Genomic DNA, 57,671 nt, shown 5'->3' on the forward strand with positions numbered 1-57,671 from the left:
GAGGGCATCGCGTTCGAGGTTATGGACAAAAACCTGGTAACATATTGAATATCAGCATCATTATTCAGGCTTGCTGGCATGTTAAGGCAGTATGCGCGCGTACTTTCTGGCGTGAAATGGATGCTCAATCGATGAAGCTATGTTGCGCTCGCTTCATCGATTGAGCAAGTGGGGAAATTAACAGCGACATGATTTTGTGACGCAAGTTGGAAAAATGAAGAAGATAACGATTTACGACCTGGCGGAGCTTTCCGGCGTTTCGGCGAGCGCGGTGAGCGCTATCCTCAACGGTAACTGGAAAAAGCGCCGCATCAGCGCAAAGCTTGCCGAAAAGGTGACCCGGATTGCTGAGGAGCAGGGCTATGCGATTAACCGCCAGGCCAGCATGCTGCGCAGTAAAAAATCACACGTCATTGGCATGATTATCCCCAAATACGATAACCGCTACTTCGGTTCCGTCGCTGAACGCTTTGAGGAGATGGCCCGCGAGCGTGGCCTGCTGCCGATTATCACCTGTACGCGCCGAAGCCCGGAGCTGGAGCTCGAAGCGGTAAAAGCGATGCTCTCCTGGCAGGTTGACTGGGTGATCGCGACCGGGGCGACCAATCCGGATAAAATTTCCGCGCTCTGCCAGCAGGCGGGCGTGCCTACGGTCAATCTCGACCTGCCGGGGTCTCTCTCTCCGTCGGTGATTTCAGATAACTACGGCGGTGCGAAAGCGCTGACCCACAAGATCCTCGCTAACAGCGCCCGCCGTCGGGGATCGCTGGCGCCGCTGACCTTCATCGGCGGGCGCAGCAGCGACCATAACACCAGCGAGCGTTTACGCGGTTTCCACGATGCGCATCACGAGCAGGGGCTGAGCGTGCCGCAGGCGAATATTCTGGCTCCCGGCTATTCGAAAGGTCACGTTGAGGACTGCCTGCAGGAGCGGTTTGGCAGCGCGAAGACGCTATTGCAGGGGATATTTGTTAACTCGACGATATCCCTTGAAGGGGTTGTGCGCTGGCTGTCGCAGGTGGGGCTTACCGGCAGCGAGCAGCCGCCGATGGGCTGCTTCGACTGGGATCCGTTTGTCTATCTGCTGGGGCACGATATCGACATGGTGCAGCAGGACGTGCCGGCGATGCTGGACGCTGTTTTTTCGATTATTGACGCCGGCGAAGCCAGCCAGCAGCGGATTGAAATTCCGCCGCGACTGATGAGCAGCAGCTGAGTCGCTGTTTGCCGTTAGCGCGTCAGCAGCCAGCGAGCGGTATGTTCATCGGTCACCAGGCCGTTGATCCAGCCGCCTTTAAGGGCGGCCAGGATCGCCGGTCGTTTGTATTCTCCACAGGCCGCGGCAATCCGCGGGCAGTGGTTCTGGCGGATATCATAGCTGGTGATCATGCGGTTGATCTCGCTGTCGACCACCTCGCCTTCTGCATCAATAAACCGCCCGAGGATCTCCCCGATGCCGCCGCGGGCGGTCAGCTCATCCATCTGCGCCTGATTGATAAATCCGTCTTTAAAGATCGGGCTTTGCGTGCCCAGCGGACCAATACCGACAAAAATCACGTCCGCCTCCCGGGCGACGCCAGAGACGCTGCGGAATAAGCGATTGGTGCACCACATCTCATACTCATCCGCGGTCTGGGCGTAGCGCGGCGCCGGCCACTGATAGTACTTGGCTTTTATTTTGCTCGTCAGCAGCAGGGGCACGTCATCGTAATAGTTGCACTGCCCGTCGGCGTCCATGGCGCTGATCAGCGCCACGCAGCGGGTATTCAGGCTGTCGAAATCGATGCGCTGCAGCGCTTTTTTCAGGGTCAGGCCCGAGCCCAGACCGATGATTTTCTCTTTATCATCCTGCAGGTAGCGAGCCATCAGCTGATAGCAGCCAAACGATACGCTGTCGAGGGTGCTTTCTTCGCTAAAGGCGGGGACCACATTGCACTCAAGAAGCCGATACTTTTCCTGCAACAACTGCGCATAATCGAGGCAGTTCGCCACTGGATGGTGCAGATTAATCGACACAATCCCCTCTTCTTTCGCGGCGGCGATCAGCCGTTGCACCACCGGTCTGGAGGTGCCCAGCTGGCTGGCAATCTCGCTCTGATTCTGGCCGGCGATGTAGTACATCCATGCGGCACGCACCTTCTGATCCAACCGGATATCGTCTTCTTTACTCATGGTTTTCCGCCCTAAGTTGCTGGCCTGGGCACGCAATTGGCCCGGCGAATACCCGCATTCTCGCCGTGGTTGGCATAACTGGCAAGCTTTTGCTCTCGACTGGTCATTTGTAATTTAATTGGGTAATTGTTCTTTTGTGATCTGTGGCTCTTATTTTGGTCAAATGATCAATTACAGTGGCGCCATCAACTCAAGGAGAGCAGAACATGAACAATCAATTCACATGGCTTCACATTGGTCTGGGTTCTTTTCATCGCGCGCATCAGGCGTGGTATCTGCATCGTCTGATGGCTTCCGGGGATAAGCGCTGGCGCATCGCGGCGGGCAATATCCGCAACGACGCCGAGCAGGTGGTGCAGGCGCTGGCGGCGCAGGGAGGACGTTACGTGCTGGAGACCGTCAGCCCGGAAGGGGAGCGCGAATATGAAGAAATCACCTCTATTCAGAAACTGCTGCCGTGGCAGGCAGGGCTGCAGCCGCTGATTAACGAAGGGGCCAATCCGCAGACCAAAGTTATCGCCTTTACCGTGACGGAAGGGGGGTACTACCTGAACACCCGCCATCAGCTGGAAACCAGCAACCCCGATCTGCAGGCCGACCTGAAAGGCGAATGCAAAACCATTTACGGCACCCTCGCACGAATTCTGGAAAAGCGCATGGCGGACAACGCCGGGCCGCTGACCCTGCTCAACTGCGACAACGTGCGGCATAACGGTGAGCGCTTCCACGACGGGATGGTGGAGTTCCTGCAGCTTACCGGCAAACAGGCGGTGATTGACTGGATGGCCGCGAATACCACCTGTCCGAATACCATGGTGGACCGCATCACCCCGCGTCCGGCGGCCGATCTGCCGGCCCGTATCAAAGCGCAAACCGGCATTGACGATAAGGCGCCGGTAATGGGCGAGACCTTTATCCAGTGGGTGGTGGAGAACAACTTCCGCGATGCCCGCCCAAATCTGGAAGCGGTCGGCGTGGAGATGGTCGAGTCGGTTATCCCCTATGAAGAGGCGAAAATCCGCATCCTGAACGCGTCCCACAGCTGCATTTCCTGGGCGGGGACCTTAATCGGCCAGCAGTATATTCACGAAAGCACGCTCACCGATGCTATCTACGCCATTGCCGACCGCTACGTCACGGAGGATGTCATTCCTTGCCTCGGCGATAACGGCATTGATCTGCCGACCTACCGCGATGTGGTGCTCAAGCGCTTTACCAACCCGCATATCCAGGACACCAACCAGCGCGTTGCCGCCGATGGTTTCTCAAAGATTCCGGCGATGATCGCGCCAACCTTGCAGGAGTGCTATCAGCGCGGCGTCCGTCCGGAAGCGACCGCCATGCTGCCAGCGCTGTTCTTCGTCTTTATGGAGCAGTGGCATAAGGGAACCCTGCCGTATCAGTACCAGGACGGCATCCTGGATGAGCAGGCGGTGCATGAGATGTATGAGGCTCAGGATCCGGTGGCTGTCTTCGCCCGTGATAAAGCCCTGTTTGGCGACCTGGCCGACAACGCGGATTTCCTGGCGCTAATGCGCGAGAAAGTCGCCGCTGTTTACACGCTGATTAAATAAGAGGTGGCTATGTATCTGGGTATCGATCTTGGCACATCGGAAGTCAAAGCGCTGGTCATTGATGAGAACAATCAGGTTATCGCCAGCCATAGCGCGCCGCTGAGCATTCAGCGGCCTCATCCGCACTGGTCAGAACAATCGCCGGAGCTATGGTGGGAGGCGACGGAGTACCTGATGGCCACCCTACGGGAAAAATGCACTCAGCACTGGTCGGCCGTCAAGGCGATTGGCCTCTCCGGACAGATGCACGGCGCGGTGTTGCTGGATGAAAAGGGGGAGACGATCCGTCCGGCCATTCTGTGGAACGACACCCGCTGCGCCGCAGAGTGCGCGGAGCTGGAGGAGATGGCGCCGGAGCTGCATCAGGTGGCGGGCAACCTGGCGATGCCGGGCTTTACCGCGCCGAAGCTGCTGTGGGTGCGTCGTCACGAGCCGCAAAACTTTCAGCGCACCGCCACGGTGCTGCTGCCGAAGGATTATCTGCGCTACCGGATGACCGGGAAGAAAGTCTCCGATATGTCGGACGCCGCCGGAACGCTGTGGCTGGACGTGGCGAAGCGCGACTGGTCCGACTCGCTGCTGGATAAATGCGGCCTGTCGCGCAGCCAGATGCCGATGCTGGTGGAAGGCTGTGAGGTTTCCGCCACCCTTGACCCGCAGGTGGCTGCACGCTGGGGGCTGAACGCCTCGGTGGTGGTGGCCGGGGGCGGTGGCGATAACGCGGTCAGCGCCATTGGCGTCGGCGCGGTTTCGCCGGGGGACGCGTTTATTTCGCTCGGTACCTCCGGGGTGCTGTTTGTGGTGACCGACGCCTATCGTCCGGCGCCGCAGTCGGCGGTCCATGCGTTTTGTCACGTTCTGCCGAACCTGTGGCATCAGATGAGCGTGATGCTTAGCGCCGCCAGCTGTTTGCAGTGGTTCTGCCGCCTCACCGGTACCACGGAAGTGGCGCTGCTGGCGGAGATTGCCGAGCTAAGCGAGGAGGATAAAGCCAACGCGCCGTTCTTCCTGCCTTATCTCTCCGGGGAACGAACCCCGCATAACGATCCTGACGCCCGCGGCATCTTCTGGGGCATGACCCACTCCAGTCTGCGTGCCCAGCTCGGCTACGCGGTGCTGGAAGGGGTGAGCTTTGGCATCAATGACGGTCTGCAGGCATTGAAAGAGAGCGGGACGCCGATCGCGCAGTGCTCGCTGGTGGGCGGGGGCGCCCGCAGTCCGTTCTGGGCCCAGCTGCTGGCCGATATTCTCGCTATGCCGGTGGTGACCCACAAAGGCGGAGAGACCGGCGGCGCGCTGGGCGCGGCGCGGCTAGCCTGCCTGGCGGCGGGCAAACCGATTGCCGCGGTGTGTGAAAAACCGGAAGTCTGGCAGACCTGGCGTGCGGATCCTGTTCGCCACCACACCCTGATGCAACGCTACGCGCAGTTTAAGGCCCTGTATTTAAACGATCTGCACTATCGGCAGCACTAATTTTCATCACCACAGCCGCTTCGTTGCACATCGCGGAGCGGCCACCCTGTACCCTGAAAACGAGGTCATTATGTCTATCAATAATAAACAGTGGCTCGGTTTACCCCTGAACCTGCTCTGGGGATACATCGCCATTGCCGTATTTATGACCGGCGACGGTTTTGAATTAGCGTTTCTCTCACACTATATCAAAGCGCTCGGCTTCTCTCCGGCGGAGGCCTCCTTTGCCTTTACCCTCTACGGCCTGGCCGCCGCGCTGTCGGCGTGGATTTCCGGCGTGGTGGCGGAAATTATCACCCCGCTGAAAACGATGATGATTGGCTTCGTACTGTGGTGCGTGTTCCACGTGCTGTTCCTCGTTTTCGGCCTCGGTCACGCCAACTATGCGCTGATCCTGCTTTTCTACGGCATCCGCGGCTTCGCCTATCCGCTGTTCCTCTACTCGTTTATCGTGGCGATTGTCCATAACGTCAAAAGCGACAACGCCAGCTCGGCCATCGGTTGGTTCTGGGCGGTCTATTCCATCGGCATCGGGGTCTTCGGCAGCTATATTCCGAGCTTCACCATTCCGCATATTGGCGAAATGGGCACCCTGTGGCTGGCGCTGGCCTTCTGCCTTACCGGGGGGATGATTGCTCTGGCTTCCCTGCGCCATATTCAAACGCCGCAGCATATGCAGAATCTCACCACCCGTGAGAAGTTTGCCGAGCTGGGACGCGCCGCGACGCTGCTGTATACCAACCGCAATATTCTGCTGTCGAGCATGGTCAGGATCATCAATACCCTCTCGCTGTTCGGGTTTGCGGTGATTATGCCGATGATGTTCGTTGATGAGCTGGGCTTTACCACTTCAGAATGGCTTCAGGTGTGGGCGGTCTTCTTCTTCACCACCATTTTCTCTAACGTGCTGTGGGGCATTTTGGGTGAAAAACTGGGCTGGATGAAGGTGGTGCGCTGGTTCGGCTGCATCGGGATGGCGCTTTCCAGCCTGGCGTTTTACTACATCCCTCAGCACTTTGGCCACAGCTTTGCGATGGCGCTGATCCCGGCCATCGCCCTGGGGATCTTTGTCGCCGCCTTTGTGCCGCTGGCCGCCGTGTTCCCTGCGCTGGAGCCGAAGCACAAAGGCGCGGCGATTTCGGTGTATAACCTGTCGGCGGGGATGTCTAACTTTCTCGCTCCGGCGATTGCCGTGGTGCTGCTGCCGTTCTTCAGCACCATTGGGGTAGTCATCGCCTATACCGCATTGTACGTGGTGGCCTTTTTCCTCTGTGCGTTTATCCGCGTGGAGCAGCCGGGATTTTCCCACAAGGAAGCGACTGCCCGTGAGCAGGTTGAATTCTCTTAAGGTGATGTGGCTGGCATGGGCTCCATGCCAGCCTTAATGAGGTGAACGAATGAGTATGCAGGCGGTTATTTTTGACATGGATGGCGTGATTATTGATTCCGAGGCGCTGTGGCGCCAGGCGCAGATTGACGCCCTCGCGCAGTGGGGAGCAACGGCGAGCGTGGCTGAGTGTGAAACCCTGACCAAGGGCAAACGCCTCGACGAAATCGCCGACACCTGGTGCCGCTATTTTCAGCTTAACCTTGCCCCATCGCTGCTGGAAGAGGCCATATTGCAGCGCATCACCGGCCTGATTGCCGCCGATGGCGAGCCGATGCGTGGGGTGCAGGAGGCGTTAGGCTATTTTCGCGCTGCCGGCTATAAAATTGCGCTCGCCACGTCATCATCCCGCCAGGTTATCGCCGCCGTGCTGAACAAGCTCTCGCTCTGGCACTTTTTTGACGCGATCTCCAGCGCAGATGATGAACCACGCGGCAAACCGCACCCGGCGGTGTACCTCACGACGCTGCGGAAGCTCAATCTCAACGCCAGCCAGTGTCTGGTGATTGAGGATAGCTTTACCGGCTTTTGCGCGGCCCAGTCGGCGGGGATTGCCACGATAGTGATTGCAGAAGATAGCCAGCACGCGCGTTTTCAGGCCGCCGCTGGCCGCTATCAAACCTTACCTGAACTGCTGGAAGCGCTTAGCGCGGAGCCAGCGGCGGCGGTTTAAGTCAGCCATTTGTGGGCGCAGACATTCCCGGGATGTAGCTGGTCGGTTAATCTCTTCTCTGCGCTCACGCCCTTTTTTCTCCTGGTCGATCTGCCTCACATTTCGCTCATCTTTTGTGAAAACAGTCACGTCTTGTTGTGCCAATGCCCAAATTTATGGCCTTGCTTAGCGGTGTTTGTCCGAGGCACTACTACGAAGTTGTGCTTAGATTATATATTGAAACGTATTTTCAATAATGTGAAACCGCTTTGCCGATTTGATTATGTCGATCGGATTTGGCCGTGATAAGGACCGAGCATGAAAATTGAATCTGTGAATGTCACCGTTTTCCAATATCCCACTCGTCGGGTTTCCGACAGCGCCGGGCACTCCCATCCGGGGGTTGAAAGCATGGCCAAAATGGCGATGCTGACCATCACCGCTGATGATGGGGCGCAGGGCTTTTCGTTTGCGCCTCCGGAAGTCGTGCGCCCGTTCGTGGTGAATACTTTTTTTCGCAAAGTGCTGGTGGGACAGGACCCGTTTAACCGTGAGCGTATCTGGCAGGATCTTAACCACTGGCAGCGCGGCAGCGCACATCAGCTAACGGAGCGCGCGCTGTCGTTTGTTGAACAGGCGCTGTGGGACCTGATCGGCCGCAGCCTTAAGATGCCGGTTTATAAGCTGCTCGGCGGCTATCGCGACACTGTCCCGGCTTACGGTAGCACCATGTGCGGCGACGATCTGCCGGGCGGCCTGTCGACCCCGGAAGAGTATGCCGCTTTTGCTGAGAAGCTGGTCGCCCGCGGCTACAAGGCCATCAAGCTGCACACCTGGATGCCGCCAATCTCTTTTGCGCCCAATCCCAAAATGGACATTAAAGCCTGCGCGGCGGTGCGCGAAGCCGTAGGGCCGGATATTGACCTGATGATTGATGGCTATCACTGGTACAGCCGCGCCGAGGCGCTGTGGATCGGCAAAGAGCTGGAAAAACTCAATTTCGCCTGGTTTGAAGAGCCGATGGAGGAGGATTCGATGTCCTCCTATGCGTGGCTGGCGGAAAACCTGTCGATTCCCATCGTCGGGCCGGAGAGCTTCGGCGGCAAGCACCACATGCGCGCCGAATGGGTGAAAGCCGGGGCCTGCGACATTCTGCGCGCCGGCGCTAACGGCGTGGGGGGGATTACACCGACCATGAAGGTGGCGGCGCTGGCGGAATCTTTCGGCATGGATTGCGAAGTCCACGGCAACGGAGCGGCAAGCCTGGCGGTGGTGGGCGCGATCCGCAACTGCCGCTGGTACGAGCGCGGCCTGCTGCATCCGTTCCTCGACTACGATGAACCGGCGGCCTATCTCAACAGCATTGTCGACCCGATGGATGACCAGGGATTTGTGCATTTGTCACAACGTCCGGGTCTCGGTGAAGACATTAATTTTGCGTATATCGAAGCCAATACCATTAGCCACGACTGATTTAAAAAAATAAATACCCGATGGCGCTGCGCTTATCGAGCCTGCGGCCCGGTAGACCGGATAAGCCGAAAATGCCGCCATCCGGCAACATGTACCCTACAGTACAGGCAAACAGAGATATGAAAAAAACCTCCTTACTGGGAGCGTGTATTCTCGCGCTCGCCATGTCGATGGGGAGCGGGGAGGCGGTGGCGAAAACGCCGCCCGACCAGCTGATCATCGGCATGAATATGAATAACCTGCTCACCCTTGACCCGGCGGCGATGACCGGTAACGAAGTGGTGGGGATCGTGGTCAACCTCTACGACTCGCTGGTGGAGCTTGACCCTGAGCAGCTCACCACCGTCAGGCCCGCGCTGGCGAAATCCTGGGATATCAGCCCCGACGGCAAAACCCTGACCTTTCATCTGCGCGATGACGTTAAGTTTCACTCCGGCAACCCGCTGACCGCCGCCGACGTCGTGTGGTCAATGCGGCGCATCCTGCACCTCAACCTGGCCCAGGCCTCAGTATGGAAATCCTATGGCTTCAGTAAGAAAAATATCGACAGCCAGGTCAGCGCGCCGGACCGCTTCACGGTGCAAATCGTATTACCCAAAGATAACGATCCGCAGCTGGTGATTTACTCGCTGGCGGCGCTGGGCAACCTCGGAGTGCTGGACAGTAAAACGGTGCAAAGCCACCAGCAGGATAACGACTGGGGTAACCGCTGGCTAACCACCCATGAAGCCGGTTCCGGGCCGTTTATCCTCGAAACCTGGCAGGCGAAAGATGTGCTGCGCATGAAGCGCAACCCTGACTACTGGCGCGGCGAGGCGAAAATGAGCCGCGTGGTACTGCGTCATTTCCAGGAGTCGCAAACTCTGCGCCTGATGATCGAAAAAGGCGACCTTGATATTGCCAACAATATGGCGGTTTCCGATATCAACGCCCTGCGCAGCGATCCGCAGCTGACCGTCGATGCGGTGCAGCGCGGCACCATGTACTACGTGGCGATGAGCATGAAAGAGGCGCACTTCGCCAATCCGAAAGTGCGCGAGGCGGTGCGCTATCTGATTGATTACCAGGGTATCAATAAAGCGCTGATGCCGGGCTACGGCGTGCTGCACCAGCGGCCTATCAAAGCGGGAATGCCGTCCACGCTACCCGATCCCGGCTACAGGCTGGATGTGGCGCGGGCGAAAAAGCTGCTGGCGGAAGCGGGATATCCCAACGGCTTTGATACCACGCTGCGGGTACTCTCCGATCAGCCATTTCTTAACATCGCTATCGCCGTGCAGTCGACGCTGATGCAGGCGGGGATTAACGCCAAAATCATCACCGGCACTGGTAACCAGATCTACGGCGCAATGCGCGAGCGTAAATTTGACCTGCTGGTAGGTCGCGGCGGCAGCGGGATGGAGCCGCATCCGCACTCCAGCCTGCGCGCGCTGGTCTATAACCCGGATAACAGCGATAAGGCGCGCCTGACCAACTTCCAGGGCTGGCGTACCGGTTTTTACGACCCGCAACTGAATACGATGATTGACCAGGCCCTGCTGGAACGCGATCCGCAAAAACAGGTGGCTGACTACCAGGCCATCCAGACACGCTACGACCAGCTGGTTCCGGCTTTAATTCCGCTTTCGCAGATGGTTGATTCGGTCGTCGTGCGCAACGAGGTACGGGAGTATCAGCCGCACCCCTCCGCCACCACTTTTCTGCGTGACGTCTATAAAGTCCGCGAAGGAGAGAAAGGATGAGTACCGCAATCCTTGCGCCCGGCTCACGCGGCCGGCGCTTATCAAAACGGCTACTGCAGGTGGTGATTACACTGTTCGGCCTGCTGCTGCTGACCTTTACCATTGGCCGCGTCATGCCCATCGACCCGGTGCTGGCGATTGTCGGCCCGGATGCTGACCAGAGTACCTATCAGCAGGTTTACCAGCAGCTGGGGTTTGATAAATCGCTGACCACCCAGTTTGGCATCTATTTCGTCAACCTGTTGCACGGCGATCTGGGCAACGCGCTGCTGACCGGGAAACCGGTGGTGGACGATATTATCCGCGTCTTCCCGGCCACCATGGAGCTGGCAACGATGGCGATTATTGTCGGCGCGGGTCTTGGTATTCCGCTGGGCGTGTTGGCGGCGGCGCGGCGCAATAGCGTCTCCGATTATGTGGTACGCATTATCAGCCTGGCGGGCTACTCGATGCCGATCTTTTGGGTCGGGATGATGGGGCTGCTGGTGTTCTATGCCTGGCTTGGCTGGGTAGGCGGCGCCGGGAGGGTAGAGCTCGGGCTGGATGGTGTGGTGCCGCGCTGCACCGGGCTGATGACCGTTGATGCGCTGCTGGCCGGCAACGGCCAGGTGTTCTGGAACGCCATTAATCATCTGATTCTTCCCGCCTCGCTGCTGGGTTTTCACTCGCTGGCTTATATCAGCCGTATGACCCGCAGCTTTATGCTGGCCCAGCTGTCGCAGGAGTTCATTATTACCGCCCGGGTGAAAGGGCTGACCGAGCGCCAGGTTATCTGGAACCATGCGTTTCGTAACATCCTCGTGCAACTGCTGACGGTGGTGGCGCTGGCCTACGGCGCGCTGCTGGAAGGCGCGGTGCTGATTGAAACCGTCTTCTCATGGCCGGGGTTTGGCTCCTACCTTACCGGAAGCTTGCTGCTGGGCGATATGAATGCGGTGATGGGCTGCGTGCTGCTGGTGGGGGTGATCTTCGTGATGCTCAACCTGCTCTCCGACATGCTGTATCAATTCTTTGACCCGAGGACAAAATCATGACCGTTTCTCTGGATTCGCCGCTTTCAGGTGGTGCGGGCGAAGGCCGTCAGCGGCTGCAACGCGCGGCGGCGCGGGCCGTCGGGTTTATCGGCAAAATGGCGCGCAATCCGCTCACGGCCATCGGCGGAGGAATTATCTTTATGCTGCTGGTGGTGGCGATTTTCGCGCCGCTGATTGCGCCTTATAACCCGCTGGTACAGGACCTGAATAGTGCGCTGGTCGCGCCGAATGCGCAGCACTGGTTCGGCACCGATGAGTTTGGCCGAGATATCTTTAGTCGCCTGGTGTACGGCTCCCGCATCACGCTCTATATCGTGCTGCTGGTCTCAGTGACCGTCGGTCCGCTCGGACTGCTGCTGGGCGTCAGTGCCGGCTATTTCGGCGGTAAAGTCGATATGGTGCTGATGCGCGTCACCGATATTTTCATCTCCTTCCCGAGTCTGGTCCTGGCGCTGGCGTTTGTCGCCGCTTTAGGACCGGGGCTGGAGCACGTGGTTATCGCCATCACGCTGACCGCCTGGCCGCCGATTGCCCGTCTGGCGCGCGCCGAAACGCTCTCTCTGCGCCAGGCTGATTTTATCTCCGCCGTGCGTCTGCAGGGCGCTTCATCGGCCCGCGTCCTCTGGCGCCATATCGTGCCGCTGTGTCTGCCCTCGGTCATTATCCGTATCACCATGAATATGGCCGGGATCATTCTGACCGCGGCCGGCCTAGGCTTTCTCGGCCTCGGCGCGCAGCCGCCAGAGCCGGAGTGGGGAGCGATGATCTCCAGCGGGCGCACTTATATGATGGAGTGCTGGTGGGTCGTAACCATTCCGGGGCTGGCGATTTTGATCAATAGCTTAGCGTTCAACTTCTTAGGAGATGGCCTACGTGACATCCTCGATCCCCGTAGTGAATAATGCACCGCTGCTCGACGTGCGCGATTTGTGCGTCGACTTTGTTAACGGTAGCGCGGTGACCCACGCCGTGCGCGGCGTCTCCTTCCAGCTGGGGCATGAGAAGCTGGCTATTGTCGGCGAGTCCGGTTCGGGTAAGTCCACCGTTGGGCGCGCGCTGCTGCAGCTGCATCCGAAAAAGGCCCGCGTCAGCGCCAGCCGGATGCAGTTTGCCGACCTCGATCTGCAGCATCTTAGCGAAGCGCAGATGCGCGGCGTACGCGGCAAACGTATCTCTATGATTATGCAGGACCCGAAATATTCGCTTAGTCCGGTGGTCTGCGTGGGTAAGCAAATCGCCGAGGCCTGGCTTACTCATCATCCCGGGCGCAAAGATGAGGCGAAAGCCAGGGCGCTGGAGATGCTGGAGGTGGTGCGTATTCGCCAGCCGGAGCGCGTTTATCAGCTTTATCCGCATGAAATATCCGGCGGACAGGGGCAGCGCATCATGATCGCCATGATGCTGATTACCGACCCGGAGCTGATCATTGCCGATGAGCCCACCTCCGCGCTGGACGTGTCGGTGCGCCTGCAGGTGCTGGGCCTGCTGGATGACCTGGTTCAGTCGCGCGGGCTGGGGCTGATTTTTATCAGCCACGATATCAACCTGGTGCGCAGCTTCTGCGACCGAGTGCTGGTGATGTACGCCGGACGGGTAGTGGAGTCCATCGCCGCTAAAGATCTCGATCACGCCCGTCACCCCTACACTCAGGGATTGATTAACTCGCTGCCGGATATGCAGCATCGTCGCCCGATACTGCCGGTGCTGCAGCGTCAGGCCAGCTGGTTAACGGATTAAGGAGCGGATAATGATTGAAGTTCAACATCTCAACCTCGCGTTTGGCGAGGGGGAGAAGCGTAACCAGGTGCTGTATGACGTCAGTTTCCACGTTAAGCCCGGCGAGATCTACGGTCTGGTAGGAGAGTCCGGTTCCGGTAAAACGACGGTGCTCAAGTGCCTGGCGGGGCTGTTTACCCACTGGCAGGGGGAACTGACCATCGATGCTCAGCCCTTAGGGCATGAAATTAGCCGCGAGCGCTGCCGTCAGGTGCAGATGGTATTTCAGGACCCCTACGGATCGCTGCATCCCCGTCACACCATTGGCGATATCCTCGAAGAGCCGCTGCAGATCCATCGTATCAACGACCGCGACCGGCGGATCAATGTGCTGCTGGATAAAGTTGGCCTCAACCGCGCCTTTCGCGAGCGCTATCCGCATCAGCTCTCCGGCGGGCAGCGGCAGCGCGTGGCGATAGCCAGAGCGCTGATTCTTGAGCCTCAGGTGCTGCTGCTGGATGAGCCGACGTCGGCGCTGGATGTGTCGGTGCAGGCTGAGATCCTTAACCTGCTGGCAGAATTGCAGCGGGAGGCTAAGCTCACTTACCTGATGGTCACCCACGATCTTGGGGTTATTGCCCACTTATGCCAGAAAGTGGCGGTGATGCAGTACGGGAAGATCCTCGAAACCCTGACGGTCGATGCGCTGGTCAGCGGCCAGGCGCAGACGGCCTATACGCAGATGCTGGTTAACGCCAGTCGGCAATATACGCGCGAAATGGCGCGTGAGGTGGCGGAATACTAAGCTTTATGGCGCATTGTCTCACGGCAGATGCGCCCATTCTAATAGGTAACTATTTGATGTTATAGGTTTTTTGTGGTTGTGGGTATCGTCTATTAATGTAAGCGCGTTGTTTGGATCGATATCCTGCCTAGGTTTTTCCTGCAGCCGCAGGTGCCGTTTTACCTTAACATTCAGAGGCTCAATCAACGAACCCGGCTGCTGTATACCAGCCGGGCACCGTCTTTGCTTTGCGAAGCCTGATCAGCGTAGCAGCGGGCAGTCGGGCGGCAGCCGGCAGCGCAGGGCCGCCGGTAACAGCTCCATACGGAAGGTTTTGCCGCTGAGCGGCTCGCCGTCGAGGTTAAACGTCATCTCATGGGGGGCGGTGATCTCAAACCACGAGGAGACGCCGTCGACAATATTCGGCGAGTTTTCCGGATTCGCCAGGGTGCTGAAGAGGGCAGGGATCAGCTCTTCGCCGGTGAAAATGCGCAGATGCAGCAGACCATCGTTAATCAACGCCTCCGGACATAGCTGCTGGCCGCCGCCTGCCTGGCGGCCGTTGCCGATGCCGATGACCAGCGCATCGCCCTGCCAGTGAAAGTTCTCCCCGCGGATCTCGCAGCGGTCCGGCTTCAGGGTATCCATGCGCATCAGGCCATGGATTAAATAAGAGACACCGCCGAGCGCGGCTTTGAGCTTTTCCGGCGTTTCGGTGGTGATCCGGGTGCCGAACCCGCCGGTCGCCATATTAATAAAGCCGGTCTTATCATTAACCCGGGCGATATCTATCGGCACATCGCGACCGACGATCGCCAGCTTGAGGGCGCTGGCCAGATCCTGTGGAATACCGACGCTGGTGGCGAAGTCGTTGGCCGTGCCCAGCGGTAAAATCCCCAGCGCCATGTTGCTGCCGCGCTCCACCAGCGCGGTCGCCACTTCATTAATCGTGCCGTCGCCGCCGCCGGCGATCACCGTTTCAACGTTCAGCTGCAGGGCTTCATCGATAAACCGCGCGGCATCGCCCTTTTCCCAGGTCACGCGGACGTGAATATCAATCCCTTCATCGCGTAACAGGTTAACCGCTTCGCGTAGCTGCGGTTCATTGGCACCTTTGCCGTTAAGGATCAGTAAGCTGGCAGGAAACGTAGACATCATCAAGGGAACCTTTATTGCTCAATGTTGCATAAAGTGTACCGCATGACGCAAGCGAAGGCCGGGAGAGAGGCAAAAAAATAAGCCCGCGTAAGGGAGATTACGCAGGCTAAGGAGGTGGTTCCTGGTACAACTAGCATTATGGGTTATGTTTTTCAGCGAAATGGATGATACCTGTTTCGATCGAAACGGTATGTGATCCGATTCTAATATCCTTACATCGTGAAAAAATAACGCAAATTAACTAGTTACCGTGCGGGTTTCTGGTTGTCTGACCAGTAAAGTTGCGCATCAGCAGCGCATACTGCAGGGGCAGGTCGTCCGGCACAGGCAACCATACGGTATAGCCGTCGCCCGGGGCCACCGGCATGGCTTCGCCTTTGCCATTTTCCATGTGCTCGAGGGTGAAGTTGACGTTACCCTGCGGAGTCATCAGTTCAAGGCTGTCGCCAACGCTGAACTTATTTTTGACCGCCACTGCCGCCAGCGTGCCGTTCCGCTCCCCGGTGAATTCGCCGACAAACTGCTGGCGTTCGGAGAGGGAGTAGCCATATTCGTAGTTCTGGTAATCGTCATGGGTATGGCGGCGCAGGAAGCCTTCGGTGTACCCGCGATGGGCCAGCCCCTCAAGGGTTTCCAGCAGGCTGGTATCGAACGGTTTGCCGGCGGCGGCATCATCGATCGCCTTGCGGTAAACCTGGGCGGTGCGCGCGCAGTAGTAGAAGGATTTGGTGCGGCCTTCGATCTTCAGCGAGTGAACGCCCATCTGGGTCAGACGCTCAACGTGGGCGATAGCCCGCAGATCTTTCGAGTTCATGATGTAGGTGCCGTGCTCATCTTCGAAGGCGGTCATGTACTCGCCCGGACGTTTGGCTTCCTCGATCATAAAGACTTTATCGGTCGGCGCGCCAATGCCGAGGGTTGGCTCCACGGTCTGCACCGGAATCGGCTCATATTTGTGAACGATGTTGCCGACGTCGTCCTCTTTACCTTCCGCCACGTTGTATTCCCAGCGGCAGGCGTTGGTGCAGGTTCCCTGATTCGGGTCGCGCTTGTTGATATACCCGGAGAGCAGGCAGCGGCCGGAGTAGGCCATGCACAGCGCGCCGTGGACGAAAATCTCAATTTCCATCTCCGGCACCTGGCGGCGGATCTCTTCGATTTCATCCAGCGACAGTTCACGCGACAGGATCACGCGGGTGAGGCCCATCTGCTGCCAGAATTTGACCGTCGCCCAGTTGACGGCGTTGGCCTGCACCGAAAGATGGATCGGCATATCCGGAAAGTTTTCCCGCACCAGCATGATTAAACCCGGATCGGACATGATCAGCGCGTCCGGACCCATCTCCACCACCGGCTTCAGATCGCGAATAAACGTTTTCAGCTTGGCGTTATGCGGGGCGATGTTGACCACCACATAGAATTTTTTACCCAACGCGTGGGCTTCATTGATGCCGAGCTGCAGATTTTCGTGATTGAATTCGTTGTTACGCACGCGCAGCGAGTAGCGCGGCTGGCCGGCATAAACGGCATCAGCGCCATAGGCGAAAGCGTAACGCATATTCTTCAGCGTTCCCGCCGGGGAAAGGAGTTCTGGTTTAAACATGGTGTTCTCGTTCTGATGACAGGTCAGATTCGCCGCACCGGGTGCGGCGAGTTGGGGAGTGTCCCCACATTAAGGGCGGGCATTGTAGCGCCGCGGCGAAGGGGAGTAAATATCAGATGGGTATCTTTCAGTATGGCTAATTTGTTTGCCATTTTGAACCTGGGCAGTGCTCACACTGACAGCGCTCATAACGCCTGGTGGGATAGACTCTATGGAGTTTCCCGGGTTGCGGCGTACACGCCTTACCCGGGCTACGGATTGCAGAGGGCGGTGGACTTGTAGCCCGGCTAAGCGCAGCGCGAGCCGGGAAAAGGCTCACTACGCCAGCCGACAGGCGTCGGCTTCCCAGCGGTAGCCAACCCCGTACACGGCGCGGATAAACGACTGTTCGGCGTCCAGCGCCTCCAGCTTGCGCCGCAGGTTCTTGATGTGGCTGTCGATGGTGCGGTCGGTGACTACCCGATAGTCGTCATACAGATGGTTGAGCAACTGTTCGCGGGAGAAGACCTTCCCCGGCTCCTGGGAGAGGGTTTTCAGCAGCCGGAACTCGGCGGGAGTGAGGTCCAGCAGCTTGTCGCGCCACGAGGCCTGAAAACGGCCCTCGTCGACAATCAGCGGACTCTGCGCGTCCAGCGCCTGCAGGTCGCGCTGCGGCCTGCAGCGGCGGAGAATGGTTTTCACCCGGGCGACCACTTCCCGCGGGCTATAGGGCTTGCAAATATAGTCGTCGGCGCCAATCTCCAGCCCCAGCAGGCGGTCGATCTCTTCGATTTTCGCCGTCACCATCACCACCGGAACGTCGGAGAAGCGGCGAATTTCGCGGCACAGCGTCAGGCCGTCGGTACCGGGCAGCATCAGATCCAGCAGGATCAGGTGCGGCGGAGTCTGGCGAACGTAGGGCAGGACCTTGTCGCCATGGTTAATCAGCGTAGGCGCATAGCCGGCGGCCTGCAGATAATCAATCAGCAGCTGGCCGAGCTTGGGTTCATCTTCCACGATAAGAATGCGCGGGGTGTTTTCATCTACAGGCAATTCAGTCATACGTCTCTCGGTAAATCATGTTCCAGAGGTAACTCAACTTTAATGCTAACCCCGCCAAAAGGCGAATGGTCGGCACGCAGGGTGCCGCCGTGGGCCGCTACGATATTGAGGCAAATCGCCAGCCCAAGGCCGGAGCCACCGCTGGCGCGGTTGCGCGATCCTTCTGCCCGGTAAAAGCGCTCGCACAGGCGGGCCAGCTGCTCATCGCTGACCCCGGGGGCGCTGTCGGCGAAGTCGATCACCAGCATCCGTCCGCTGCGGCGGGCGGTGATGTGCAGGCTGCCGCCGCTGTCGGTATAGCGCAGGCTGTTTTCCAGCAGATTGTTAAAGAGCTGCATCAGGCGGTCGCGGTCGCCGAAGATCATCGCCTGCTCCGGGAGCGACACCTGGATGCTCAGCTGCCGGCCGGCGAAGCGCTCGCGAAAAGCGCCTGCAGCCACCTCCAGCAGGGTGATGATATCCAGCGAGGTTTTCTGGTAGGCCAGCGCTCCCTCATCGGACATCGACAGCTGATGGAGATCGTCTACCAGCTTGGTGAGGGTGGCCACTTCAGCCTGCAGAGAGGGAATGGATTCAGGGGTAAAACGCCGGACCCCGTCCTGAATCGCCTCCAGCTCGCCGCGCAGCACCGCCAGCGGGGTACGCAGTTCATGGGAGATATCGGCCATCAGATCGCGACGCATCTGCTGGTTGCGCTCCAGGGTGCTGGCGAGCTGGTTAAAATCCTGCGCCAGGCGGCCGAGCTCATCGCCGCCGGTCACCGTCACGCGGGTGGAAAAGTCGCCCGCCGCCAGCTTATGGGTGCCTTCCACCAGCCGTTTCACCGGCGCCAGCAGGCCGCGGGCCAGCGGGAAGGTGGCCAGCGCGGCAAGCAGGGTGGCGAGGGCGACAATCAGCCAGCTGGTGCGCTTCTGCTGCCGGTCAAAGTTAATGTCGGTATTGCGGGTTAGCCGCTCCACCGGCGAGGCGATCACTCTGCCTACCTCCACGCCGTTGACCATAATGCTGCGCTGGCTGCCGTCCTCCGGCACGCGCTCGCGGGGGCCCACCAGCACCCGGCCAGACTGATCGACCACCCAGAACATGGTGCGCCAGCCGTGGGGCGGCATTTCCGGCCTCGGGCGCGGGCCGTCAGGGGGACCATCCGGCGGCGGCCCATCGGGACCGGCGTCTGGCGCGTCCATCGCCCCCGGCTTCATGGCGTGCCCCGGCGGCGAGCGGTCGTCATTATCCCGTTCGAAGGTGCGCAGCAGCTGGAAGATAAAGCGGTCATTGTTGCGCAGAAACGCCCAGCTGCCGTGCTGGGCATACTGCTCGCTCAGCGCGTCGCTAAGCATGGTTAACCGCTGCTCATTGCCGCGCTTGATGTAATCGATAAACCCGCGTTCGAAACTGATGCGAACCGCCCAGTGCATGCTGATCAGCAGCACGATGCAGGTGGCGAAAATAGCGAGGAACAGCTTGCCGGTAATGCCCGGGCGCCAAAATTTCACGATCCACTCCTGTTGCGTCGACGGATGACGGTATTGCTGCCGACGTCATCCGGTACCCGGGAAAAGATGAGCGCCGGCAGGGCGATGATCGCCGCCATGCTCAGATAGGTATAGAGAAAGACCTGATGGGTGCCGGCGGCGTCGAGGCTCAGATGCTGCTGGCCGTACAGCCCCAGCAGCAGCCCGGCGATGGTCACGCCAATACTCATCGACAGCTGCATCACCATCGACAGCAGGCTGTTGCCGCTGCTGGCCAGATCGTCCGGGAGATCTTTCAGGGTCAGGGTATTCATCGACGAGAAGCGGCTGGCGTTGATCATCCCCTGCAGAAACAGGATCAGCGGCAGCGCGTAATACCAGCCCGCCAGGGCGCAAAACATAAACAGCAGGCTGACTGCCGCCAGCCCCAGAGTGCTGGCGACCAGCACCCGACGGTAGCCGAAGCGGTTGACCACCTGGACCACGATCCGCTTCATCCCCATGCTGCCGAGCACCATCGGGATCATCATCAGCCCGGCGTGGAAGGGGCTAAAACCGAGGCCGATCTGCAGGAACACCGGGGTCATAAACGGCAGCATGCCGCTGCCGATGCGCCCGGCGAAGCTGCCGCCGAGGCCAAGGGAGAAGGTGCGGTTGCGAAACAGGTTAAGGCTGAACAGCGCCCGGGCGTTACCGCGGGCGTGCCACAGGTAGAGCAGCAGGGCGGCGAGGCCGACGGCCACCAGTCCCGCCAGCCAGGCGGGGGAAATGCCGAGCCCTTTCTGGCCATCCAGCGCCAGGGTCAGGGTCGCCATCCCGGCCGCCAGCAGCACAAAGCCGGCGAGATCGAAGCGTCGGGTCTGCATGGTGTAGTTGGGCATCAGGAAGAGGGTGGCGATGGCGCCGACGATCCCCACCGGGATGTTAATGAGGAAGATCCAGTGCCAGGAGGCGTACTCCACCAGTACCCCGCCCAGCGCCGGGCCGAGCAGCGGGCCGACCTGGCCCGGCAGGGTAACGAAGGTCATCGCCGCCATGTACTGATCGCGCGGGACGATCTTCATCACCGTCAGGCGACCGACCGGCACCATCATCGCGCCGCCGATACCCTGCAGCACCCGCGCCATCACCAGCTGGTCAAGGGTGCTGGCCTGGGCGCAAAACAGCGATCCAGCGGTAAACAGCACGATGGCGGTAAAGAAAATATTGCGCACCCCGACCCGGTCGGCCAGCCAGCCGCTGGCCGGCAGCATCACCGCCACCGTCAGGACATAGGAGACGATGATCATATGCATATGCAGCGGACTCTCCCCAAGGCTTTTGGCCATCGAGGGGAGGGCGGTGTTGACGATGGTGGTGTCCAGCGACTGCATAAAGAAGCCGAACGCCACTATCCATAGCTGCCAGCGCACGCTGGCCGGGAGGTCTGTCATCTTATTCGCTTACCGGTTGAGTGGAATGACGCGAAAAACGCAGCCGCAAACGGTCAAAGAAAAGATAGACCACCGGCGTGGTGTAGAGCGTTAACAGCTGGCTCATCACCAGACCGCCGACGATAGTGATCCCCAGCGGCTGGCGCAGTTCGGATCCGTCGCCGCCGGAGAGCACCAGCGGCAGGGCGCCGAACAGCGCGGCGAGGGTGGTCATCATAATCGGCCGGAAACGCAGCAGGCAGGCCTGGAAAATCGCCTCTTCCGGCGTCAGGTTGCCGGTGCGCTGCGCCTCAAGGGCAAAATCAACCATCATGATGGCGTTTTTCTTCACGATGCCAATTAATAACATGATCCCGATAAGGGCGATTAGGCTGAACGGGGCATCGAATATCTCCAGCGCCAGCAGCGCGCCCACCCCGGCGGAGGGTAGCGTCGAAAGGATGGTCAACGGATGTACATAGCTCTCGTAGAGCATCCCCAGCACGATATAGACCGTGGCAATGGCCGCGAGGATCAGGATCACCTGCGCGTTCATGGTCTGCTGGAACACCTGAGCGGTACCGGCAAAGGAGCCACGTACGGTGGACGGCACCCCGAGCTGGGTCATCGCGCGGTTAATCGCCTCGCTGGCTTCCGACAGCGAGCGGCCGGTGGGCAGGTTAAAGGAGATTGTGGACGCCGCCGACAGCCCCTGGTGGTTCACCGACAGCGGGGCGTTGGCCGGCTGCCATTTGGCGAAGTAGGCCAGCGGGATCGGCTTGCCCTCGCTGTTGATGACAAACATCTTATCCAGGGCGCTGACGTCCTGGGTGTAGGCCGGATCCACCTCCATCACCACCTTGTACTGGTTAAGCGGCTGGTAGATGGTGGAGATCTGCCGCTGGCCGAAGGCGTTGTTCAGCAGGTTGTTGGCGTCCTGAACGCTGATGCCGAGGCGCGACATGGTATCCCGGTCATAGACCAGGTCCATTTCGGCGCCATTGTCCTGCTGATCCGAGTTGACGTCCGCCAGCTCAGGCAGCGCCGCCAGCGCTTTGCGGATCTTCGGCTCCCACTCGCGCAGCGCCGACAGGTCATCGGACAGCAGGGTGTACTGATAGCTGGCGTTCGACTGCCGGCCACCGACGCGGATATCCTGCACCGCCATCAGGAACAGGTTAGCCCCGGGCTCGTTGGCCAGCTTTTTGCGCAGCCGGTCGATCACCTGCTGCGCCGTCTCGTGGCGCTGGTCGCGCGGCTTGAGGGTGATAAACATCATCCCGCTGTTGACCCGCGAGCCGCCGGTAAATCCGGTGACGTTATCCACCGCCGGATCTTCCCGAATGATTTTCATAAAGTCCTGCAGCTTGCCGCGCATCGCCTGAAAGGAGATGCTCTGGTCGGCCTGAATGCCGCCCATCAGCACGCCGGTGTCCTGCTCCGGGAAGAAGGTTTTCGGGATCGAGATATAGAGCCAGACGCTGAGGGCGATGGTGCCCAGCACCACCAGGCCGGTCAGGCGGCTGTGCTTCAGCACCCATTTTAACGATTTACCATAGCCGCCCTGTACGGCCACCAGCAGGCGGCCAAAGCCGCGGTTGCGCGTCGGCTGGTGGGGTTTGCCGCTTTTCAGCAGCCAGCCGCACATCATCGGCGTCAGGGTGAGGGAGACCGCCAGCGAGATGCCGATCGCCACCGACAGGGTGACGGCGAACTCGCGCAGCAGGCGGCCGGGCAGGCCGCCCATCAGCAGCAGCGGCAGAAACACCGCCACCAGCGACAAGCTCATCGACAGCACGGTAAAGCCGACCTCGCGGCTTCCCTGCAGCGCCGCCTGCAGCGGTTTCATCCCCGCCTCCAGATGGCGGGAGATATTCTCCAGCACCACGATGGCGTCATCCACCACGAAGCCGGTAGCGATAGTCAGGGCCATCAGCGACAGGTTATTGAGGCTGAAACCGCATAAGTACATCGCGGCGAAGGTGCCGATTAAGGAAACCGGAACGGCGACGGCGGGGATCAGCGTGGCGCGTCCGGAGCGCAGGAACAGGAACACCACCAGGATCACCAGCGCCACCGAAATCACCAGCGTCTGCTCCACCTCCTCCAGCGAGGCGCGGATGGTCGGCGAGCGATCCTGGGCGATCTGCAGGTCGATGGCCGCCGGGATGGTCTGCTGTAGCTCCGGCAGGCGGGCGCGGATGCTGTCCACCGTCTGAATGATATTGGCTTCCGGCAGTTTGCGGATCATCAGCAGGATCGCCGGCTTGGCGTTGGTCATCCCGGCGTTGCGCACGTCCTGCACCGAATCCGAGACGGTGGCGACATCCCCCAGCCGCACCGCGGCGCCATTCTGGTAGTGGACGATCAGCGGCTGATAGTCGGCGGCGGTCTTCAGCTCATCGTTGGTATGCACCTGCCAGCGGTGGGCGCTGTCCTCCAGCGCCCCCTGCGGCTTGCGCACGTTGGCGTCGCTGATGGCGGTGCGCACCGCGTCCAGCGACACGCCCTGGTTGAACAGCGCCTGCGGGTTGAGATCGACGCGCACCGCCGGCAGAGAGCTGCCGCCGACGTCGACATCGCCGACGCCGTCGATCTGCGCGATGGTCTGCGCCAGCTGGGTGGAGGCGAAATCATACAGCTCACCCTGGGAGTAGGTGTCCGAGGTCAGCGTCAGGATCATGATCGGCGCATCCGACGGGTTGGCTTTGCGGTAGGTCGGCCGGCTGGGCATCCCGCTCGGCAGCAGGCTTTGCGCGGCGTTGATCGCCGCCTGGACGTCGCGCGCCGCGCCGTTGATATCGCGGTCGAAGTTAAACTCGAGAATGATGCGGGTGCTGCCCAGCGAGCTGGAGGAGGTCATCTCATTGACCCCGGCAATCCGCCCCAGGGAGCGCTCCAGCGGGGTGGCCACCGACGAAGCCATGGTCTCCGGCGAGGCCCCCGGCAGCGAGGCGCTGACCATGATCACCGGGAAATCGACCTGCGGCAGCGGGGCCACCGGCAGCAGCCGGAAGCCGAGAATGCCGCACAGGGTGATGGCCAGCGAGATGAGGATCGTCGCCACCGGGCGGTAAATGAAGAGGGCGAAAAACTTCACTTACGCCTCCTCTTCCTGACGCGGGAAGCGGCGCTTCAGGTGCAGCGACAGGCGGTCGAACAGCAGATAGATCACCGGGGTGGTGAACAGGGTCAGCACCTGGCTGAGCATCAGGCCGCCAACCATGCCGATCCCCAACGGACGCCGCAGCTCCGCGCCGACGCCGGTGCTCAGCATCAGCGGCAGGGCACCGAGCAGGGCGGCGAGGGTGGTCATCAGGATCGGTCGGAAGCGGAGCAGGCAGGCCTGGTAGATCGCCTCCCGCGGCGGCATGCCCTGCTCGCGCTCGGCGGCCAGCGCGAAGTCGATCATCATGATGGCGTTCTTCTTCACGATGCCGATCAGCAGAATGATGCCGATAATGGCGATCACGTCCAGCTCGCTGCCCGCCAGCCACAGCGCCAGCAGCGCCCCGACCCCCGCGGTGGGCAGGGTGGAGAGAATGGTGATCGGATGGATAAAGCTCTCATACAGCACCCCCAGGACGATATACATCGCCACTACCGCGGCCACGACCAGCCAGACGGTGCTGCCCAGCGCCGACTGGAAGGCCAGCGAGCTGCCCTGGAACTGAGTGCGAATATCGCTCGGGAAATCCAGCGACTGTTCGGCGGTGAGGATAGCCTCTACCGCTTCGCCCAGTGAGTAGTTGTCCGGAACGTTAAACGAGATGGTGGTCACCGGGAACTGATCGAGGTGGTTCACCGACAGCGGGGTAAAGCGCTGCTCCACCGTGGCGATGGCGGTCAGCGGCACGATGCCGCCGTCGCTGCTGGTCAGGCGGATATTATCCAGCGCCGCCAGGCCCGGCGTCGCTTCGGTATCCTGCTCTAGCACCACGCGATACTGATTCGCCTGGGTGTAAATGGTGGAGATCAGCCGCTGGCCGAAGGCGTTGTACAGCGCGTTATCGACATCGGCCATCGAGATGCCGAGGCGGCTGGCGCTGTCGCGATCCACCTTGATATAGGCGGCCAGGCCTTTGTCCTGCCAGTCGCTGCTGACGTCGGCCAGCTGCGGCTGAGCCTGCAGGCGACTGAGCAGCGGCGGCACCCACGTGCTCAACGCCTCGAGGGAGTTCGCCTGCAGAGTGAACTGGTACTGGGTGCGGCTCACCGTGGTGTCGATGGTCAGATCCTGGGTCGGCTGCAGATAGAGCGCCACGCCCGGGACACCGGCCACCGCCTGCTGCAGACGGCTAATCACCGTCTGGACGCGGTCGTCGCGTTCATCCAGCGGCTTGAGGTTGATCTGCAGGCGGGCGCTGTTCAGCGCCGGGTTGGTGCCGTCGACGCCGACGAACGAGGTCAGGCTCTCCACCGCCGGATCCTTGAGAATAATGTCGGAAACCTGCTGCTGGCGCTGGGCCATGCTGGCGAAGGAGACCGACTGCGGCGCCTGGAGGGTGCCCTGGATAATGCCGTTATCCTGGATCGGGAAAAAGCCTTTCGGGATAAAGACCCACAGGAGGATCGACAGCGCCAGGGTGCTCAGGGCGACGCCGAGCGTCAGCCAAGGATGGTTCAGCACCCGGCTCAGCCAGCGGCCATAGACGGCGATCACCCGGTCGAAGAAGCGCTCGCTGGCCCGCGAGAAGCGGTTCTGCTTACGCAGCGATTCGTGGCTTAACATGCGGGCGCACATCATCGGCGTCAGGGTCAGGGAGACCACCGCCGAGATCAGGATGGCGACGGCGAGGGTAACGGCGAATTCGCGGAACAGGCGGCCAACGATATCGCCCATAAACAGCAGCGGGATCAGCACCGCGATCAGCGAGAAGGTGAGGGAGATGATGGTGAAGCCGATTTCTCCCGCGCCTTTCAGCGCAGCGGCCAGCGGCTTCTCGCCTTTCTCGATATAGCGCGAGATGTTCTCGATCACCACGATGGCGTCATCCACCACAAAGCCGGTGGCGATGGTCAGGGCCATCAGCGTCAGGTTGTTGATCGAGAAGTCGAGGAATACCATCACCGCGAAGGTACCCACCAGCGACAGCGGCACCGCGACGCCGGGAATAATGGTCGCCGGCACGTTGCGCAGGAACAGGTAGATGATCATCACCACCAGGGCGATGGCCAGCATCAGCTCAAACTGGGTGTCGCGCACCGAGGCGCGAATGTTGGTGGTCCGGTCGGAGAGAACCTGCACCTTCACCGATTTCGGCAGGCTCTCGGTGAGCTGCGGCAGCATCTGGCGAATGCTGTCGGCGGTGTCGATGATGTTGGCCCCAGGCTGACGCTGGACGTTCATCACGATCGCCCGCTGCTGGTTGGCCCACGCCCCGAGCCAGCTGTTTTCGGCCCCTTGTTCGACGCTGGCGACATCGCCGAGCCGGATCGGCGCCCCGTTCTGATAAGCGATAATCAGGCGGCGGTAATCCTCAGCGGACTGCATCTGATCGTTAGCGGAAAGCGTTACCGCGCGGGCCGGGCCGTCGAGGCTGCCTTTCGCCGAGTTAACGTTGGCGCTGGTGATGGCGGTGCGCACGGTTTCGCTGGTCAGGCCGAGGGCGGCGATGGCCTGGGCGTTAAGCTTCACCCGCACCGCCGGGCGCTGGCCGCCGGCGAGGGTCACCAGACCGACGCCGGAAACCTGAGAGATCTTCTGCGCCACCCGCGTCTCCACCATATCCTCTACCTGGGTCATCGGGATCGCGGAGGAGGTAACGGCGAGGGTCATGATCGGCGGATCCGCCGGGTTCACCTTGCTGTAGACCGGCGGGTTGGGCAGATCGTTCGGCAGCAGGTTGGTGGCGGCGTTAATGGCCGCCTGCACTTCCTGCTCGGCAACGTCCAGCGGCAGGGTCAGCTGGAACTGGAGCGTGACGACCGAGGCGCCGCCGGAACTTTGCGATGACATTTGCTTGAGGCCGGACATCTGGCCGAACTGGCGCTCCAGCGGGGCGGTGATGGCGGAGGTCACCACGTCCGGGCTGGCGCCCGGATAGAGGGTGACCACCTGGATGGTCGGGTAATCGACCTCCGGCAGGGCGGAGACCGGCAGAAAGCGGTAGCCGATGATCCCGGCCAGCAGGATCGCCACCATCAGCAGCGTGGTGGCCACCGGACGCATAATAAACAGCCGGGACGGGCCGCCGGTGCGGCCTGGGGGTAACACCTGCATCAGGAACGCGCTCCGTGTTTACCGCTCTGGCGCGGGGCGGGCTGCGCCTGCTCGCTGCCGCTGGCGGTGACAACTTCCACTTTCGCCCCTTCGGTCAGGCGGTCAATCCCGTCGGTGACCACGCGATCCCCGGCGGAAAGCCCGGCGCTGATGACCACTTTCTGGCTGTCCTGGATCCCCGGGGTGACGCTGTGTTTGCTGACCTTATTCTCATCGTTCAGCACCCATACAAAATGCCCTTCGTTGCCCATCTGCAGAGCGGCGGCAGGGATGACTACCGCGTTCTGCTGGGTGTCCACCAGCAGGCGGGCGTTAACGAACTGGTTGGGGAACAGGGCGTCGTCCAGATTGCTGAAGCGCGCCTTCAGCTTGATGGTCCCGGTGGTCGCATCGATCTGGTTGTCGAGGCTCAGCAGCTCCCCGACGCTGATTTTCTGCTTATTGGTGCGGTCCCAGGCTTCGACGCTGAGCGCTTTACCCGCTTTCTGCGCCTGCACCACCGTGGCGATGCTGTTTTCCGGCAGGGTAAAGACCACGTCGATCGGATGCGTCTGGGTGAGAACCACAATCCCGGTGGTATCCCCGCTGGAAATCTGGTTGCCGATATCGACCTGCTTTAACCCAACGCGGCCGTCGATCGGCGCGGTGATGCGCGTCCAGTCCAGCTGCAGCTGGGCGCTGGCGACGGCTGCTTCATCGGCTTTTACGGTGCCAGCGGATTCCACCACCAGCGACTGCTGGGTGTCGAGCTCCTGGCGGGAGACGAGATTGGTTTTCACCAGCTGCTGGTAACGGGCGAGATCGCGGCGGGCATTCGCCAGAGTGGCGTTATCTTTCGCCAGCTGACCCTGCGCCTGGGCGAGGGCGACTTTAAACTGGCTGGGATCGATCTGCGCCAGCAGATCGCCGGCTTTGACCTGCTGACCCTCCTGGAAGTGAAGGCTAAGCAGCTGGCCGTCGACCCGGCTGCGCACGGTGACGGTATTGGCCGCCGTCACGGTACCCAGCCCGGTGAGATAGCGCGGGACCGCTTGTTCGGTCGCGGTGGCGGCCTGCACCGGCGCCAGCGCGCCGCCAAAGCGGCCATGGCGCGCGCCACCCGGCCCCTGCGGACCCTGCCCGGCGGCGGGCGTCCCGCTGCCGCTCGTTCCACGATCGTGCCAGAACCAGTAGGCGGCCCCGGCGATAATCACTACCGCCAGCGCGGCGCCCCAACGACGTATGTTACTGCCTTTCATTAGTTTACGGTCTCATCCTGAAGCGTTTCGCTGAATGATACTAGTTTAGTGAGGGAAGGGGCCGTAAAAATGGAGGAATTATGAAAAGAAGGTTGAGAAATGTCTGGATAACGGCCGCGACGCCGGGCGTTCTCGCCGCTGATTTCCGGTGTGATATCAACTTTTAGTTTAAAAAAGCAAAAAATAGTTGTATCCGCGGGGGCTTTAATTAGATTTATGCGGTGAATAAATCCGTGCATTCCCATAATAATAAAATATGCACTTAAAAATCAACGTGTTAAATAATCAGGGGTCATTGCTGTGGCAAACGCAAACAAACTCACGCTCTTCATCGTCGTTTTTATGCTGATGGGGATCCTCTCCGGCGCGGCTATCCATGCCTACGCGACGCCGACTACTATCTCCGCCTGGGCAGACAACATCACGCTGCTGACCGATCTGTTTCTGCGCTTAATCAAAATGGTTATCGCGCCCTTGGTGTTCAGCACCCTGACGGTCGGGATCATGCGCCTCGGCGAGACGGCGACCATCGGCCGGGTGGGCGGTAAGGCGATGGTGTGGTTTATCACTTCATCGGTATTATCCATTCTCGTCGGGCTGGTGATCGTCACCTTCCAGCACCCGGGCGCCGGGCTGAACCTGACGGTACCGAAAGAGGCGGTGGATACCGGCCTGGCGGTCAGCGGCATGACCCTGAAAGGGTTCCTGTCGCATACCATCCCTACCAGCATCACCGAGGCGATGGCCAACAACGAGATCCTGCAGATCGTGGTGTTCTCGATGTTCTTTGGCATCGCCGGCGCGTCGCTGGGCGAGAAGTTTAATGCTCCGCTGGTGGCGGCCCTTAACGTGGTGTCGCACATTATGCTGAAGGTGACCGGCTATGTGATGTACGTTGCGCCGCTGGCCATCTTCGCCGCCATCTCGTCGGTGATTGCCTCGCAGGGGTTGGGGATTTTACTCAACTACGCTTCGTTCATCGGCGGTTATTACCTGGCGGTGCTGCTGACCAGCGCGGTGCTGATTGCCGTCGGCTATATGGTGCTGAAGAAAGAGGTCTTCCGTCTGCTGAACATGCTGAAAGATCCGGTGCTGGTAGCCTTTACCACCAGCAGCTCGGAGGCGGCCTATCCGAAGACCCTCGAACGGCTGGTGAAGTTTGGCTGTTCGCGCAATATCGTCTCGTTCGTTCTGCCGATTGGCTACTCGTTTAATCTCGTCGGCTCGATGGTCTACTGCTCCTTCGCCGCGATGTTTATCGCCCAGGCCTATAACGTCCCGCTGAGCTTTAGCGAGATTACGGTCATGATGTTGACCCTGATGCTGGCCTCGAAAGGCATCGCCGGGGTACCGCGCTCGGCGCTGGTGGTGCTGGCGGCCACTATCCCCAGCTTCCATATCCCGGTTGCCGGGATCCTGCTGCTGATGGGCATCGACCATTTCCTCGATATGGGGCGCTCCGCCATCAACGTACTGGGTAACGGCATCGCCACCGCTATGCTGTCGAAAAACGAAGGTCTGATGACCGACGAGGAAGCGCAGCCGGACTGGCAAGTGGAGAAAGTGGAAGCCTGATCCTGCCGCGCCCTCGCGCAGAGGGCGCCATTCCACACCGAAAAAAAGACCCCTGACAGGCACGTCAGGGGCAATGTGACGAAGTATCAGTTTTCCTCGTAAATAGTCTTTTTTCTTATATAAAGGCGCGCGGTAACGTCTTTATACCGAGGAAGCGTCAGAGTTTAACGTTATGTCTGGCAGCGCTGGCGCTTTTTTAGCATCCTGTGGCTATTTTCGGATTTACGACAATATCGCCAGGCGAATATCTTATTCTCTTCTGCTCGCTATTTACCTACCAGCGCTCTCGTAACAGATTCATAAACTGGAAAAAGTCATGGTTATTATTCAGACTGTATTTTTCCATAATCTTATTTTTATGATAGGCGGCGGTACGGGGACTGACGCGCTGCAGGGCGGCGATTTTACTCATATCCATCCCTTCGAGAATACCGTGCACCACGGCGGTCTGCGAGCGCGACAGCACGCGGTGCGGGCAGCTGGCGCAGCTGAGTTCCCGACCCGCGGCGTCGGTGGCTGACGGGCTCATACAATGCTGGAGCTCGCTTTTAATGATTGTCAGCAGTTGCGGAATACTGGCGGTTTTTAGCGAAACAAAAATAACCCCTTTCAGGCAGTTAATCATGAAATCATCTTCCGGCAACTGGTCGTAGCTGTGGAGGATAATCAGCGAACTGCCTTTTTTCCTGTTTTTAATCAGCGTATTGCACAGGTAGATTTCGCCGGGGATCACTTCGCAAATGATGATGTCTTCCCCTGACAGGTCATTATTACGCCAGGAAAAACGCGCCCGTATTTCGCCCTGCGTGAGGTCATTGACCATAGCCATCAGCGATTCACGGACAAAGGTATTGCGGGTGTTGATGGTGACATTAATGTTTCTCATGGCGTTATTTCCTTACGCAAAAACATAACGCCATGCTGTGACACATCCTCCGGGCGTATGCGGTGTGTTGACTGTATTAAAGTACCTACAATATGTTTTTATTATTCTACAGTGAATTATTTACGACGCATTGAACGCTTATCGTTAAAGGTAAATTTCTGCCGTCTCCTGTCTTTCAGATAGGAAATAAAACTGTATACAGAGATGCTGAAGAAAAAAATGCATAGCAATAAAACTAACCACGTTTGCATGGCCATTGTTTATACCTTGTTTGTGTTGCATGGTGTCAGAATTTGCCGCGAACGGCTAATACGTTTTGTTATATGCTTTTCTGTCCGATGAAAATCATACGACATCATCCTGATGTAGTAGCACTATAAGAAAGTTCTTAAGGTTATCGTCAGTCTCATTCCTCTCATTTCTCTCAGAAAATGAGAAAAATTAACACTTGCGAGTCATTCATATCCCGCGCGGCCGCCGACATGCCCCGTCGTTCAGGAGATAAAGGCCAGCCCCTTACCAAAGATTGCGCGTACGGGCAGGTGGATCCCCTGCTGGCGAGCCTTGTGGCGCAGGCGGCTAACCACCACGTCGATACGGTGCAGGTCAGGCTCGCTTTCATGGGCAAACAGGCAAGCATGAAGATCCAGTTTGCTACACACTTCGTTGCGATTGCGCATTAAGAGTTCCACCAGGCGATATTCCTGCTGGGTTAATTCCAGCGCCCGGGCGTCTGGGGAGATCAGTTTATCCTCATGCAGACGCCACAGTCCGGTAGCGGGAGCGGGAGCGGGAGCGGGGGCGGCGCTGGCCATCTCTGGCTGCTGAGGGGCCGGCCGATCCTGCTGCAGGCGGGCGCCGAGGGCGGTCAGGGTCTCCGCGAGATGGGCGAAGTTAACCGGCTTGATCAGATAGGCATCGGCCCCGAGGCTCAGCGCCTGCAGTTTATCCTGCTGTTGGCCGCGGGCGCTGACCACCACCAGACCGTAGTGCCCCAGCTCGTGCAGGTAGCTCAGCACGCTGAAGCCATCCTCGCCGGGCAGACCGATATCAATCAGCACGATGTCCACCGGATGGCTGTGCAGTTGCCGCCAGAATGCCTCAGCGCTCCGCGTCCCCCATACCTCGAAGCCGCGATAGCCCAACCAGGCCAGCAGTTCATCCAGCAGATCGGGGTTATCTTCAATTATCGCCAGCCGTAAAGCCATGCGTCGTTCTCCTCTTAAGCAACCGTGGGGAGGGTGAGAATAAAGGTGCAGCCGTCCGGGCCATGCTCGGCCAGCCACAGTTTGCCATCATGAGCCTGCACGATCTGACGCGCAACATACAGTCCGAGACCGGTGCCGCCCGGCACCGGCGACGTATGTTCCCCGCGGCGATAGCGCTCAAAGATCAGTTCCGCCTGTCCGGCGGGGAGCCCAGGGCCGTAGTCGCGAATGCGCAGCTCTGTTTGCCCGGCATCAGCGTGAATATCGATGGTGATTTCGCCCGGCGGCGAATACTTGACCGCGTTATCCAGCAGGTTAGCGATGGCGATGCACAGCAGACCGGCATCGGCCTGCAGCTGGGGGCTTTCCACCGCGCCGTGATGGCGGATGTTCAGGTAGTGATCATGGGAGATGGCTACCACCGAGGCGGCCATGTTGATCACCGCCAGCAGGGCGGTCTGCTGGCGGTCAACGTGCAGATCGTGGGAGGCGAGGCGCGCGTCGGCGAGGCAGTTATCGGTGAGCTGTACCAGACGGGTGGCGGCGCGGCCGATGCGATCGAAGCGCGCCTCCTGGCTGGCGGAGGCCGCCGAGAGGCGGAGATTCTCCAGCGCAGCCTGGATCACCGCCAGCGGGGTGCGGAATTCGTGCGCCACCATGCCCATAAACTACCGCTGGTGGAAGCTGGCCTCGCGCTCAATCTGCAGCTCGCGCGCCAGGCGCTGCTTCTGCTCCAGCTGGCGGTTTTCAGCCCGCACCCGCAGGATGGCAATGATCAGCACCGTAATGATGTGGACGATCAGCGCATACTGCCAGAGGGAATAGATCGCCATATGAAACGGGATAATACCGTGGATCGACAGCTGCACCAGCACCGCGGCGGCGACATAGAACGGCGGCAGGAGCCCCAGCAGGAGAGTGTTGCGGTCGATAGCTTTTTTGCGCCACAGCCACCAGGAGGTGAACAGCAGCACCGGAGTGATAATGATAAAGATCACTCCTTCAATCTGCATCGCGAGGCCGTAAAAACCCAGCGGAATACTGACCTGCAGCAGCAGGTTGAGGACCACAGCGGCGATCAGCAGCCGGTAAAGCCGCGGCATATTTTTCTTTAAATCGAATATCTCACTGTGCAGCCAGAGGGCGGTGGCATAGCTGAACAGCGAGAGGCTGCTGATCATAAAGTCCTGGAAGGGCAGTGCGGCGTGGCCGAAGAACCACTCCGGGAAGCCGTGCAGGGCAGCCACCAGCGGATAATTGAGCGAGAAGAAGCAGATGCCCCATAGCAGACGCCGGCGCAGGGCCAGGGCCAGCCACAGTGCCACGCCGCTGGCGACCGCCGCGAGACCAAAATAGAAGCTCCAGAAGGCGGTGTCGGCGGCGGCCCGTTGCACGTAGGCCTGCGGCGAGGAGAGCGAGGCCAGCAGGATCAGAGTGCTGGTGCTCTGCAGACGAAAGACTATCTCATAGCCGGCGGCGGTCGGCGGCGGAGGGAGGATCAGCACGCTTTCCCGATAGTGAAGATCGCTCTCGCGGGCCGGGTCGCGGTCGCCAAAGGTACGCGCTGTCCACGGCGCGTCGCTGCCCAGTGGCCGGTAATAGAGAGTCAGGTGGTCGACGAAAGAGGGACCAATCTGCAGCCAGCGCGACTCGCCGGCAAACCAATCACCCGGCAGCTCGCTGCGCAGCCACAGGGTTTTGCGTGAATAGCCGAAGGAGGGGATTTGCCGGGTGGTGGTGAGCTGGTCCACGGGCAGGTCGGCAAAGCGATCGATGGTCATCTGGCCGCTGTCGTCCGCGTACCATTCGACGGGGATATCCGTCCCCAGTTGTCGGGGCGCCGACTGCGCCTGCGGAGCGATCAGCAGCAAGAGCAATCCGCAGCTGACCAGCCAGCCTGCCAGGAACTGCGGCCGGCAACGCCGGACCGCCGCGAAAATCGCAGACACCCTTTTCAATCACGCCCCCTTGCGGCATGCAAAGATTACTGACCGCAGACGACTGGCTACGGTATGGATAATACGCCCCCGGAAGCGGAGGAAAGTGGACAGGCCTGTCCGGAAGAACAGGCCATTTTGCGTGGGAGACCAGGAATATTCCAGCGTAATCTGCAGCGCCACGATCAGGACAGACCTGCTGCGCGGCAGCGCCAGGGGGACTAGCGGAAAACCACCTGCGCCCAGCGGGCCAGCCCGGCGGTTACCGAGCCAAAATCATCGCCACCGGCCAGCGGAATACCGGGCAGCCGGGCCGCCAGCGCCTTTTTGATCAGCGGCGAGCGGGCGCTACCGCCGGTAAGATAGATCACATCCGGGGTGGTCTGGCTGCTATCGAGGGCGAGCTGCACCTGTTCCATAATGCGGGCCAGAGGCTGATCCAGCGCCGCTTCCAGACCCTGCTGAGCGATATCGGTAGCCAGCTCGTCCTGAATAAACGGCAGCGCGGTCTCAACGCGGGCGGCGCTGGAGAGGGCGATTTTGCTCTCTTCGGCGCTGCGCACCAGGCGATAGCTCAGACGCTGACGCCAGACCTTCAGCAGCAGGGCCACCTTATCGGCATCCCGGGCGCTGCGCAGCAGATCGTTCAGCAGTCGGCCATTGGCGGTACTGTAGAAATCGCTCTGCGCCGGGACGTCGTTGATCGCCACCGCATTCCACCACGGGAGGATCGGCAGCGCGGTGCCTTTCTCCGTTTCGCCGCCCATGCCGAGAAGGGGCATCAGGCATTTAAAGGCCAGGGCAATGTCGAGGTCGTTACCGCCGATGCGGCAGCCGCTGTGGCCGAGCAGGCTCTGCTGGCGGTCGGCGCGCTCCCGCCACTGCGGGCCCATCAGCAGCAGGGAACAGTCGGTGGTGCCGCCGCCGATATCGACGACCAGCACCCGCTTCTCTTCATTGAGGGTAGCTTCGAAATCCAGGCCGGCGGCCACCGGTTCAAACTGGAAGACCACGTCGCGAAAACCGGCGCGGAGGGCGGCCCGCTCAAGGATCCCCTGCGCCTGGGCGTTGGCGTCGTCGCCGCCGAGGCCCTGGAAGTTAATCGGTCGGCCAATCACCGCCTGGTCAATCTGCTCGGGCAGCTGGCTTTCCGCCTGCAGTTTGATGTGCAGCATCATGGCGCAGACCAGGTCTTCAAACAGGGCCACCTGCTGCGGCTTGAGGCCGCTGGCGCCGAGGAAGGACTTTGGCGATTTAACGAAGTAGACCTCTTGCGGATCTTCAACATATTGATGCAGTGAGGCGAGGCCGAACTGCACGCTGTTGCGCAGCACCTCGATGTCTTCGTCGCGGTTGGCGGCAATCGCCCGGCGCAGCAGCGCCTGGTTTTCGTCGCTGTGGGTAGGCACATTGTGATGGCGATAGAGCCACTCGCTGACCGCTTCGCGCGTCGGCGCGCAGAGCATCGAGGGCAGCAGCGCGCTGCCGTTTTCCAGCGTCAACAGCTGGGGCTTGTTTTCCCGCATCACGGCCACCGAACAGTTGGCGGTGCCGTAGTCAAAACCAATAAACATCGTCTGCAAAATCCCCATGCCGGTGAAGAAGGGGGGCGACTTTAGCGGATCGCCGTCATGCCGACAACCGGAATTTAAAAGCAAGGCGCTGACGGTGAAGGGCGACTATCATTGAAACGCTATATAAAGGAGAGCTTATGGTGTTGTTACCCTGGACCCCGCCTTACGACTGGGCGTGGATGGTTGGTTTTCTGCAGGCGCGTGCAGTCGCTGGCGTTGAGCGTTTTCATGACGGCGGCTACAGCCGCAGCTTTCGCGTAGCAGGCCACGGCGGGCTGATTCATCTGGCGCCGGACGAGGAGGCGCAGGGCCTGCGGGTGACGCTCTCCCCGGGGCTGCAGCCGGTGGCTGAGATCTGCTATGCGCGAATTGGCCAGCTGTTCGATCTGGCCTGCGACCCGCAGCAGGTCGCTCGCACGCTGGGCGACCTGGCGCAGGCGCGACCGGGGCTGCGCCTGCCCGGGGCGCTGGACGCTTTCGAACAGGCGGTGCGCGCGGTGCTCGGCCAGCTGGTGAGCGTGGCGATGGCCGCCCGGCTCACCGCCAAAGTGGCGGCCGGCTGGGGCGAACCGCTGGCGGACGCCCCCGGCTATGTCTTATTCCCGACGCCGGAGGCGCTCTCCCGGGCCGATCCGCAGGGGCTGAAGGCGCTGGGGATGCCGCTTCGCCGCGCGGAGGCGCTGATCCACCTCGCCCGGGCGGCGCTCAGCGGCGAGCTGCCCCTGACGGCGCCAGCGGACATCGACGCCGGGCTGCGTCAGCTGCAGACTCTGCCCGGGATTGGCCGCTGGACGGCAAACTACTTTGCCCTGCGCGGCTGGCAGGCGAAGGATATCTTTTTGCCGGACGACTACCTGATTAAACAGCGCTTTCCGGGAATGACGCCAGCCGCCATCGCCCGCTATGCCCGCCGCTGGCAGCCGATGCGATCTTATGCGCTGTTGCATATCTGGTATACCGATGACTGGGCGCCGGCGGCGGAATAGCCGTCCGGGGCGCATACCACTGGTATCGGGACGCTGAAATCCCTATAATTGCCGCGTTTGGCGGTCCGCCGCCACCCTCCATCTCTATCCAGGTTAATCAGGTCGCAAAAATTTATGACTGATATGTCCCATCAGTGCGTCATTGTAGGTATCGCCGGCGCATCGGCTTCTGGCAAAAGTCTTATTGCCAGTACTCTCTATCGCGAATTGCGTGAACAAGTTGGCGACGAACATATTGGCGTCATTCCAGAAGACAGCTATTACAAAGATCAAAGTCATCTGTCGATGGAAGAGCGCGTCAAAACCAACTATGACCACCCGAGCTCAATGGACCACAGTCTGTTGTTCCAGCACCTGCAGATGCTGAAAAGCGGCCAGCCGATTGAACTGCCGGTCTACAGCTACGTCGAGCATACCCGCACGCCGAACACCATTCACGTCGAGCCGAAGAAGGTGATTATTCTTGAAGGGATCCTGCTGCTGACCGACGCGCGTCTGCGTAACGAGCTCAACTTCTCTATTTTCGTCGACACCCCGCTCGATATTTGCCTGATGCGCCGCATTAAGCGCGACGTAAACGAGCGCGGCCGCTCCATGGACTCGGTGATGGCCCAGTATCAGAAAACCGTGCGCCCGATGTTCCTGCAGTTTATTGAGCCGTCGAAGCAGTATGCCGACATCATCGTGCCGCGCGGCGGCAAAAACCGCATCGCGATTGATATTCTGAAGGCCAAAATCAGTCAGTTCTTTGAATAACCTGGCCGAATTGTGTAACGTGCAAAGAGTAGCCCTGTTGCCCTCTCCGCCGCGAAGCGTGCGGGAAGCAGCCTTATAAGGAGAAAGCCCATGCGTCTGTGTGACCGAGATATCGAAGCCTGGTTGGATGAAGGGCGACTGGCCATCAATCCGCGCCCGCCCGTTGAGCGTATTAATGGCGCGACGGTTGATGTACGGCTGGGTAATAAATTCCGCACCTTCCGCGGCCACACGGCGCCGTTTATCGATTTAAGCGGCCCGAAGGCCGAGGTCAGCGCCGCGCTGGACCGCGTGATGAGCGAAGAGATCGTTCTGCCGGAAGGGGAGGCCTTTTTCCTGCATCCAGGCGAACTGGCGCTGGCGGTGACCTACGAGTCGGTCACCCTGCCTGCCGACCTGGTGGGCTGGCTTGACGGACGCTCCTCGCTGGCGCGCCTGGGGCTGATGGTGCACGTGACTGCGCACCGCATCGACCCGGGCTGGTCCGGCTGCATCGTGCTTGAGTTCTACAACTCCGGCAAACTGCCGCTGGCGCTGCGCCCGGGGATGCCCATCGGCGCGCTAAGCTTTGAACCCTTATCGGGCCCGGCGGCGCGGCCATATAATCGCCGTGAAGACGCCAAATATCGCGACCAACAGGGCGCGGTGGCGAGCCGAATCGACAAGGATTGATAACGTCAACGGGGTGTTGCTGAGGGTGCCATGAGACGAATACTGACAACGCTGATGATCCTGCTGGCGGTCATTGTCGCCGGGCTTACCTCGTTGGTATTGCTGGTCAATCCCAACGATTTTCGCGCCTATATGGTGCATCAGGTGGCAGAGCGCAGCGGTTATCAGCTTGAACTCGATGGCCCGTTGCGCTGGCACGTCTGGCCGCAGCTCAGCATTCTCAGCGGACGCATGACGCTGACCGCCCGAGGCGCCGAAGAGCCGGTGATCCGCGCCGACAACATGCGCCTCGACGTGGCGCTGTTGCCGCTGCTTTCGCACCAGCTGCAGGTGAAGCAGGTGATGCTCAAGGGGGCGGTGATCCAGCTGACCCCGAAAACCGAGGCGGTTCGCGACAGCGCCGCGCCGGTGGTGCCGCATGACAACACCCTGCCGCTGGCTCCGGAGGACCGCGGATGGTCCTACGATGTGCGCCAGCTGCAGGTGGCCGACAGCGTGCTCTTCTTCCAGCATGAGAACGGCGAGCAGGTGACCGTGCGCGACATCCGCCTGCAGATGGAGCAGGATGAGAACCACCGGGCCACCGTCGATTTCTCCGGCCGCGTCAACCGCGACCAGCGCGACCTGGCGCTGAGCTTCTCCGCCACCGTGCAGGGTGGCGACTATCCGCACTCGTTAAAAGCCGACTTTAGCCAGCTCAGCTGGCAGCTGCGCGGCGCCGAGCTGCCCCCCGACGGCATCAATGGTCAGGGGAGCCTGCAGGCCAGCTGGCAGGAAGATAGCAAAACCCTGCGTTTTGATAATCTGAACCTGATGGCCAGCGGCAGCACCCTCACCGGCAACGGCAGCGTGGTGCTGGGAGACCGCCCGGACTGGTCATTGGATCTGCACGCCACCACCCTGAATCTTGACAGTCTGCTGGCATCCTCTTCGCCGGCGACCGACAGCAGCGCCAGCCAGCAGGGCCAGAGCCAGACGCGACCGCTGCGTCCGGTGATCGCCGACAGCGATGAGCGCGAAGATTATCAGAGCCTGCGCGGCTTTAACGGCCGGATGGCCCTGAGCGCCGACCAGTTGCAGTGGCGCGGCCTGAACTTCACCCAGGTGCAGAGCGAAATCAGCAACCAGCAGGGGCTGCTGACGGTCAGCAAAATGCAGGGCAACCTCGACGGCGGGCAGCTCTCTCTCCCCGGCACTCTGGATGCCCGTGGCGACACGCCGCAGGCGACGTTCCAGCCGGCGCTGCAGAACGTGGAGATTGGTTCGCTGATCAAAGCCTTCAACTATTCATTAAGCCTGACCGGCAAGCTGTCGCTGACCGGCGAGTTTTCCGGAACGCGCATTGACGCGGATGATTTCCGCCGTCACTGGCAGGGCCAGGCGCAGCTCCAGATGACCGATACCCGAACCGAAGGACTTAACTTCCAGCAGCTGGTGCAACAGGCCGTGGAGCGCAGCACCAACGTGCGGGCGCAGGAAAACTATGACAATGCCACCCGCCTGGATGCCGTGAGCAGCCAGCTCACGCTGGATAACGGGCTGGTGACGCTGAACCGCCTGCAGGGGCAGTCCGATGTGATGGCGATGACCGGCGAAGGTCAGCTCGATCTGCAGAAAGAGAACTGCGATATGCGCTTTAACGTGCGCGTGCTCGGCGGCTGGAAAGGCGAGGGCAAACTTATCGACCGCCTGAAACAGACCGCTATCCCGCTGCGCATCTATGGCGACTGGCAGTCGCTGAGCTACAGCCTGCAGGTCGACCAGATCCTGCGCAAACAGCTACAGGATGAAGCGAAGCAGCGCCTCAACGACTGGGTCGAACGTAATAAAGGCAGCAAAGAGAGCAAAGACGCCAAAAAGCTGCTCGATAAGCTGTAATTGTCCAGACCAGCAGCCCGGGAGTTCCGGGCTGTGTCATTGTCGTCAAAGTGTGATGTCATGTTGATGACTGGCGGCGGCTACGCCTGATCCGGCCAGGGTTGTGCGGCAGGGGGTAATTCCCCGGTTTGTGTCGCCATTCCGTAGGCCTGATAAGCGAAGCGCCATCAGGCAGTGTGGCGGCTGTAGAGCATCAATTCCCTGTGATGTGAGCATGTCGTCAAAGTGTGATGTCACGTTAATGCCGGGCGGCGGCTACGCTTGACTCCGCCTGGGTTGTGCAGCAGGGGGTAATTCCCCGGTTTGTGTCGCCTATTCCGTAGGCCTGATAAGCGAAGCGCCATCAGGCAATAAACAGGGTACCTGGCTATCAATTTTACGGCCCGGGATACCCCGGGCCGTTATTTATCCCTTAGGATTACACCTCATAATCCAGCTCTTCCTGCTTTACCGGCGGGACGATCTGCACCTTTTGCACCCGATGGCTGTCGACCTGCAGCGTGCGCAGGGTATAACCGTCAATCTCAATGGTTTCCCCCACCTGCGGCACATGCTGCAGATACTCCATCAGCAGACCGGCAACGGTGTGGTACTCACGTTTATCATCCAGTGGCAGCGGAACGTACTGCACCAGATCCTCCAGCGGCATATGGCCGTTAACCGTCCACGAACCGTCCTGATGATGCTGAATATCGTGCCGGGCGTCGATCTCCTCCACCTCGTTGGGCAGGTTGCCGGCGATGGTCTCCATCACGTCGCTCAGGGTCACAATCCCCTCGACGGAGCCAAACTCGTCCACCACAAAGGCAAAGTGGGTGCGGGCCTGACGGAACTGCTCGAGCGCGGAGAGGAGCGGCAGCCCCTCCGGAAAGACCAGCGGCTGTCGCACCAGCGCCTGCAGATCCAGCGGCTCCTGGCGCAGGGACTGCTGGAGCAGGTCGATTACATGCACCACTCCCAGCAGGTCTTCATTATCTTTCCCGCCGGTCACCACCAGGCGGGTATGCTGATTTTTTTCCACCAGGCTGCGGATCTCTTCCTCCGGCGCGCTGAGGTTGATGCGCTCGATATCATGGCGCGACGTCATAATACTGCTGACGCTGCGCTGATTCAGGTTCAGCACCCGCTCAATCATCAAGCGTTCCTGCGGATTAAACAGTGGATGATGATCCTGATCGGCGACTAGTGACGCTGTGTCAGCATCCAGTTCAGCTTTTTCTTTCTGACCGCTCAGCAGGCTCATCACCGCCTCGGTGGTGCGCTGACGCAGCGTCATATTGGCGGAAAGAAAGCGACGGCGGTTAAACAGCGCCAGCTGGTTAAGGGCTTCAATCATCACCGAGAAGCCAATTGCCGCATATAAATAGCCTTTCGGAATAATAAAGCTGAAGCCTTCAGCAATCAGGCTGAAGCCGATCATCAGCAGGAAGCTAAGACAGAGGATCACGATGGTCGGATGGCTGTTAACAAAGCGCGTCAGCGCCTTGCTGGCCATCAACATCAGGCTGATAGCGATAACCACGGCGGCCATCATCACCGCCAGGTGGTCGACCATGCCGACGGCGGTGATCACCGAGTCGAGGGAGAAAATGGCGTCGAGCACCACGATCTGCGCCACCACGGCCCAGAATTTCGCCCCTTTGCGCTGGGTGGGGTTATCGCTGTCTTTCCCCTCCAGCCGCTCATTAAGCTCAACGGTCGCTTTGAACAGCAGGAATAAGCCGCCAAACAGCATGATTAAATCGCGGGCGCTAAAGCTGAAGTCGCGAAAAGCGATTAACGGTTTGGTCAGGGTGACCAGCCAGGAGATAGAGGCCAGCAGCAGGAGACGCATGACCATCGCCAGCATCAGACCAGTGATCCGCGCGCGGTCGCGCTGGGCGGGCGGGAGCTTCTCGGCGAGGATAGCGATAAAGACCAGGTTATCGATGCCCAACACCAGTTCGATAACCACCAGCGTGACGAGACCTGCCCAGATTGACGGATCGGCAATCCATTCCATATGTATTAAAACCTGTACGACTGCGGTATGTGTTACCACGATCATGGATAAGATGAGTCTAAAATGCAATAACGACGCGGATATCGCCCTGCCATGGATGGATATATTTCCAGCACATAAAGCGAACCGATAAGAATTATGTTCCGGTAAAGAACAGTGAAAAAATAACATCATGGCCACTGCTCTGGAATAAGCGAGCCGGTATAAGAACTTTTCGGCTGCGTATCAGCGAGGGCGGTAAAAGGGCTTCATCCCACGGTTCGTTACGGCGAGCATTGACGCGCACAGGAGAAGCGAAGCGCGAAGCCCGCTCACAAAACCGGCAAAATTCATATTATGAAGTGAGCGCAGAATAGGGCAGATCGCAGTTCATAGACGCGGAATTGCGGTAATATGTCACCATATCTGGCTGTTTATGCTGAAATATATTGTCTGGCAAAATTTATTTTCTATATCTATTCTTTGCGGGCACAGGCGCGGCGTGGCGGGCACGGCGCCCCGGAAAGCCCGCCTGGCGCGCCTCTCCGCCACATGGCGCCATGCATGAAACGAGCCGCTGAATAACCTGAGCGAAAATAAGATTATTCTCAGCTCTAACTGTTGGTAAATGGAAGTTGTGTGTATTCTTTTACGTGACAGTGAATTTAAGAATTTGGCGGGCAGATGCCCGGGCAGTATCCGTGTATTATCAGTTTCAATGGATTTGTGACATGTACAATTTTGCATAACTGCGTGTTTTGCAACCAAACAGGTGAAGATGAATATGGCGAATTTGAAAGCGGTTATTCCGGTCGCAGGACTAGGCATGCATATGCTGCCGGCCACAAAGGCAATTCCAAAGGAGATGCTGCCGATCGTTGATAAGCCAATGATTCAGTACATCGTTGATGAAATCGTCGCCGCCGGGATCAAAGAGATTGTCCTGGTGACGCACTCCTCGAAGAACGCGGTGGAAAACCACTTCGACACCTCCTACGAGCTGGAAGCCCTGCTTGAGCAGCGCGTGAAGCGCCAGCTGCTGGCGGAAGTCCAGGCCATTTGCCCGCCGGGCGTAACTATCATGAACGTGCGCCAGGCGCAGCCGCTAGGTCTCGGCCACTCCATCCTCTGCGCCCGCCCGGTAGTCGGAGACAACCCGTTTGTCGTGGTGCTGCCAGATATCATCCTCGACGGCGGCACTGCGGACCCGCTGCGCTATAACCTCGCCGCCATGGTCGCCCGCTTTAACGAGACCGGTCGCAGCCAGGTGCTGGCGAAACGCATGCCGGGGGATCTCTCCGAATATTCCGTGATTCAGACCAAAGAGCCGATGGTGGCGGAAGGGCAGGTAGCGCGTATCGTTGAGTTTATTGAAAAACCGGACGAGCCGCAGACCCTGGACTCCGACCTGATGGCGGTGGGCCGCTACGTGCTGTCGGCGGATATCTGGGCCGAACTGGAGCGTACCGAACCGGGTGCCTGGGGCCGTATCCAGCTGACCGACGCCATTGCCGAACTGGCGAAAAAGCAGTCTGTTGACGCGATGCTGATGACCGGCGAAAGCTATGACTGCGGTAAGAAAATGGGCTATATGCAGGCCTTCGTCACCTACGGAATGCGTAACCTGAAAGAAGGTGCCAAATTCCGCGAAAGCATTAAAAAACTGCTGGCCTGACCGCTGGCGTAAAGATGAGCGGCAGGGCAGAACCTTTCGCCACGCCGCTCATAACGTTATGCAGAAATTATTCATAACGTGAATGTTATAACGATTGTAAAGAAACGTATGGCTTCGGAGACTTCTTGTAGTTTGTCTCTGGCCTCTGTGGTGCAATGGTCGGAGTAGCGGCAATAATGCTTTATGAATAGTCACTTAGTGCGACAATTCCTAAAGTGCAGGGAAAGCGGTCAACGTCAGCAGAAAATAAAACTTGACTGCGATCATGTTTCCGCTTTAAACATCTCACTTGCATGCATAAAAATGTGAAATGAATTGGCATGCGAGCTGGTACAGACATTACGGATAATCCCTGAGCACGGCAGTGGACATCATCGAAGGATCACAGGTATATGAACTGGCAACTCATCTCATTTTTTGGCGATAGCACCGTTTTGCTGCCCAGCGCAGCGGCGCTGTTTATGGTCCTGATGCTGCGTAAAACGTCGCGGTTGCTGGCGTGGCAGTGGAGTTTGCTGTTCGGCATCACCGGCGCTATTGTCTGCGCCTCCAAACTGGCCTTTATGGGCTGGGGACTGGGTATTCGCGAGTTGGATTACACCGGCTTCAGCGGCCACTCAGCGCTCTCCGCGGCCTTCTGGCCTATCTTCTTATGGCTGCTTAGCGCCCGTTTTTCGGCGGGTGTGCAAAAAGCAGCTGTCGCCGCCGGCTATGCTTTAGCCGCAGTGGTGGGGTATTCACGGCTGGTCATCCATGCGCATTCCGTCTCGGAAGTGATCGCTGGCCTGCTGCTCGGTGCTGCTGGCAGCGCTTTGTTCCTGCTGCTGCAAAAACGTACCACCCATTCGGAAAGCCTAAGTATTTCCTGGGGCGGCGTCGCGTGCCTGGTGATGGTCCCCCTTATCCTGTTGCATAGCGGCAATAAAGCGCCGACTCAGTCCCTGCTGGGGCAAATCGCCACTGCAATTGGACCTCTGGATAAACCCTTTACGCGTAACGATCTACATAAGCAGGCCTGGTAATCGCCATTTGTTTTACAGGGGAAATTAAGTTTTCGCCGGTTAATTAGACAAATAAGAAAAGAATCTACTATATGACAGGCAATTGATAATTCATATTTATGAAATAATGAAGTGCTACTACATTGCTATTTCATATTCGCCTGGATATAGCGGGTATGAGACGTTTCTTAAATGCACTGAGAAAGGACCTGGAGCACGTCTGCTGAATATTCTGATACCAGGAAACTATTAGAAATTGTAGTTGACTTAGACGCCATCATCTGATTTTTGAATGACGCGACCTTTCCGTAAAATATCTTGTTTTACAGATGGTTAGTCTCATGCTTGATAGGATGGCAACAACGCTTCACTGTATGGCCGATTAGCGTAGTGAATAATCTTAAGCGTTGACCCGCTTATTTTCGCCAATAAAAGGGTAAGCGGCATTAATTGGCAGATATTCGGCAGCAAGACTCCCAATTGTGACCGAAATCCCGTAGACTTAACGCCGCAAAAATAAAGGCCTGACCAATTTATCACCCACAGGCCGATAAATACGCCGTTCAGGTAGTCAGTGCGCTGGTAGCTGTTAAGCCAGGGGCGGTAGCGTCGCTGAAACCACCTGCTGCAACACAAAACACCTTCTTTGAACGGCTATAAAAATCGACACTCTCTGGGTGATTAACGCGATGAGATATCTATGATGCTTATCAAATATCCTCAAAAAGGGTCAGGAGCGGCTGCTGATATCACCTTTAAACCAACTTTCCCGTCTCATCGATAGCCTGTAGGGTAAAATTCGCCTACATTGTGAGCTGGGTGGATGTTATAAGGGTTACAAGCAGCTTAGGGTAACTGTACTTGCCTCGCCGGTGTTGCACAGTGAAGTCAGCTGGTGCCGCGAGCGCTTTCTATCTTGGTATTCCCCTCATTCTCATTGAGATACGACAGCGGGGCTGAAAATGGATCTTGTACAATGATAAAAATTGCGCGCATTGCCGTGACGTTGGGTTTGCTTTCCTCACTGGGAGCCCAGGCTTACGCGGCCGGGTTAGTGGTAAATGACAATGACTTGCGTAACGACCTTGCCTGGCTTTCCGATCGGGGGGTCATCCATCTGAGCCTGTCGACCTGGCCGCTAAGTCAGGAAGAGATCGCCCGGGCGCTAAAAAAGGCCAAACCTTCCTATTCTTCTGAGCAAGTGGTGCTGGCTCGTATCAATCAGCGACTGTCAGCGTTAAAAGCCGATTTCCGGGTCACCGGCTACACCTCAACCGACCAACCGGGCACTCCGCAGGGGTTTGGTCAGACGCAGTCGGCAGATAACTCGTTAGGCCTGGCGTTTAATAACAGCGGCGAGTGGTGGGATGTCCATCTCCAGGGCAACGTCGAAGGGGGGGAACGGATCAGCAACGGATCGCGCTTCAACGCCAACGGCGCCTACGGTGCGGTGAAGTTCTGGAACCAGTGGCTCTCCTTTGGCCAGGTACCCCAGTGGTGGGGGCCCGGGTATGAAGGCAGCCTGATCCGTGGGGATGCAATGCGGCCGATGACCGGCTTCCTGATGCAGCGGGCAGAGCAGGCGGCTCCAGAGACCTGGTGGTTACGCTGGGTGGGTCCATGGCAGTACCAGATCTCCGCCAGCCAGATGAATCAATATACCGCGGTACCTCATGCCAAAATTATCGGCGGACGCTTTACCTTCACGCCGTTCCAGTCATTAGAATTAGGTGCGTCGCGTATTATGCAGTGGGGCGGGGAAGGGCGCCCTGAATCACTCAGCAACTTCTGGGATGGTTTAACCGGTAAAGATAATACCGCCGCGAATGATCCTAATGAACCGGGCAATCAACTGGCCGGTTTTGACTTTAAGTTCAAACTGGAACCGACGCTTGGCTGGCCGGTAAGCTTCTACGGACAGATGATCGGTGAGGATGAGTCGGGTTTTCTTCCATCGTCTAATATGTTCCTGGGAGGGGTGGAAGGGCACCACGGCTGGGGTAAGGATGCTGTTAACTGGTACGTGGAAGCACATGACACGCGCACCAATATGAGCCGAACCAATTACAGCTATACCCATCATATCTATACCGATGGTTATTACCAGCAGGGCTATCCGCTGGGTGATGCGATGGGTGGGGATGGTCAACTCATCGCCGGAAAGGTTGAGCTTATTACGGAGGATAACCAGCGCTGGAGCACGCGCTTAGTATACGCGAAGGTTAACCCTGAGAATCAGTTGATCAACAAAGCGTTCCCTCATGCGGATACTCTAAAAGGTGTACAGCTGGGGTGGAGCGGAGATGTTTATCAGTCGGTTCGTCTGAATACCTCACTGTGGTACACCAACGCTAACAATAGCGACAGCGACGACGTTGGGGCCAGCGCAGGGATAGAAATACCGTTTAGTTTATAAGGCTGAATGCTGAAAACAGGGGAGAGAGGGTGGTAGCGCTGCAGGACGCAGTCAGCTTTTATCTTTCCACAAGCCGGCAGGGAAGTAACGGCTATGACAGCTGCTCAGGAATTGGCAAATTTTGATTTACTGATGATGTGACATTATGAAGAAAAAACTTGTTAGATTTTCGGCATTAGCGTTGGCAATTGGGTTTTTATCGGGTTGTACGATTATTCCTGGGCAGGGATTAAATAGCCTGCGTAAGAATGTGGTTGAACTACCAGACAGCGACTACGATCTGGATAAGCTGGTTAATGTTTACCCTATGACTCCCGGCCTAATCGATCAACTGCGTCCGGAGACCGTTCTTGCTCGTCCAAACCCGCAGCTGGATAATTTACTTCGTAGCTATGAATATCGCATTGGGGTAGGTGACGTACTGATGGTTACTGTATGGGATCACCCGGAATTGACTACTCCTGCTGGGCAATACCGCAGCGCCAGCGATACCGGTAACTGGGTAAACTCCGATGGCACCATTTTTTATCCATATATCGGTAAGGTGCAGGTGGCAGGCAAGACATTAAGCCAGGTACGCCAGGATATAGCCAGCCGTTTAACCACTTATATCGAAAGCCCACAGGTTGACGTCAGTATTGCTGCCTTTAGATCGCAGAAAACTTATGTTACTGGCGAAGTTATGAAGTCAGGCCAGCAGCCGATTACGAATATTCCATTAACTGTGATGGATGCGATCAATAATGCTGGTGGACTGGGGCCTGAGGCTGACTGGCGGAACGTTGTGCTAACGCATAATGGGAAAGATACAAAAATCTCACTTTATGCCTTAATGCAAAAAGGAGATTTGTCACAAAACCATCTTTTATACCCGGGCGACATTTTATTTGTTCCGCGTAATGATGATCTAAAAGTCTTTGTTATGGGTGAGGTTGGTAAACAAGCAACCATGAAGATGGACCGTAGTGGTATGACTTTAGCTGAAGCATTAGGTAATGCTGAAGGAATTTCACAAGAAATGAGTGATGCGACCGGTGTGTTCGTTATCCGGCAATTGAAAGGCGACAAACAAGGAAAGATTGCAAATATTTATCAGTTAAATGCACAAGATGCATCCGCTATGGTGTTAGGTACTGAATTCCATCTGCAACCTTATGATATTGTTTATGTTACCACCGCTCCATTGGTTCGTTGGAACCGTGTAATATCACAACTTGTACCAACAATTACAGGTGTTCATGATATGACAGAAACCGGGAAATTTATAAGGACGTGGTGATATATGTTTGATTCAATTTTAGTTATTTGCACAGGAAATATTTGCCGCTCCCCAATAGCTGAGAGAATACTTCGTGGACTCTTCATAAACAAGAAAATCGATTCAGCAGGGGTAGCTGCGCTGGTTGATCATCCAGCAGATGAATCTGCAATTAGAGTTGCAGAGAAACATGATATAAAACTTGATGGACATAAAGGGAAACAGTTCACTTCGAAGTTAGGAAGAGAATATGATCTCATACTGGTAATGGAACATTATCATTTAGAACAAGTAACTAATATTGCGCCAGAAGTTCGTGGAAAGACAATGCTTTTAGGGCACTGGTTAAACCAGAAAGAAATTCCTGACCCCTATAAGAAAAGTGACGAAGCATTCGAGTCAGTATATGAACTCATTGTCCAGAGCAGTAATAGTTGGGTTGATAAATTAGACAGATAAGATCAGGAAAATACTAATGACTTCAGTTATAAAAAATAACTCTCCTACCACAGATTCTGATGCAATTGAAATAGGAAGATTAATCGGGGAGTTAATTGATCACCGCAAACTAATAATTGCTGTTACATCCGCATTTACAGTATTAGCTGTTTTGTATGCACTTTTGGCTACGCCAATTTATCAAGCTAACGCTTTGATTCAAGTAGAGCAAAAGCAAGGAAACGCCATTCTTAACAGCTTGACTCAGATGCTACCAGATGCGCAACCACAATCAGCTCCAGAAATTGCTTTATTACAATCAAGAATGATCCTTGGTAAGACGGTAACTGATCTTGATTTGCAAACTGTAGTAAAGCAAAAATATTTTCCAATCATCGGACGTGGCTTAGCCCGTGCACTAGGTGAAAGTAATGGGAAAATTAGTATAACAAGATTATATCTTCCTGGTTCAGATGATGCAGATGCGCCAAAAGTTATTCTCACAGTTATAGATAATGAGGAATATGAAATAACAGGAGATGATTTTACAGTTCATGGTAAAGTTGGCGAATTACTTGAAGATAAAAATATCTCAATATTAGTCAATGAAATTAAGGCTGAACCAGGGACCAAATTTAATGTTATATACAGATCACGTTTAAAAGCGATTAATGATCTACAGGAAGTATTAAGCGTATCCGATCAAGGAAAAGATACAGGTATGCTAACGTTAATGCTTTCAGGAGATGACCCAGCTCTAATTTCTAATATACTAAATAGTATTAGTCAAAATTATTTAGCACAAAACGTCGCAAGACAGGCTGCACAAGATGCTAAGAGTTTGGAATTTCTGAATCAGCAGTTACCAAAAGTTCGCTCTGACTTAGATATTGCTGAAAATAAATTAAACGCTTATCGACAAATGAAGGATTCTGTCGATTTGTCTATGGAAGCCCGCTCGGTATTAAGTCAAATAGTTAACGTAGACAATCAATTGAATGAATTAACATTTAGAGAAGCCGAGATTTCGCAGTTATATAAAAAAGAACACCCCACTTATAAAGCGCTTATTGAAAAAAGACAAATATTACAAGAGGAAAAAAATAAGCTGAATAAAAAAGTAAGTGATATGCCAACCACTCAACAAGAAGTATTGAGATTGAGTAGAGATGTCGAATCTGGTAGAGCTGTTTATATGCAATTGCTCAATAGGCAGCAGGAATTAAGTATTGCAAAATCTAGCGCTATTGGTAACGTACGAATAATCGATAATGCAGTAACAGAACCAAAACCTATTAAACCTAAAAAACTAATGATTGTGGCAATAGGCGTATTCTTAGGCTTACTGGTATCTGTAGGTTTAGTTCTATTAAATGTATTTCTACGAAGAGGCATTGAATCTCCAGAGCAATTAGAAGATATGGGGGTTAACGTTTATGCAAGTGTCCCTGTATCAGAGTGGTTAACTAAAAATGTTGGTAAAAATAAACGGCGCAAAAATGAATCAGATGCACTTCTTGCTATAGAAAACCCAGCAGATCTTGCAGTTGAAGCTATACGGAGTTTACGGACAAGTCTTCATTTTGCAATGATGGAGGCCAAAAATAATGTATTAATGATTTCTGGAGCAAGTCCTAATGCTGGTAAGACATTCATTAGTACAAATTTAGCGGCAATCATTGCATCTACTGGTAAAAAAATATTATTTATAGATGCAGATCTCCGAAAAGGCTATGTCCATAAAATGTTAGGGTTTAGTGAAAGTGCTGGTTTATCCAACATCCTTTCAGGTCAGAAAAAAATTGAAGATGTTGTTACTACTGTTAAAAATGCAGGTTTTGATTATATAAGTCGTGGTAATATCCCACCTAATCCGGCCGAACTACTGATGCATCCAAGATTTGAAAATCTTCTAACTTGGGCTACAAATAATTATGAGTTGGTTATTATTGACACACCACCAATCCTTGCTGTTACAGATGCTGCAATAATAGGAAAGTATGCTGGAACAACATTACTGGTTGCAAGATTTGAGTCAAATACTGTAAAAGAAATTTCGGTCAGTATCAAACGATTTGAACAAAGTGGTATTGCAATTAAAGGATGTATTTTGAATGGTGTCGTGAGAAAAGCAAGTAGCTATTATAGTTATGGCTATAATCACTATGGCTATTCATATACTGATAAGAAATAAATTAACTCAGGCCCGTGTAACGGGCCAATCCTATACATAGCCTGTAAGGAAACTTAACAATGCTAATATTTAAGCAGAGGAAAGTATGACACGCTTTGCAAAAAATATTATTTGTAGTATGTCTTTGGCAGCTTCAGACTTCATCAGTTTTGTTTTTTCACTTTATCTTTCATTGGCCATACTTTCTGTTACTCTGATGGATTTTGAAAATAGAGTACCTGAAAATCAGATTGAAAGTTGGGCGACATTGCATTGGTTATTGGGATTATGTTGCGTAGCCTGGTATGGTATACGCCTCCGTCATTATTTCTACAGAAAAACCTTTTGGTATGAATTAAAAGAAATTTTGCGAACATTAGTAATTTTTGCTGTTATTGAAATGGCCGTAATGGCTTTTGCTAAATGGTATTTTTCACGATATGTGTGGTTATTAACGTGGGTTTTAGCTGCTACGTTTGTGCCATTGGCTCGCGTCGGAACAAAATGGATTTTGAACAAATGTGGTTATTGGTTACGTGATACATGGATTATCGGAAGTGGTAAAAATGCTAAGGATGCATTTATCGCAATAAACAGCGAACATAATTTAGGTCTTCGGGTAGTTGGTTTTGTTTTTGTAGAATCGGATGATGAGAACAATGAAGGAATTGAAGGCATACAAATCAGTGAAGTAGAAAAAGATTGGTTAGATAAGATGGACAAGCGAACCCAGTTTATTGTTGCAGTAGAATCTCATCAGAGTGATGCAAGGAACTTTTGGTTAAGAGAGTTTATGATAAAAGGGTATCGCTATGTTTCAGTTATACCTACGCTTAGAGGGGTTCCATTAGACAGTACTGATCTTTCTTTTATTTTTAGTCATGAAGTAATGATATTTCGAGTGCAGCAAAATTTAGCAAAATGGTCTTCAAGATTAATAAAACGCACTTTTGATATATTTGCATCATTAACAATTATAATTATTCTATCGCCTTTGCTTTTTTATATAAGTAGAAAAGTTAAAGAAGATGGTGGTCCAGCAATATATGGACATGAAAGGATTGGGAAAAATGGAGTTGCGTTTAAATGTCTAAAATTTCGCTCGATGGTTATAAACTCCAAAGAAGTTCTCGATAAATTATTAGAGTCTGATGAGTTAGCAAGAAATGAATGGAATGAAACTTTTAAATTAAAAAATGATCCACGAGTAACTAAAATTGGTAATTTTCTACGAAGAACAAGCTTGGATGAATTACCGCAGTTATTTAATGTTTTGAAGGGCGAAATGAGTTTAGTAGGTCCTCGTCCAATAATAAAAGCAGAATTGTCAAGATATAATGATGAGGTAGGCTATTACTTACTTAGCAAACCAGGTATGACTGGACTGTGGCAGGTAAGTGGGCGCAGTGATGTGGATTATGATACACGTGTATATCTGGATGCTTGGTATGTAAAGAACTGGTCTATGTGGAACGATATTGCAATACTATTTAAAACAATAAATGTTGTCCTGAAAAAAGATGGTGCCTATTAAATGATGAATAAGGACAGTGAAATGGATAAAGTGATTTTCGACTCGCGCTGGTTTGGCCAACATGGGATTGGCAGATTTGCTCAAGAAATTTTCAAAGCCAACGATAATTTTGTAAGAATAAATCTTAAAGGAAATCCTGCTGGGAAATTTGACTGTTTCAAATTAACATTATATTTGTTATTTAATAAGGAAGCTTATTTCACTCCTGGATATAATTCACCTCTTTTTTTTCTGTCAAGAACTTATATAACGGTACATGATTTAAATCATATTGATATTGCGGGTAACTCATCGCAACTGAAAAGGCTATATTATAATTTTATATTGAAAAGGGCATGTAGAAAAGCTAAATCAGTAATCACAGTATCTGAGTTTACAAAAAAAAGAATTGTTGAGTGGTCAGGAAGAAATGCAAATGATGTAATTGTAGTCAATAATGGTGTTTCGGAAGCATTTAATATTAATGCCACCCCTTATAAAAACGAAAGGCCATATATTTTCATGGTTGGTAATCGAAAACCTCATAAAAATGAAATTAATGGAATCGATGCATTTTTACGTGCTGATATAGATAAGAAAGTGCAACTAATTCTTACGGGAGAAAGTACTCAAGCGATTTCAGACCTTCTTATAAAAAATAATGCCTTGGAACGGGTTAAATTCGTTGGTAAAGTTTCAGAAGAGACACTGGCTTCACTATATAAAGGAGCGATTTTTTTGTTTTTTCCTTCGTTATATGAAGGGTTTGGTTTGCCAATAATTGAAAGTATGGCTTGTGGGACACCTGTTTTGACATCAAATATTACATCGCTTCCAGAAGTAGCGGGTGAAGCAGCATGTTATATTGACCCAACCAGTTTGGACTCAATGAAATCTGGAATAGAAGCTTTAGTAGATAATAAACAGTTGCAAGATGAATTGAAAAAAAAAGGATTGTTACAGATCAGGAAGTATACATGGGATGGCGCGGTTAACAGAATAAATAACATTTTTAGGTGACATTATGAAGTCGAATGGTTTAAATGTATTCTTTTTCACTTTTTTAGTGACGGCAGCAATCAATTGCTATGCAGATGATTTTTTGCTAGGAGTAAATGCTCATATTCTCCATGACTCTGAAGAGAATATAACTAAAACGATTAATATGTCCGTTGACGTTGGTATTCGATCATTAAGATTAGATATGCCTTGGTCGGAGGTTGAGCAAAAAAAAGGACAGTACCAAATCCCTGCAAAATGGGACTATGCAGTTGACGAAATGATTAAAAATGATATGAAACCACTTGTAATTTTGGAATATGGCAATAAAAATTATAATAATGGTGATAAACCGACAGATAACGAGTCTAGAATTGCATTCAGTAATTATGTGAATTTTTTGACAGCTCATTTTAAAAATAAAGTAAATTACTATGAAGTTTGGAATGAATGGGATTCATCCTTAGGTGGTACGTCACCAGGTAATAATGCTGATTATCAGAAATTAGTAAGAAGTGTTTATCCAATAATTAAGAAAAACAATCCCAACTCAACTGTTATTACTTCTGCCTTCTCATCGGCTGCCTTCGATAAGCATTTGGGTATCGGTAATGATGACTCAATGAGAACATATCTTGATTCAGGCATTGAAGATTATACGGACGCTTTTGCAATACACCCTTATACAACCTATAAGCCAAAACCCCATAATAAATACGAAACATATGTAAATGATCTAAAATATTCGGTAAGTTTGGTTACTCAAAACAAAAAACTTAATGGTAAACCATTATATATTACGGAGATTGGATGGAGTACAGTGGCAGGAGAGAAAGATGGCGTTACCCCTCAAGTACAATGCCAAAACATCATACAAGCAATAAGAGATGCAAAAGCTCACGGCATCAAAGCATTATATATTTATGATTTTAAAGATGACGGGATAGTTAGGTCAACTGGAGTCCATTTCGGATTATTAAACTATGATTGGTCACCAAAGCAGTCCTACTTGTGTCTCAAAAAGGAATTTGAAGTTAATCGTAATGAGCTGAAGTGATTTAATACACGGAGCTTAACGCTTTATTAACTCATTATTGCATAGGCGTAAGTCATGTATTTTATAATTACATCGTTTATATTGATGGTTTTCTCTTTTATATCCAAAAAGAAATTGTTTTATGTGTCATTCCCCTTTGTCGCCTTATTCTTTTCTATGACGTTTGGTTATGGTTATGATTGGATAAATTATAATGATTTTTACTATGACAGTATATATACAACAACTTTGCCCTTCGAACCTGGTTTGTTTTATTTAATGAAGTTGTTCGTTTCATTTGACTTTCCTTTCAAGTACCTTGTTTTTATTATTTATCTGTTCATATATTATTGTTGTTATTCGTTTTGTAAAAAAATGAATAATCCAATGATTGCCTTTTATTGTATGTTTTCACTTTTAGGTTTTTATATGTTTTCAGAGCAATTTCGCCAAGGAATTGCTCTGGGAATTATTCTACTAGGCTTATCAAGAACAAACAAAGAATACCCTTGGAAAATCCTGCCTTATATAATTGTGGCATCATTTTTCCATGTGTCAGCTTTAACTGCACTACTTTATAATCTTATCTTTATTGATAATGAGAGACGATTAAAACTAAATGTCATATTCATTACTCTATTTATAGCATCACTTTTAATTGTACTATCTTCTCCTGGTATTATTAGCTTTATACCATATATAGGTGATAAAGTTTCAGACTATAGTAGTTTACTCGGCAATAATGGATTTTCATTTCTTCTATATATGCTTCAACAGAAACAAAGTTATGTATTCTTGGCGCTATTGATCATAAGTATTATTATATTTAAGCAGCAAAAAAGCAAAAAGATACTCTGGGCTGTACTTTCAACTTATTTTTTGTTGTTAACTAAAATGGCTCAGTTTTTAGTAAGATTTGGTTACTATTTTGTTCCATTCATCGTTATGGGACTTGATAATTATTTTGAGTCCAAGAGCAAGAAAGGATATCTGTATGCTTATAAGACTATTTTTTTGTTAATTATTTTCATAATGTCAACCATTCCTTTCTTTATAAGTAGCTACATGAAAATATCTACTTCACCGGCTACTATATTTGATAGTAAATCTGAAATTGAGAATAAAATAAGCATTCGATGTGAAATGGTACAATTAACGGGAGTTGGTGATGGCGTAATCAAGAGATGCTATTGATTATTTCTTATCAGTAGCTCATATGTGTACGACCAGAAAAACCTTCAATTAAACAGATGCTTATACATGACATTGCCTATTACAATTAAGCTGATTATTGTTTACTATTAATATGTGAAATAAATTATGAAAAAAATTGATATCGGAATTGTCGCTGATTGGTTTATTACATATGCTGGTTCAGAAAAAGTTGTTGCAGAGTTTATAAAAGTTTTCCCTGAGGCAGATTTATACTCTGTGGTGGATTTTCTTTCCGATGAGCATAGACAGCAATTTAATAATAAAACTATTACGACGACATTTATTCAGAAACTACCTAAAGCAAAGAAAAAATATCAAACATATCTTCCATTTATGCCATTAGCTATTGAGCAACTTGATGTTTCGAAACATGATATAATTCTTTCAAGTAGTCATGCTGTAGCAAAAGGAGTTTTGACTGGGCCTGATCAATTGCATATTAGTTATGTTCATTCCCCGATACGATATGCATGGGATCTACAACATCAGTACCTAAGAGAAGCAGGTTTAAGTTCAGGAGCAAAGGCGTTACTCGCAAAATGGATCTTACATAAACTTAGAATTTGGGATGTAAGAACTGTTAATAGCGTAGATCATTTTATTGCTAATTCAAAATTTATTGCTCGAAGGATAAATAAAGTTTATGGACGAAAAGCTGATGTTATTTATCCACCGGTAGATATTAATAAATTTGAATTATATGATAATAAAGATGATTATTATTTAACGGCATCTAGGCTTGTGCCTTATAAAAGAATGGATTTAATAGTTGAAGCTTTCAGTCACATGCCTGATAAAAAATTAATAGTAATAGGTGATGGGCCTGAGATGGCAAAAATAAAATCCAAAGCAACACCAAATATACATATACTTGGCTACCAATCTAATAAAACCCTTGTTGAGCATATGAGTAAAGCGAAAGCGTTTGTTTTTGCTGCAGAGGAGGATTTTGGTATTACTCCTGTTGAAGCACAAGCCTGTGGTACTCCGGTTATTGCCTTTGGAAAAGGGGGGGTATTAGAGACTATTCGTCCATACGGTGTGCAGAATCCAACGGGGCTTTTCTTTGATAACCAAAAGGTTGCAGATATTATAAATGCAATACAAGAATTTGAAAAAATATCCCATAAAATTTTACCTATTGACTGTCGATCTAATGCAATAAGATTTTCTAATGAGCGTTTTCAGGCAGAGATAAATGATTATATTAATAAAAAATGGGATGGTTTTAATGAAGCAAAAAGAATTGAATATTAATTTTTAAATCAATTCTTGTAAACATCATCGGTTCGATGCTTACTTTTGATTGTTCCATTCAGTCATTTTTTCATATTTGCAGGAGTGATAATGATAATCATACATGAGTATGGAGAACCTTCGCACTATATTGGTGCTACAAAGGTTGCTGAATTATATAACACTCGTTTGAGTTATTATGAATTTTCAACGCTAAAGTTGATTTTTTCTGGGGTCAAGAAAAGAAATCAAAAATTCATTTTAAAAGCTATTAGGGATTTTTTTTTACTATTTTCCTTTTTCTTGTTCCCTAGACTTCTTAAAGGCGAAACCGTAATTATAGGTATTGCCCCTATTGACTATAGGGTGTTTTTTTTTAATCGAATACTTAAATATTCTCATGTGATTTACCATACATCATGGACCAAATGGGATGGTTCAAAATACCCTAAACAGTATAGCTTTAATAAAAAGCTAATTCTTAAATGGTGGTCTTTCTTTCTAAAGCATAGAGTTAATTCATTTGCTGTAGTAACGGAGACAGTAAAACAACAATTGGTTGATAATTTTAATATAGATAAATCTAAGATTGTAGTAGTTTACCATAGTTATGAACCCTCGACTTTTAATGTCAAAACCAAAAATAAAAATGACAAGTTAAAAGCTATTTTTGTCGGTAGATTAGTAAAAGAAAAGGGCGTTGATGATTTACTAGCTATTGCAAAAATAAACTCTGAAGTCGAATTTATTATTGTAGGCGAAGGGCCTCTGAGCGAACATGTAAAAATTGAGGCTAGAGAAATTAGCAATGTTAATGTATATAATTTTATTAAAGATAAAAATAAGCTTGCTGATCTTTACCGTGAATCAACTTTTATATTGTTACCATCTAAGAGGACTCCTTTTTGGGAAGAGTTATTTGGGATGGTATTGATAGAAGCGATGGCATGTGGTTGCATACCATTATGTACAGATCATAATGGGCCAAGTATTATTCTCGGTCATAGTACTTTAAAGATTAATGTTTTTTCTGAAGATGAATATATACAAAGCGTAAATGCTTCCTTTAAAAAGTATCAGAACCAGCCACATTTGCTGGTTGAA

Annotated in this window: 41 protein-coding genes and 2 pseudogenes (1 of these 43 cut by a window edge); 28 read left to right on the plus strand and 15 right to left on the minus strand. The window is 54.6% G+C overall.

The genetic code is table 11. The features are described 5' to 3' along the window. Window positions 1-214: 214 nt before the first annotated feature. A complete protein-coding gene (locus KHQ24_RS20360; protein ID WP_023318719.1) occupies window positions 215-1,216 on the plus strand; it encodes a substrate-binding domain-containing protein in 1,002 nt (333 codons plus the stop codon). A 14-nt stretch (window positions 1,217-1,230) separates the two neighbouring features. On the opposite strand, the gene KHQ24_RS20365 is transcribed toward KHQ24_RS20360, so the two are convergent. Next, window positions 1,231-2,172, minus strand: coding sequence for a sugar-binding transcriptional regulator (locus KHQ24_RS20365; RefSeq protein ID WP_004201572.1), 942 nt, complete (start codon window positions 2,170-2,172; stop codon window positions 1,231-1,233). 206 nt (window positions 2,173-2,378) lie between these two features. On the opposite strand from KHQ24_RS20365, the gene dalD reads away from it, so the two are divergent. The 10 genes from dalD to KHQ24_RS20415 all read left to right on the plus strand — a co-directional run bounded on the left by dalD (window position 2,379) and on the right by KHQ24_RS20415 (window position 14,028). Then, window positions 2,379-3,746 carry a D-arabinitol 4-dehydrogenase gene (gene dalD, locus KHQ24_RS20370; protein WP_043520363.1) on the plus strand — a complete coding sequence of 456 codons (1,368 nt, stop codon included), beginning with the start codon at window positions 2,379-2,381 and terminating at the stop codon, window positions 3,744-3,746. 9 nt (window positions 3,747-3,755) lie between these two features. Then, complete coding sequence (gene xylB, locus KHQ24_RS20375; protein ID WP_211777437.1) at window positions 3,756-5,219, plus strand: xylulokinase; 1,464 nt, start codon at window positions 3,756-3,758, stop codon at window positions 5,217-5,219. Window positions 5,220-5,289: 70 nt separating this feature from the next. Next, window positions 5,290-6,567, plus strand: a complete 1,278-nt coding sequence (gene dalT / locus KHQ24_RS20380) for a D-arabinitol transporter (protein ID WP_064183483.1) — start codon at window positions 5,290-5,292, stop codon at window positions 6,565-6,567. A gap of 49 nt (window positions 6,568-6,616) precedes the next feature. Next, window positions 6,617-7,279, plus strand: a complete 663-nt coding sequence (locus KHQ24_RS20385) for an HAD family hydrolase (RefSeq protein ID WP_017899354.1) — start codon at window positions 6,617-6,619, stop codon at window positions 7,277-7,279. 297 nt (window positions 7,280-7,576) lie between these two features. Continuing rightward, window positions 7,577-8,731 (plus strand): mandelate racemase family protein, encoded by a 1,155-nt coding sequence (locus KHQ24_RS20390; protein WP_087830660.1) that lies wholly within the window; start codon window positions 7,577-7,579, stop codon window positions 8,729-8,731. A gap of 119 nt (window positions 8,732-8,850) precedes the next feature. Continuing rightward, window positions 8,851-10,473 carry an ABC transporter substrate-binding protein gene (locus KHQ24_RS20395; protein WP_004180553.1) on the plus strand — a complete coding sequence of 541 codons (1,623 nt, stop codon included), beginning with the start codon at window positions 8,851-8,853 and terminating at the stop codon, window positions 10,471-10,473. Then, window positions 10,470-11,507 (plus strand): ABC transporter permease, encoded by a 1,038-nt coding sequence (locus tag KHQ24_RS20400; RefSeq protein WP_032456380.1) that lies wholly within the window; start codon window positions 10,470-10,472, stop codon window positions 11,505-11,507. Before KHQ24_RS20395 ends, KHQ24_RS20400 begins: the two co-directional genes overlap by 4 nt. After that, window positions 11,504-12,409: an ABC transporter permease gene (locus KHQ24_RS20405; protein ID WP_004200464.1), complete on the plus strand. Its 906-nt coding sequence runs from the start codon at window positions 11,504-11,506 to the stop codon at window positions 12,407-12,409. The genes KHQ24_RS20400 and KHQ24_RS20405 overlap by 4 nt, the downstream gene beginning before the upstream one ends. Beyond that, on the plus strand, window positions 12,381-13,244 hold the full coding sequence (locus KHQ24_RS20410) for an ABC transporter ATP-binding protein (RefSeq protein ID WP_211777438.1): 864 nt from the start codon (window positions 12,381-12,383) through the stop codon (window positions 13,242-13,244). The genes KHQ24_RS20405 and KHQ24_RS20410 overlap by 29 nt, the downstream gene beginning before the upstream one ends. 10 nt (window positions 13,245-13,254) lie before the next feature. Next, window positions 13,255-14,028, plus strand: a complete 774-nt coding sequence (locus KHQ24_RS20415; protein WP_004180550.1) for an ABC transporter ATP-binding protein — start codon at window positions 13,255-13,257, stop codon at window positions 14,026-14,028. Window positions 14,029-14,268: 240 nt separating this feature from the next. Here KHQ24_RS20415 and yegS read toward each other — a convergent pair whose 3' ends face one another. The 8 genes from yegS to KHQ24_RS20455 form a co-directional block, all read right to left on the minus strand. Beyond that, window positions 14,269-15,165, minus strand: a complete 897-nt coding sequence (gene yegS, locus KHQ24_RS20420) for a lipid kinase YegS (protein WP_017899357.1) — start codon at window positions 15,163-15,165, stop codon at window positions 14,269-14,271. Between the two features lie 241 nt (window positions 15,166-15,406). Beyond that, on the minus strand, window positions 15,407-16,768 hold the full coding sequence (gene yegQ, locus KHQ24_RS20425) for a tRNA 5-hydroxyuridine modification protein YegQ (protein ID WP_211777439.1): 1,362 nt from the start codon (window positions 16,766-16,768) through the stop codon (window positions 15,407-15,409). A gap of 318 nt (window positions 16,769-17,086) precedes the next feature. Continuing rightward, on the minus strand, window positions 17,087-17,809 hold the full coding sequence (baeR, locus tag KHQ24_RS20430; protein ID WP_048295158.1) for a two-component system response regulator BaeR: 723 nt from the start codon (window positions 17,807-17,809) through the stop codon (window positions 17,087-17,089). Then, complete coding sequence (gene baeS, locus KHQ24_RS20435; RefSeq protein ID WP_017899359.1) at window positions 17,806-19,302, minus strand: two-component system sensor histidine kinase BaeS; 1,497 nt, start codon at window positions 19,300-19,302, stop codon at window positions 17,806-17,808. The genes baeR and baeS overlap by 4 nt, the downstream gene beginning before the upstream one ends. After that, window positions 19,299-20,714 (minus strand): MFS transporter, encoded by a 1,416-nt coding sequence (locus KHQ24_RS20440; RefSeq protein WP_211777440.1) that lies wholly within the window; start codon window positions 20,712-20,714, stop codon window positions 19,299-19,301. Before KHQ24_RS20440 ends, baeS begins: the two co-directional genes overlap by 4 nt. A gap of 1 nt (window position 20,715) precedes the next feature. Then, window positions 20,716-23,793 carry a multidrug efflux RND transporter permease subunit MdtC gene (gene mdtC, locus KHQ24_RS20445; protein WP_004201555.1) on the minus strand — a complete coding sequence of 1,026 codons (3,078 nt, stop codon included), beginning with the start codon at window positions 23,791-23,793 and terminating at the stop codon, window positions 20,716-20,718. After that, entirely contained in the window at window positions 23,794-26,916 is a 3,123-nt protein-coding gene (locus tag KHQ24_RS20450) for an MdtB/MuxB family multidrug efflux RND transporter permease subunit (RefSeq protein ID WP_017899361.1), read from the minus strand. It lies immediately after the preceding gene. Then, the gene (locus tag KHQ24_RS20455; protein WP_004201552.1) at window positions 26,916-28,154 is read right to left on the minus strand and encodes an MdtA/MuxA family multidrug efflux RND transporter periplasmic adaptor subunit; all 1,239 of its coding nucleotides are present in this window, start codon (window positions 28,152-28,154) and stop codon (window positions 26,916-26,918) included. Before KHQ24_RS20455 ends, KHQ24_RS20450 begins: the two co-directional genes overlap by 1 nt. A 300-nt stretch (window positions 28,155-28,454) precedes the next feature. Here KHQ24_RS20455 and KHQ24_RS20460 point away from each other — a divergent pair, with 300 nt between their 5' ends. Continuing rightward, window positions 28,455-29,729, plus strand: coding sequence for a dicarboxylate/amino acid:cation symporter (locus tag KHQ24_RS20460; RefSeq protein WP_043520386.1), 1,275 nt, complete (start codon window positions 28,455-28,457; stop codon window positions 29,727-29,729). Between the two features lie 274 nt (window positions 29,730-30,003). Here the strand turns inward: KHQ24_RS20460 and KHQ24_RS20465 are convergent, their stop codons facing one another. The 5 genes and pseudogenes from KHQ24_RS20465 to yegD form a co-directional block, all read right to left on the minus strand. Further along, a complete protein-coding gene (locus tag KHQ24_RS20465; protein ID WP_004201550.1) occupies window positions 30,004-30,615 on the minus strand; it encodes a helix-turn-helix transcriptional regulator in 612 nt (203 codons plus the stop codon). A gap of 116 nt (window positions 30,616-30,731) precedes the next feature. Next, the gene (locus tag KHQ24_RS24485; RefSeq protein ID WP_004146563.1) at window positions 30,732-30,872 is read right to left on the minus strand and encodes a small membrane protein; all 141 of its coding nucleotides are present in this window, start codon (window positions 30,870-30,872) and stop codon (window positions 30,732-30,734) included. Between the two features lie 237 nt (window positions 30,873-31,109). Beyond that, window positions 31,110-31,823 (minus strand): response regulator transcription factor, encoded by a 714-nt coding sequence (locus KHQ24_RS20475; RefSeq protein ID WP_205426230.1) that lies wholly within the window; start codon window positions 31,821-31,823, stop codon window positions 31,110-31,112. A gap of 14 nt (window positions 31,824-31,837) precedes the next feature. After that, a pseudogene (locus KHQ24_RS20480) lies at window positions 31,838-33,694 on the minus strand (ATP-binding protein). Between the two features lie 287 nt (window positions 33,695-33,981). Then, on the minus strand, window positions 33,982-35,334 hold the full coding sequence (gene yegD, locus KHQ24_RS20485; protein WP_064157328.1) for a molecular chaperone: 1,353 nt from the start codon (window positions 35,332-35,334) through the stop codon (window positions 33,982-33,984). A 137-nt stretch (window positions 35,335-35,471) separates the two neighbouring features. Here yegD and alkA point away from each other — a divergent pair, with 137 nt between their 5' ends. The 4 genes from alkA to asmA all read left to right on the plus strand — a co-directional run bounded on the left by alkA (window position 35,472) and on the right by asmA (window position 39,626). Further along, complete coding sequence (alkA, locus tag KHQ24_RS20490) at window positions 35,472-36,320, plus strand: DNA-3-methyladenine glycosylase 2 (RefSeq protein WP_048295154.1); 849 nt, start codon at window positions 35,472-35,474, stop codon at window positions 36,318-36,320. Between the two features lie 114 nt (window positions 36,321-36,434). Then, the gene (gene udk, locus KHQ24_RS20495) at window positions 36,435-37,076 is read left to right on the plus strand and encodes a uridine kinase (protein ID WP_002912442.1); all 642 of its coding nucleotides are present in this window, start codon (window positions 36,435-36,437) and stop codon (window positions 37,074-37,076) included. A 90-nt stretch (window positions 37,077-37,166) separates the two neighbouring features. Next, window positions 37,167-37,748, plus strand: a complete 582-nt coding sequence (gene dcd / locus KHQ24_RS20500) for a dCTP deaminase (RefSeq protein WP_004151145.1) — start codon at window positions 37,167-37,169, stop codon at window positions 37,746-37,748. 30 nt (window positions 37,749-37,778) lie between these two features. After that, a complete protein-coding gene (asmA, locus tag KHQ24_RS20505; protein WP_004201544.1) occupies window positions 37,779-39,626 on the plus strand; it encodes an outer membrane assembly protein AsmA in 1,848 nt (615 codons plus the stop codon). 418 nt (window positions 39,627-40,044) lie between these two features. Here asmA and KHQ24_RS20510 read toward each other — a convergent pair whose 3' ends face one another. Next, a complete protein-coding gene (locus KHQ24_RS20510; RefSeq protein ID WP_048295153.1) occupies window positions 40,045-41,628 on the minus strand; it encodes a TerC family protein in 1,584 nt (527 codons plus the stop codon). A 757-nt stretch (window positions 41,629-42,385) separates the two neighbouring features. On the opposite strand from KHQ24_RS20510, the pseudogene galF reads away from it, so the two are divergent. The 12 genes and pseudogenes from galF to KHQ24_RS20570 all read left to right on the plus strand — a co-directional run. Further along, a pseudogene (gene galF, locus KHQ24_RS20515) lies at window positions 42,386-43,359 on the plus strand (GalU regulator GalF). Window positions 43,360-43,674: 315 nt separating this feature from the next. Then, a complete protein-coding gene (locus tag KHQ24_RS20520; protein ID WP_192137355.1) occupies window positions 43,675-44,304 on the plus strand; it encodes a phosphatase PAP2 family protein in 630 nt (209 codons plus the stop codon). Between the two features lie 955 nt (window positions 44,305-45,259). After that, the gene (locus tag KHQ24_RS20525; protein WP_004201538.1) at window positions 45,260-46,699 is read left to right on the plus strand and encodes a capsule assembly Wzi family protein; all 1,440 of its coding nucleotides are present in this window, start codon (window positions 45,260-45,262) and stop codon (window positions 46,697-46,699) included. A gap of 145 nt (window positions 46,700-46,844) precedes the next feature. After that, window positions 46,845-47,978: a polysaccharide export protein gene (locus tag KHQ24_RS20530; RefSeq protein ID WP_004201536.1), complete on the plus strand. Its 1,134-nt coding sequence runs from the start codon at window positions 46,845-46,847 to the stop codon at window positions 47,976-47,978. A 3-nt stretch (window positions 47,979-47,981) separates the two neighbouring features. Continuing rightward, window positions 47,982-48,416, plus strand: coding sequence for a protein-tyrosine-phosphatase (locus KHQ24_RS20535; RefSeq protein WP_004201535.1), 435 nt, complete (start codon window positions 47,982-47,984; stop codon window positions 48,414-48,416). Between the two features lie 16 nt (window positions 48,417-48,432). Then, window positions 48,433-50,589: a polysaccharide biosynthesis tyrosine autokinase gene (locus tag KHQ24_RS20540; RefSeq protein WP_004201534.1), complete on the plus strand. Its 2,157-nt coding sequence runs from the start codon at window positions 48,433-48,435 to the stop codon at window positions 50,587-50,589. Window positions 50,590-50,674: 85 nt separating this feature from the next. Beyond that, window positions 50,675-52,102: an undecaprenyl-phosphate galactose phosphotransferase WbaP gene (gene wbaP, locus KHQ24_RS20545; RefSeq protein ID WP_032425761.1), complete on the plus strand. Its 1,428-nt coding sequence runs from the start codon at window positions 50,675-50,677 to the stop codon at window positions 52,100-52,102. Between the two features lie 21 nt (window positions 52,103-52,123). Beyond that, entirely contained in the window at window positions 52,124-53,101 is a 978-nt protein-coding gene (locus KHQ24_RS20550) for a glycosyltransferase family 4 protein (protein ID WP_064160975.1), read from the plus strand. A 4-nt stretch (window positions 53,102-53,105) separates the two neighbouring features. Beyond that, window positions 53,106-54,137, plus strand: coding sequence for a cellulase family glycosylhydrolase (locus KHQ24_RS20555; RefSeq protein ID WP_192137353.1), 1,032 nt, complete (start codon window positions 53,106-53,108; stop codon window positions 54,135-54,137). A gap of 84 nt (window positions 54,138-54,221) precedes the next feature. After that, window positions 54,222-55,310 carry an EpsG family protein gene (locus tag KHQ24_RS20560; RefSeq protein ID WP_225373812.1) on the plus strand — a complete coding sequence of 363 codons (1,089 nt, stop codon included), beginning with the start codon at window positions 54,222-54,224 and terminating at the stop codon, window positions 55,308-55,310. A 126-nt stretch (window positions 55,311-55,436) separates the two neighbouring features. Further along, the gene (locus tag KHQ24_RS20565; protein WP_061883681.1) at window positions 55,437-56,588 is read left to right on the plus strand and encodes a glycosyltransferase family 4 protein; all 1,152 of its coding nucleotides are present in this window, start codon (window positions 55,437-55,439) and stop codon (window positions 56,586-56,588) included. Window positions 56,589-56,678: 90 nt separating this feature from the next. Further along, window positions 56,679-57,671 carry the 5' portion of a glycosyltransferase family 4 protein gene (locus tag KHQ24_RS20570; RefSeq protein ID WP_004201527.1) on the plus strand. It continues 93 nt past the right edge of the window, so 993 of the gene's 1,086 nt are visible here — the first part of the coding sequence; its start codon is at window positions 56,679-56,681; its stop codon lies off the right edge, out of view.

The sequence above is a fragment of the Klebsiella sp. 54 genome (assembly GCF_018223875.1).
Classification (GTDB): Bacteria; Pseudomonadota; Gammaproteobacteria; order Enterobacterales; family Enterobacteriaceae; genus Klebsiella; species Klebsiella quasipneumoniae.

Coding starts and splice junctions, on each gene's coding strand:
- KHQ24_RS20475 (WP_205426230.1), bottom strand. CDS start 31,823: ATGGCTTTACGGCTGGCGATAATTGAAGATAACCCCGATCTGCTGGAT.
- KHQ24_RS20555 (WP_192137353.1), top strand. CDS start 53,106: ATGAAGTCGAATGGTTTAAATGTATTCTTTTTCACTTTTTTAGTGACG.
- KHQ24_RS20450 (WP_017899361.1), bottom strand. CDS start 26,916: ATGCAGGTGTTACCCCCAGGCCGCACCGGCGGCCCGTCCCGGCTGTTT.
- KHQ24_RS20510 (WP_048295153.1), bottom strand. CDS start 41,628: ATGGAATGGATTGCCGATCCGTCAATCTGGGCAGGTCTCGTCACGCTG.
- baeR (WP_048295158.1), bottom strand. CDS start 17,809: ATGACTGAATTGCCTGTAGATGAAAACACCCCGCGCATTCTTATCGTG.
- wbaP (WP_032425761.1), top strand. CDS start 50,675: ATGACACGCTTTGCAAAAAATATTATTTGTAGTATGTCTTTGGCAGCT.
- KHQ24_RS20415 (WP_004180550.1), top strand. CDS start 13,255: ATGATTGAAGTTCAACATCTCAACCTCGCGTTTGGCGAGGGGGAGAAG.
- KHQ24_RS20465 (WP_004201550.1), bottom strand. CDS start 30,615: ATGAGAAACATTAATGTCACCATCAACACCCGCAATACCTTTGTCCGT.
- KHQ24_RS20400 (WP_032456380.1), top strand. CDS start 10,470: ATGAGTACCGCAATCCTTGCGCCCGGCTCACGCGGCCGGCGCTTATCA.
- KHQ24_RS20365 (WP_004201572.1), bottom strand. CDS start 2,172: ATGAGTAAAGAAGACGATATCCGGTTGGATCAGAAGGTGCGTGCCGCA.
- asmA (WP_004201544.1), top strand. CDS start 37,779: ATGAGACGAATACTGACAACGCTGATGATCCTGCTGGCGGTCATTGTC.
- KHQ24_RS20440 (WP_211777440.1), bottom strand. CDS start 20,714: ATGACAGACCTCCCGGCCAGCGTGCGCTGGCAGCTATGGATAGTGGCG.
- dalD (WP_043520363.1), top strand. CDS start 2,379: ATGAACAATCAATTCACATGGCTTCACATTGGTCTGGGTTCTTTTCAT.
- KHQ24_RS20405 (WP_004200464.1), top strand. CDS start 11,504: ATGACCGTTTCTCTGGATTCGCCGCTTTCAGGTGGTGCGGGCGAAGGC.
- KHQ24_RS20550 (WP_064160975.1), top strand. CDS start 52,124: ATGGATAAAGTGATTTTCGACTCGCGCTGGTTTGGCCAACATGGGATT.
- yegS (WP_017899357.1), bottom strand. CDS start 15,165: ATGATGTCTACGTTTCCTGCCAGCTTACTGATCCTTAACGGCAAAGGT.
- KHQ24_RS20385 (WP_017899354.1), top strand. CDS start 6,617: ATGAGTATGCAGGCGGTTATTTTTGACATGGATGGCGTGATTATTGAT.
- KHQ24_RS20560 (WP_225373812.1), top strand. CDS start 54,222: ATGGTTTTCTCTTTTATATCCAAAAAGAAATTGTTTTATGTGTCATTC.
- KHQ24_RS20525 (WP_004201538.1), top strand. CDS start 45,260: ATGATAAAAATTGCGCGCATTGCCGTGACGTTGGGTTTGCTTTCCTCA.
- udk (WP_002912442.1), top strand. CDS start 36,435: ATGACTGATATGTCCCATCAGTGCGTCATTGTAGGTATCGCCGGCGCA.
- xylB (WP_211777437.1), top strand. CDS start 3,756: ATGTATCTGGGTATCGATCTTGGCACATCGGAAGTCAAAGCGCTGGTC.
- dcd (WP_004151145.1), top strand. CDS start 37,167: ATGCGTCTGTGTGACCGAGATATCGAAGCCTGGTTGGATGAAGGGCGA.
- KHQ24_RS20540 (WP_004201534.1), top strand. CDS start 48,433: ATGACTTCAGTTATAAAAAATAACTCTCCTACCACAGATTCTGATGCA.
- dalT (WP_064183483.1), top strand. CDS start 5,290: ATGTCTATCAATAATAAACAGTGGCTCGGTTTACCCCTGAACCTGCTC.
- KHQ24_RS20360 (WP_023318719.1), top strand. CDS start 215: ATGAAGAAGATAACGATTTACGACCTGGCGGAGCTTTCCGGCGTTTCG.
- KHQ24_RS20535 (WP_004201535.1), top strand. CDS start 47,982: ATGTTTGATTCAATTTTAGTTATTTGCACAGGAAATATTTGCCGCTCC.
- KHQ24_RS20520 (WP_192137355.1), top strand. CDS start 43,675: ATGAACTGGCAACTCATCTCATTTTTTGGCGATAGCACCGTTTTGCTG.
- KHQ24_RS20395 (WP_004180553.1), top strand. CDS start 8,851: ATGAAAAAAACCTCCTTACTGGGAGCGTGTATTCTCGCGCTCGCCATG.
- KHQ24_RS20390 (WP_087830660.1), top strand. CDS start 7,577: ATGAAAATTGAATCTGTGAATGTCACCGTTTTCCAATATCCCACTCGT.
- KHQ24_RS20565 (WP_061883681.1), top strand. CDS start 55,437: ATGAAAAAAATTGATATCGGAATTGTCGCTGATTGGTTTATTACATAT.
- KHQ24_RS20455 (WP_004201552.1), bottom strand. CDS start 28,154: ATGAAAGGCAGTAACATACGTCGTTGGGGCGCCGCGCTGGCGGTAGTG.
- yegQ (WP_211777439.1), bottom strand. CDS start 16,768: ATGTTTAAACCAGAACTCCTTTCCCCGGCGGGAACGCTGAAGAATATG.
- KHQ24_RS24485 (WP_004146563.1), bottom strand. CDS start 30,872: ATGGCCATGCAAACGTGGTTAGTTTTATTGCTATGCATTTTTTTCTTC.
- KHQ24_RS20530 (WP_004201536.1), top strand. CDS start 46,845: ATGAAGAAAAAACTTGTTAGATTTTCGGCATTAGCGTTGGCAATTGGG.
- alkA (WP_048295154.1), top strand. CDS start 35,472: ATGGTGTTGTTACCCTGGACCCCGCCTTACGACTGGGCGTGGATGGTT.
- yegD (WP_064157328.1), bottom strand. CDS start 35,334: ATGTTTATTGGTTTTGACTACGGCACCGCCAACTGTTCGGTGGCCGTG.